Source organism: Flavobacterium fructosi, from assembly GCF_042787335.1.
GTDB classification, from domain to species: Bacteria; Bacteroidota; Bacteroidia; order Flavobacteriales; family Flavobacteriaceae; genus Flavobacterium; species Flavobacterium fructosi.
The window spans coordinates 519,043-561,159 of sequence record NZ_JBHZQA010000002.1 but is presented as its reverse complement, the minus strand read 5'-3'; the positions used below and the strand labels follow the sequence as shown (position 1 = coordinate 561,159).

The following is a 42,117-nucleotide window of genomic DNA, read 5'->3' as shown; positions in this document are numbered from 1 at the left end:
AGTACCAGTGTGGGGGATCTCCCTCTCAGGACCCCTACCCATCGTAGCCTTGGTATGCCGTTACCATACCAACTAGCTAATGGGACGCATGCTCATCTTTCACCGATAAATCTTTAATATATAAATGATGCCATTCATATATACTATAAGGTATTAATCCAAATTTCTCTGGGCTATCCCTTTGTGAAAGGTAGATTGCATACGCGTTACGCACCCGTGCGCCGGTCTCTAGTTCCGAAAAACTATACCCCTCGACTTGCATGTGTTAAGCCTGCCGCTAGCGTTCATCCTGAGCCAGGATCAAACTCTTCATCGTATATTGTGTGAGTCCAGATAAATCTGGTCTCTTTATTTATGTGACTGAAGTTCTAGTGGTTTTTTCAAATCTTTCAATTCTATTACTCTTATTCTTTTGTCTTAAGATCGCTCTTAAAACGGCTGTCAATTCAATATGTCTAGGAACGTGTTCTGCTTGTTTTTCCCTTCGTTTAACACACATTGTGCGTCTCTGGAAGCGGGTGCAAAAGTGCAACTTCTTTTCTTAACTGGCAAGAAATTTTTGAAGTTTTTTTAGAAAAATTTTATCTCCATTTACTTCTATTATTCTTATCAGTTTGTCAAGGAACTTTACTCTTTTTGCGGGGTGCAAATGTAGTAAGCGTTTTCTAATCTCACAAGCTTTTTAAAATCTTTTTTAGAAAATAAATTCTCGTTTTCGATTCGTAGTACTTGCCAGTTTATTAAAGAACGTATGCGTTGTTGCGGGTGCAAAACTAGCACCTTTATACCGTTATTCAAGCTTTTTAATCCCTTTTTTTTGACCTTTTCCTAACATTCGCTTTAAATCGCTGGAAACGTGATTTTTGAAAGTGAATTATTTTACTATACCAGACCCTCTCCGAAGGAAAGGGTAACTTTATATCTCAAAAATCGCAGATATAGTTATATAAGTAGCAAATACTATATACGCTGCCAAAACCACAATCCGATATATTAAGGTAATAGATGAATATCCATCAATGAGATTTCATCTTTGACTAAATGACAAAGTCAGCGATATACTGTGCCTTATCAAGAAAGAAAAGAAACTAAAACCCGTACAAACGTCATGAAATCGTTATTATCTGAAATTTTTCCTTTTGATTAAATGGCAAAGTCGATGAAACGCTGCGCGCGTTAGGGATAGTAGTGTAAAGCCCAGAGGAAAGTGTAGTGAAACGTCACTTTACGAGGACTTGCAGCGAATAGCCTGACCCATTATAAAAAAAGAGGCAACTACCCTCCACGATAATTGCCTCTTTTTTTATAATGGGGAACGCCCAAATGAAATCTAATCGAAACGAATGGCTTTTACCGGAGATATCTTGGTTATTATATAGGAAGGAATTAGTAACACTAAGAAACAAATGGTTACAGTTAGTAAATTCAATAATAGCACATATCCCCAATTAAGATATACTGGCGCTTGGTTGACATAGTAATTTTCTGGGTTGAGTTTGATTATTCCAAAATGCTGCTGGATTAACAACAAAGATATCCCAATTAAATTTCCCCAAAACAATCCCCTTACTATAAGGTAAAAGGCATTGTAGAGAAATATTTTCCTAACTAACCAATTATCAGCCCCTAATGCTTTTAATATTCCTATCATTTGGGTTCGTTCGAGAATTAACACTAATAGCGCAACTACCATGTTGATTGTCGCCACTAAAATCATCACGACTAAAATGATTATAATATTAAAATCAAATAATTGAAGCCACTCGAATATGTAACTGTATTTCTCGATAATGGTTTTTGTATCAAGCGTTGAAGCAGTTTGCTCGTACACCTGCTCACCAGTTGTTTTAATATTGTTGAAATCATTTACGAAAACTTCGAATGCCCCTACTTCATTTGGGCTCCATTTATTGATGCGCTGTAGGTGGCGAATATCACCTAACACATAAGTAGCATCGAATTCCTGAAAACCAGAATTAAAAATACCGGTGATCTGGAATCTTCGGATGTTAGGTAATTTATTTTGGCTCTCTTTTATGAAGAATGTATTGAATGAATCGCCAACTTTTAAATTTAGTCTGTTCGCCAAGAATTGAGAAATCAATACTTCTTGATTTAAATCTTTAGAAAAATCGGGCAGTTTACCCGAAATCAGGTATTCTTTAATATTATCCCATTGGTAATCTTCCCCTACACCTTTTAGAATAATTCCTTCAAAAGCGCTTTCGGTTCTTATAATTCCGGCTTTTGTCGCGATGGCTTGAATGTGATTTATTCCTGGAACGGAAATGAATTTTGGATAAAAATCCTGCTTCTTGGAAATAGGCACCAGCGTAACTTCCGACTGGTTGTTGTCGTAATTTGAAATAATAATATGCCCATTGAAAGCCGAAACCTTTTCCCTTATTTTTTGTTGCAACCCAATTCCCGTTGCTACAGAAATAATCATCATGATCATACCAATGGCTATTGCTGAAATTGCAATTTTTATAATTGGTGCAGATATGCTACTTTTATAATCTTTAGCAGTAATGAGTCTTTTGGCAATGAAGTATTCTAAATTCAAGTTGATTCGATTTCTATTTTGGATTTGCTAAGCCAGTTTGCTTCGCTTGCATCAAAAATACAGCTAAAACACGAATTACACTAATAGACATTAATTTTATTATGCTTTATCACATGACTAAATTTATAAAAAACACCTTTTCTCTTTTATTTTTATTCACCAATCTAATCTCTTGTACGGTCAAAAAAACTCAAGCGCAGGAGATGAAAAACGACAGTTTAAAAAAAATAACCATCGTTTCCTATAATAGTATTAAAACTGGTGCCGATAATTATACTGTTTATCTTCCTTTATTAAAAGGCAAAAAAATTGGAATCGTAACCAACCAAACTGGAATTCTATCTAACAAAACTCATCTCGTCGATTTTCTATTAGAAAAAGACATTGCAATCAAAACCATTTTTGCTCCCGAACATGGTTTTCGAGGAACTGCGGATGCAGGTGAACATATTGCCGACGGAAAGGATCGTAAAACAGGATTGCCAATCATTTCGCTTTATGGGGAAAACAAAAAACCAAAATCTGAACAACTGGCTGGAATTGACATTCTGATTTTTGATCTGCAAGATGTCGGCGCTAGATTTTACACCTATATTTCCTCCTTACATTATATCATAGAGGCTTGCGCCGAAAATAATATTCCACTACTCATTCTTGACCGACCAAATCCCAATATAACTATTATTGACGGACCGATTCTGGAAGCAGCGTTTACTAGTTTTGTGGGCATGCACCCAATTCCTTTGCTTCACGGAATGACCATTGGTGAATATGCCAAAATGATTAATGGAGAAAAATGGGTAAAGAATGGAACTCAATGTAAATTGACGGTGATTCCTTGTGTGAATTACAACCGAAAAATGAATTACAGTTTGCCAATTAAACCATCTCCAAATCTTCCTAACGACAAAGCGGTGAATTTATATGCTAGTTTATGTCTTTTTGAAGGCACAAATGTCAGCGTGGGCCGCGGCACTGAGAATCAATTTCAAATTTATGGTTCGCCTTATTTACCAAAGAGCGACTTTAGTTTTATTCCGAGACCAAATTTAGGCGCCCAAAACCCAGTTTATAATGGAGTGCTTTGTTATGGCGAAGATTTGTCAAAATATCCACAAGTAAATCAACTGGAATTAAAGTGGCTTATTAAATCCTACGATACAACCTATGATAAATCAAAATTCTTTAATTCCTTTTTCACAAAATTGGTCGGGACCAAGAAACTACAGCAGCAAATAGAGAGTGGACTTCCTGAAAAGGAAATCAGAGAATCTTGGAAGAAGGGGATTCTTGAGTTTAAGGCAATGAGATCTAAATATTTGATCTATTAGTCCTCACCCCAGCCTTCTCCAAAGGAGAGGGAGACAAGACTGAATATGTTTAGTTTATTTTGATGAAAATATTTTTTAAAGAGGCAATTTCTTTTTCATCTCCTCAACAATATTAAAAGCTGCAGGACATATAGCAACATTTTTCAGCGTTAGATCCGTAATTTGCTGAAATTTCTTTCTATCAGTATGAGGAAACTCCCGGCAGGCTTTTGGACGAACATCATAAATCATACAAGCATTTTCATTATCTAGAAAAGTACAAGGCACACTTTGCAAAACATAATCTCTGTCTTCATCAATTTGAAGATATTGCGCGATAAATTGTTGGGGTTTTTGTCTAAGATATTTTGAAACACGTTCAATATCGGCATCGGTAAATAAAGGTCCAGTTGTTTTGCAACAATTGGCACATTTTAAACAATCCGTTTTTTTGAATTCAGCATCATGCAAATCCTGCATAACATAATCTAAATTCTTTGGTGTTTTCTTTTTTAGCTTATCGAAATACTTTTTGTTTTCGATATGCTTATCTTTGGCTTCTTTAGGAAGATTATTTAAAATAGTATCCATTTGTCTGGTCGGTTATTCGATAAAACATTTTGCGAAATTACTTAAAACAAATCAACAAATAACTAAATTAACATACCAACTCTAATGAAAGACCTTTTCGGCAAAGCCATACTTGATTATCAAACTAATAATGCTCCCGAAGATTTAATTACGGAGACTACCATTTCTGAAGAAGATGAAATGTCAGTTGCCTATTTATTTCGATCTTATGATGAAATGCCACAAATGGAAAAAAAAGCGTTACAACTTGCCAAAGGTAAAGTCCTAGATGTAGGTTGTGGCGCAGGTAGCCATAGCTTGTCTTTGCAAAACGAACGAAATTTAGACGTTACTTCAATTGATATTTCAGCAAATGCAATCCAAGCATGTACACTTCGTGGATTAAAGAATGCAAAAATTCAGGATGTGATGACACTAGATAATGAAAAGTACGACACTATATTACTTTTAATGAATGGTGCTGGAATGTGCGGAAAATTAAAAAACATTCCTAATTTCCTTCTAAAACTAAAATCTTTATTAAATCCTGACGGACAAATTCTATTGGATAGTTCTGACATCATTTATATGTTTGATGATGATGAAGACGGCGGAAAGTGGATTCCTTCAAAAAAAGAATATTATGGCGAAATTGTTTTTAATATCTCGTACAAAGGTGATAAAGAAAAACCGTTCGATTGGATGTTCATTGATTACAATACGCTACAAAATGCAGCTTTAGATAATGGATTTCAATGTGAATTAATTCTTGAAGGTGAGCATTATGATTACTTGGCGAAGCTTTCGATTTAAAGAAAGATAAAAGAACCACCAATAAAGACAAATAAAATTATGGAAAATTCAGTATTAGAGAAACTACGTTATCCGATAAGTAAGTTTATTGCACCCGAATTATATTCTGGTAATTATTTAGCAGAAAAAATAGCGGAGATTTCTTCTTTTCCAGAACGACTAAAAAAAGAAGTGATTTATTTAACCGAGGAACAACTCGACACACCTTATCGACAAGATGGCTGGACAATTCGTCAAGTAATTCACCATTGCGCAGATAGTCACATGAATTGTTTCATTAGAATCAAATGGGCTTTAACAGAAGATAAACCCATAATAAAATTCTATCATGAAGACCGTTGGGCAGAAATGCATGATAATTTAAATATGCCTATTCAACCCACCTTATCTTTTCTAGAAGGGTTGCACTTCCGATTGTCCTATTTAATAAAAAGTTTAAACGAAGTAGATTTAGAAAAGATATTCATTCACCCCGAACATAATAGCGAATTTAAAATCAAGGAAATAATTGGGCTTTACGCTTGGCATGGCAATCACCATTTAGCTCATATCACCGAATTGAAAAAACAAAAAGGTTGGTAATTAAGTTGGCCTTATGTTTTAACATTCCCACTAATGAAAATACCCCAAACTGTAATTACGTTTGGGGTATTTGTGTATTAAGGGATATTTAGATATTTATGTGTTTGTAAAGATACGCGCCACTTAGGATTGTTCATTACATAGTCTACTATTAATGGAGTCATCTCTTCTTTCTTGCTCCACTCTGGCTGAAGAAATAAAATAGCATTTGGATTCACTTTTTCGGCTTGTTCTTCTGCAAAAATAAAGTCATGCTTATTGTAAATAATCACTTTCAGCTCATGCGCATTATCATAAACGGTTTCTGTAGGTAATTTATTTTTCTTTGGCGAAAGACAAATCCAATCCCAAGATCCTGAAAGCGGATACGCTCCTGAGGTTTCAATATGTACTTTTAAATTTTGATCTTTGAGTTTATGAGTAAGTAAAGTCATATCCCACATTAACGGTTCTCCACCAGTAACAACAACAGTATCGGCATATTTATTTGCATTGGCAACTATCAGATCAATGCTTGTTGGCGGATGTAATTCCGCATTCCAGCTTTCTTTAACATCACACCAATGACAACCCACATCACAGCCTCCAATTCTAATAAAGTATGCTGCTGTACCAGTATGAAAACCCTCACCCTGAATAGTGTAGAATTCTTCCATCAGCGGAAGCATTGCACCTTTATTAACTTCTAATTGTATTTCTTTTGATAACATTCTTTTATTTTAAAGTGCAAAGATAGTTAATTTGAAAAGGAGTTAATTTGAAATTTTAAAAATGCTTACGGAAAATTACCATTAATAACCGAGCCCCGACAGAAGCGACATCTTTTTTAAAAGGCCCTTTATCGGCCTTTAAAAAGATAGAGCAAATAGCAAGACTAATCCTAGCAAATTAATCTCAGAGTATACGTTCAAAAAAAAAACCGATAGTTCTTTTGAAACTATCGGTTTTATATTTGTTGAAATCTCCTAATTATTTCAAAGTTTTCAATGCGTCTAATGCGTATTGGTTAGCTGGATCAATAGCAAGTGTTTTGTTTAAGTATTCTTTTGCTTTTACTTTATCCGTTTTAGAATAGATTACGGCAATATTATTATAAGCTTCTATAAATTTGGTCTTCACAGCTGGTTTAGCTAACTCTTCAGCTCCTTTTTGTGTAGTCTTATCTATATAATCTTGGTATGCTTTAGTCATTACAGCATCGTTTTCAAGCAATCTATTTGTTCTAGCGCTATACAAATAAGCTTCTTGATAGCTTGGAGATGCGGCAATTACATTGGCGAAGGCGGCATCTGCTTTTTGTAAAGCAATAGGATCAGCTTTTACGTCTTTTCTGTTATTATCATAATATAACGATAAGCCATAATAAACATTATCATCTAAATAGTTTCTTGACTCTTTATTACTTGAACTAAGTTCAAAAATTGCAGCGGCTTCTTTGAATAATTTTTGAGCAAATAATTTTTTACCCACTTCATTCAAATCCTCAGCTGCGATAGGTAGAAGTTCGATTCCTTTTTTGATGATAGCCAAACCTTCTTTGAAAGCAGTTGGATCAACCGAAAGACCATCAGCACTTGTTCCCTTTTTAATTTTCACCAAACCTAAAGTAATATAATCTTTAGCGATAATCTTGTTAGCTGGATTTGATATAAAACTTTCTAAAGAAGTTTTTGCTAAATCATCATTTCCGTTTTCGTATGCAGCATAACCCAAATAACGTAAAATTCTTGGATTAACATTATCCAATTCTTTCATTTTATTAGCCTCAATTTCAAGTGCTTTATAATCCCCTACAAGAATAAGGAAATCAGCATGACGCATGCGCGATGTTATGGAATAATCTGTTAAACTCATGTATTTATCATAAAACCCAATCGCCGTTTTCAAACTTTCAACAGATTTTGATGGTTTATTTCTAGCAATTTTATAATAGGTTTCAGCAAGTTCTCTATAAACTGGTCCATAATTAGGATTTAAAGCAATTACTTCATTAAATGCTTTAATTGCCTCGTCATATGATTTAGCACCTTTTAGCAAAACTCCTAATTGCATTTTAGCCCTTAACAATGTATTATCGGCTTGAAAAGCATTCCTGTACGCAACATAAGACTCATTCTGATTATTATCACCAAAATAAGCGTCTCCTAATGCAAGTAGCACTTGAGGGTCAGATGAATTATTAATTTTAGCGCGATTCAAAATTGCGATGGCACTCTTATAATCTGGCTTTTCAGTATTCATATAAGCTCTACCTACATATACTAATTCTTCAACATCTTTTTTATTAATTCCTTTAGTACCAAGTCCAAAATTAGTTTGAGCTGCAGCTTTATTATCATTATCTAAATCAATTTGTCCTAAACCGATATAGTTTAGTTTTCCGTTATCACTCCCCGTTAATCCTTTTTGAAAATAGATTTTAGCAGAATCCGTTACACTTTGATTAAGATAGATATTTCCTAAAAGAAACGAGGCTCTTCCATTACTTGGTTTAGCTTGAATGACCGATTTTAATATCGATTTTGCTTTCTCAAATTGTTCTGCGTCAATTGCTTTTTTTGCTTGAGTTAAATCTTGAGCTTGACTCACGGACACCGAAGCTAATAAAGCAACACTAAAAATTTTAAATTTATTCATCTTTGTTGTAGTTAATTTATTTTTTATCGTTTTCAATATTTTTCCTAATTGTTATATTCCTTCCGGGAATACGAACAGGAAGCAATCCAGATTTTAAAATTATTCTTTGTCCTATATCTCCTGCTACAAATGAAGCGAAGCCCATTCCTAATCCAGAATATCCCTGACAATTTATAATATACAAATCGCGTGCCAAAGGGTATTTTCTCTCTGCGATATTATTCTGAGTTGGGGCAAAAGCATTTTCACTATCCAGCCCTTTTACGTTTAATGCATTTACATTATCAACATATTTTTGCATTGCCGGCATAGGTTGTGAAAGCCAATTAACCCCAACAATCCCAATCATACCTTCATTTTCCGAAACATATTTAATAACTTCATCATTCGTCTTAAATGAAAACACACCCTTTTCAGGTATTGCTTTTACTCCTGCCAAAGAATTCATGTATCGAATAGTACTTGAATTTGGATTATCGAAAACTAATCCCTTAATGGATGGAACTGTATTCCCCTGCATAAAGCTGATAATATCCTTTAACGCGACAATAGTATCATTATTATTTTTCTTGGAGATTAAAGCCACTGCATCAGTAGCGAACATCGTTACTTTAGGAACTATTTTCTTTTGTTCAAATATCTTTGTTTCCTCTACTGTCAAATTTCTTGACAAGATAGCTATCGCAGACTTTTCGTTAAACAATGAGTTAACAGTCTCTGCTTCTGATTTAGAAATAAGTTTAATTTTAGCTTCATATCTATTTTCAAAAACTTCAACCTGGTCTTCAATAACAGGGGTTAGCGTTTCATCGACATAAACAGTTGCTGAACCTTTAAGTATGGTTTCCTTGTTCTTAGCGCTTTTAGATTGGTTGCATGCGAAAAATAATATAATTACTGCAAGAAAAACAAAATACGAAATGTTAACATAATTTTTCATAATCTAGTTTGTGTTAGCATTAATAATCCGGAAGAATCTAATGGAAGCATACACTATAAGTAATACCCCAAAAGCAATTCTATAATTTGGTTGAATCGCAAGAGGAAAATTCTTCATAAAGATAATAAATAAACCCAAAATAAGATAAACCAGAAAAAACAAAATCCCTAAAACAAGAAGAAATCGCTCTTTAAGCGATTTCTTCTTAATATTCTTTACTATGTTATTCAACATTATTCTGCAGTTTGAATAGTAATAGGAAGAGAATAAAGCACCCTTACTTTTTTACCATTTTGCTCTCCAGGGTTCCATCTAGGACATTTGTTTAAAACACGAATAGCTTCTTTTCCTGTACCGTAACCAATATCTCTAATTACTTTGATATCCGTTAATGAACCATCTTTCTCCACTACAAATGTAACATACACTTTACCTTTCAGACCATCTTCTTCAGGAGTTTGGTAATTTTTACCTACATAAGAGTAAAATTTATCCATACCACCTGGGAATTCTGGTTTAACCTCGATACCAGCAGTATTATAAATTTGATTATCCTCTTCAACAACTGCGGCAGGACCTGTACCTACTGGCTCAACGGTCAATACTGCATCTGGATCACCTTTAATAGTTTCAGCACCTAATTTTTTGTCTTTTATCTCAACAATTTTTGGTGGTTCTTCCGTTACTTCATCTGCTTTGGCCACTACTGGCTTAACAAATTTTACTTGATCCACCTTTGGAGGCGGTGGTGGAGGCGGAGGAAGATCTTTTTTTATTTCTTCTTTCTTAGGCGGCAATTTGATTGCTGTGATTTTCGTATCTAATGTTTCAGTATCATCTGAAGAATTAGGAAGAAGACTTACAATAAGTGGCGCACTAACTGCAAGAGCAAAAACAATTGCGCCAAGCACAAGTGCTTTAACCGTGGTCTTGTTATTTGTCTTTCTAAGCTCATAAGCGCCATAGGCCTTATTACGACCTTCGAATACAATATCAAGCCATTGGTTTGTGAATATATCTAATTTCATTTTTCTTAGTTATTAGGTTATTGAGTAATAAGATAAATCTTATTTACCTTCTAACAATTTTTGTTCCTCTGGAGTAAAATCATTTACGATAGCATACGTTGGCACATCTACAATCGCCATTTCATCTAGAATATCAACTAAATTACGGTAATTTGATTTTTTACTTGGTTTGATAATAACAATCATTCCTTTATCTTTATTACCTGTGTATTCAAGAACTGACATTTTTCTTTTCTGCAATTCTTTACGAATCCCTTCTTTACCGTAAGAAATTTCTTTTGGACCTGCAATTGGAGTTGCTAATAACCCCATGTAATATGTCAACTTATTATCATCACCTAATAATAATGTCATAGTACGGTTCTCATCAACTTTGATTGGCTTATCCTTATTTTTATCGTCTTCCTTATCTGGCAAACCCAAACTCATCGATTGAGGTTTAGACAACGTCGTAGTAAGCATAAAGAAGGTGATTAATAAGAATGCTAAATCCACCATAGCAGTTAAATCTACTTTTGATCCTGATTTTTTACTTCTTACCTTTCCACCTTTTTTGCCACCACCGTCGCCGGTATTTAATTCAGCCATTTTAGTGTATTTTTTTTAGTTTTTTTCTTTTGCTTTTAAACCAGTAACTAAAGAGAAGTTATTGATTTTTTGGTCTTGTAAAATATCCATAACTCTAAATATAGCTGGATACTCTTCTTTTGCATCACCTTTTATAGCAATTTGCAATTCTTTATCATCTACTTCAATATTTGCAATACGAGCATTGTAGATCCATTCTTTCAATTGATTATCAAGCGAATCTTTAGGAATACCTGGTTGCAAACCTTCTTTACTTCTTTCTGCAGTTTTCATTGCAATCAGCTGCTTAAGATTTGCTATTGGCACTCCAATTCCCTCCATTAATGCAAATTTTGAAGATTCCTCTTCTGTAAATGCAACACCGTACTTTTGACCCATCAATTCAAGCGTTCTTTTACGAACCTCTCTACCTTTTAAGTCAAAAAATACCTTGCCTTTCCCTATAGTGATTGTAGCCAAATCCGTTTCTGGGAGCTTTGTTTGAACTTGTGAAGCAGGAGTGTCTACTGGCAATGCTTCCGGAATCTTAGCTGTAGCAGTCAAAATAAAGAAAGTCAGCAAAAGAAAAGCCACATCACACATAGCTGTCATATCAATAGACGCTGCTTTTTTGGACATTTTTATAGCCATTAATATATTTTTTAATATTTATAAGAAAATAGATCTTTTTACAAGATTGCTATTTTCTTATAAATTAAATTATTAATTATTTTTGAGTACTTCTGTAGTGTCTGTAAGTATTTACAATTGTATTACCAGCCTCATCGATAGAATAAGTCAAAGTATCAATTTTAGAAGTAAAAAAGTTGTAAGCAACAATAGCTAAAGCTGAAGTCGAGATACCTGTTGCAGTGTTGATCAAAGCTTCAGAGATACCATTTGCAAGTGCAGCTTGATCTGGAGTTCCAGCAGAAGCCAACGCACCAAAAGCTTTAATCATCCCTGTTACTGTACCTAACAAACCTGCAAGGGTTCCTAATGAAACTAAAGTAGAAAGAATAGTCATATGTTTTTCTAACATTGGCATCTCTAACGAAGTAGCTTCTTCGATTTCTTTATGGATAGTTTCAGCAGCAGCTTCGCTATCTAATCCTTCTTTTTTAACGTCTTGGTATTTTAACAAAGCAGATTTTATTGCATTAGCAACTGATCCTTTTTGTTTATCACACAAAGTAATAGCACCATCGATATCTCCAGTAGTAATGTTATTTTGAACATTTTTCATAAAAGTATCTAAATTACCTTTTCCAGCTGCTTTTGAAATTACTGCAAAACGCTCAAAAGAGAATACAATTACCATTAATAGACATCCTAATAAAATTGGTACAATAGGACCTCCTTTGTAAACCATTGCTAAATAATTTCCTGGTATCGGGTGACCTGTATTAACTCCACCTTCGAAATTAGCACCATTACCCATTATAAAATTCCATACAATCCATCCAACAAAAACACATGCAACAATAATGATTCCTGAAATCATTCCTCCTCCTTTTGATCCGCTTTCTTTTTTAACGTTTGCCATTTTTTTTTTAATTTTAATAGTTTTAAATAATAATCTTTAGTTATAATAAACTTGTAGTGGAGCAAATTTATATTTTTAGTTTAAATAAAAAAACTTTTTTTTATTTTATTGTAATTAATTTTATTTCAATAAATACACTATCTTCCATTCCTTTGCATTTATATCAAAATATATAATAAATTTAAACGTTTAACTTATATAAACCTACTATATTATGAAATATAGTGACAATATGCTAATGTACAAGCAGAAGATAAATAAAATATTTTTTTTAACAATTCTTAACAAAAAAGCAATAAAACAGTAGTAAATACTAAAAATAACGCCATTTTAAAAAAAAAAATAACTTGCAATTAATTTAAATTTTATTAAATTTGACTAAACCATGGCTAGAAAAGATGCTTTTATAAAAAACATTTAATGAAGGGTATAATTCAAAAGGGGAAAGTATCATTCTGGGCGGCGCTATACTTGATGGTGAAGCTTTAACTGATGATCAAGTCAAAATACCTTTAAAAACATTAAATCGTCATAGATTAATTGTTGGCGCTACTGGGACTGGAAAAACGAAAACTATTCAGGTTTTTTCGGAACAGTTGTCTACAATTGTAATTCCGGTGCTAATGATGGACCTTAAAGAAGATTTTAGCGGTATCGCAAAAGAAGGCGAAGAAAAAGCTTTTATAACCGAACGCTATGCTAAAATAAACATTCCTTACTCTACCTCCAGCTTTCCCGTCGAACTACTAACGATCTCAGAGCAAAATGGAGTTCGTCTTCGCGCCACCGTTTCAAAATTTGGACCCGTTTTATTTTCCCGCATACTAAACTTGAATGATACGCAAGCCGGAGTAGCTTCAGTAATATTCAAATATTGTGACGATAATAAGATGGCCTTATTGGATTTAAAGAACCTCAAAAAAGTAATCAATTATATTACCGAGGAAGCCAAAGATAAAATTACAGAAAACTATTGCAAAATATCCACTTTTATAACGGGTACAATCCTAAGAAAAATAATTGAACTGGAGCAGCAAGGAGCTGAACTGTTTTTTGGTGAAATATCATTTGACATCGAAGATTTAATGCGGATTGATGAAAACAGAAAAGGATATGTCAATATTATCCGCTTGACAGACATTCAAGACAAACCCAAACTATTCTCCAGATTTATATTGAGTTTAGTGGCTGAAATCTACCAGCAAATGCCGGAAAAAGGAGATATGGATCAGGCTGAATTAGTTATTTTTATTAACGAAGCCCATTTAATTTTTAATAAAGCTAGCAAAACCTTGCTAGAACAAATAGAAATCATTGTTAAACTGATTCGTTCTACAAGGAGTTGGCGCGTATTTTATAACTCAAAACCCTATGGATATCCCCAGCGGAGTTTTGGCACAATTAGGATTAAAAATACAACATGTTGTAAGAGCTTTTACTGCAAATGATAGAGAATCTATCAAAAAAACAGCCGATAACTATCCGATTTCAGAATTTTATAAAACCGATAAAGTACTGACTAGGTTAGGAATTGGAGAAGCATTAGGGACAGCGCTGAATGAAAAAAGAATCCCTACGACACTTGCCGCTAGTATTATGCGAGCGCCAATGAACCGAATAGATCTTTTGACTGAAAGCGAGATCCAATCAGTCCCTAAAAATTGAAAAAAACACCCGAGTTCAATATTCCAATCTTTTTGACGTAGCCTGCGAATACATTGCTAATTGCAAACCGGCTTTCGATTTTACAAAAGTTCATCGAGAAGAGGATTAACAGCGGCAATTAAAATTCAATTCTAACACTTTAGAATTGAATTTTGATTGCTATTTTTTATTCTAAAAGAGTCAAAATCATATCTTCTACTACTGCGGTATTCCAGATATTCTCGATATTATCCATTCTCAAAACTTCATCCATAATGGCATTTTGATAATCACCTATTGCCAAAGCCTCAGCATACGGACGATCACTAAATGTCACTCGGCTATAAAGCGGAATCCATTTATCAGGATGTTTATCAGAAAATGATTTTTCGATTTTCTTCTGCAACAAAAATTTCTCATCAGCCGTTTTGGAACTCATTTCCAAAAAATTGCGATAGGAAAGCTCGGCAATAGCATCAGCATTGGGTTTACGGGATTTTTCATATTCTGAAAAGATCGTTTTCCAATCATCGCCATACTTTTCAATCATTTCATGAAGTACTGAAATATCTTCAAAACCGGCATTCATCCCTTGTCCATAAAAGGGAACAATAGCATGACAAGCATCGCCAATTAACGCCACTTTATCTTCATAAGTCCACGGAAAACATTTCATAGTTACGAGCGTACTCGTTGGGTTTTTGAAAAAATCTTCGGCTAATTTTGGTATAACATCAATTGTATCGGGTAGATTCTTTTCAAAAAACTCCTCAACCAATTTTCTATCAGTCAAAGAAGCAAAAGAGTTTTCTCCTTCAAAGGGCATAAATAAAGTACAGGTAAAACTACCGTCTAAATTAGGCAACGCAATTAGCATGTACTCGCCTCGCGGCCATATATGAAAGGAATTCTTATCTAATTTATGAGAACCATCAGCATTTGCAGGAATATTCAATTCTTTATAGCCCATATTTAAAAACTCTTGCGAGTAATTAAACATGCTCTGACGCTGCATACGGTGACGAATTCTTGAAAAAGCGCCATCGGCACCAAAAACCATATCATACTTCTTATCTTCCCAAGCTCCACGCTCGGTTTCACCAATATGCAACGTAGCATCATCTAAAGTGACATCCCAAATTTTATGTTCAAAGAAGAACTCAGCACCAGCATTTTCGGCTAAGTCTATCATTTTCCTGTTCAAACTACCTCTCGAAATCGAATAAATAGATTCGCCTTCCTGACCGTAATTCTGAAAATTGAGTTTATCAACCAAATGTATGGCGCGTTTATCCATTGGTATCGCAATAGTACGAACGTCATCCCCTACCCCAACAGCCTCTAATGCTTTCCAACCACGGTTTGACATTGCCAAATTTATGGACCGGCCCGAAAATTGAATTTGTCGAATATCTGGACTACGATCATAAACATGAACAGTATGACCCGCTTTACGGAGATAAATAGCTAATAAGGAACCGACTAATCCGGAACCAACAATTGCTATTTTTTTAGGAGTTTGCATCAAGAAAAAAGTAAATGTAAGTTCGCAAAATTAAGTAATAATCAACAGAATCAGGCAATTTAGCAGATTTATTTGGGCGTGACCCTCCCAAAAAGGTTGGGTCGGGCTTTTCGTTGCAATCCACGCTAAAAAGCGTGGGATTTCCACTGCAATCCCTCACGCAAACCATCGTTTGAAAGATACTAATTTAAGCACCGACAAAAATAAAAGTCGATAAATATTAAAACAACACTTTTCTACTCGTTTTTCATTTTGGCAAGAAAACTAATTTCGTCGAAGTCTTAACAATCTCCACTTTATTCAGCTTCATTTTTCTAAATTCCCCTGCATTGTAAAGTTCCGCTTGATCGCTATAATGGGAACTCAGCGGATTCCCAGATTGTCCTGTTGGTAAAATACCCCAACTGTTTTCTATATCCGAAAAATCGATGACTCTTCTCGACGACGGGCCACCTTTTACAACGTATGTTGCATCATCGGTATAGTCAAAAAATTGGTTGTTGATTACCTCATTAGAACCCGGAACTTCAAACGGTCCCACATTAAAAATTCTTCTCAATGCTGCCACCTTTCCTAAAGGATGTTGATGTTCCAAAACATGAACTCGATTCCAAGTCCACGAAGTAACTGAATTTCCCAGTTGTTTTTCTAAGGACGCCATTGCTTCTTTATAAGATTTCAAAAGAATCTGGCTTCTGTTTTCTTTCACACTTTTAGTAGCAATGTTATCCCACCAAAGTGAGTTTTTATTTGCCATTTGTTTGGCAACAATTTGCTTCATGATATGCGTTGCAAGAAACTGCTTAAAATTAGCTTTTCCAAGTTCATCTTGAAAGGTGTTCTTTAAATAAAAATAAATCCATTTATTGTAAATTGTCGGAGCCACATCATCCAGATTAGTAGATCCTTTCCAAGATTTTAAAACATCAATAGCTGTTTTTTCATTTTTAGAAAGCCCATTATAATTTACATTCGAAATTAAAGTCGCCACAACTTCTGGCGTAACTACTGAGGTATTATCAAAAATCATTTTGCTGACAGACTCTTTATCCCAATTGGATTTTTGATCTAGCAATTGAGTGATTCTTTTAGCTCTGTCTTCTGGAAGATAGTATCCAGGATATAAAAATCCATCTATCGGTTCTGGTTGATTATTGGCAGAATAAACATAATTCCATTCTGGATTTACTGCCGAAGGATTTTTGGAAAAATCCAAAAATTCGGTAATATCATCTTTGCCGCTGGCGCCATCCAATATAAAATTAGTATTCACACCTTCATTGTGTTTGTATAACTTCCCGGTTGCCCACCAAGCCACATTTCCTTTGGCATCGCCATACATTACATTCAATCCCGGCGCAGCGATTAAAGCCACTCCTTTGTGAAAATCATTTTTATTTTTAGCGTGCGAAAGGGTATATACAGCATCGAGAATCTGGACAGGTTGTTGGGTATAAATCCAAGACATGGCAACGGGTTTATCTATATTTAAACCATCAATCAGATCATTCATAATAGGTCCGTGGCGGCTTACTTTTAAATTCAAAACCACATCGAGAGAGTCTTTTACTTTTAGGATTTTTTTTCTAGTTTCATAATTACTAAATCCTTTTGGTGTTCTATACTTAGTGGCGTCATAAGGATTGTTCTCTTCTTGATAAAAATCGATATCATCATTTTCAAACATCGTCAAACCATACGCATATTCTCTGTTATGACCCAATAAAGGATATGGTGTTCCTGCCAGATAACAACCGTACAACTCAAAATCTGGTGTTACGATATGTGCTTCATACCAAGTTCCCGGCTGTGAAAATCCAATGTGCGGATCATTGGCAAAAATCACTTTCCCGTTTTTCGTCTTATGTGGTGCTAGTACCCAACTGTTACTTCCCACAAAAGGAGGAATTGGAGATTGGTCTAAAAGAGAAGCTACTGAATTAGCAATTGCGGCATATTCCTGAGGTTGTACTTTGGCATTTTTAATTCGGGTAGTATTGAAAGAGCCATCGATACCAAAATCCTTCAAATAATTCATTCCGTATTTATTGCGAATATCAGTCAACAACGGATCTGACTTTTGAGCCATTGCAAAACTAAAAGACATATAACCAAAGATATTATAAACGTCGTTTATAGTAAACTTTTCCTTCTTAACTCCAATTAAACTAAACTCTATAGGAGTTATTCCTTCATCAATATATTGATTAATTCCATCTAAGTAGGCCATCGTCAATTGATAACTTGGGCTATTTTTATCCAATACTGCAATCGCTTTTGCAGAAGCTTCTTCGATTCCTAATCCAGCAAAAAACTTATCATTTTTCAAAGCAACTGAGCCAAATATTTCAGACAAACGCCCAGGAGCTATGCGCCTCATCAATTCCATTTGCCATAATCGGTCTTGCGCATGGACATAACCCAAAACTTCCATCGCGTCTTTGGAGCTGCTAGCATAAATATGAGGGACCCCAAATTCATCAAAATAAACTGTAGTTTCTTTCTGGATATTTTTCAGTGGCACCTTGCCTTCATATTTTGGTTTTAGATAAAAACCATAAACAACTAAAGCAGTTGTTATACTAATTAGTAAGGCAAGTAAAACCAGTATGGCTTTTTTGAGTGTTTTCATCTTTGAATAAATTGGTTAACAAATATATATGATTTGTAAGTTATTTTAAACAATTAATTTTCATCGCCTTTTTGGCTTTAAAAATATTTATAAATAAATATTTTTATTTTTGTTTAATTTATTCTATATTTACTTAAACAAAAAATATTTTTGTTTTTTTTTAAATTATAAAGACATGAAGCACATTTCTAAAGATGCTATTTCTCAAATGGAGAAAGTAGAAAGATTGAACCTTATCAATTCCTGTACTGGATATAAATCAGCTAATCTTCTGGCTACAAAATCACTTGACGGGAAATCTAATGTAGCTATTTTCAGCAGTGTTACCCATTTAGGAAGCAATCCTGCCTTGATCGGATTTATTATGCGTCCTACCACGGTGCCCAGAGATACCTATAAAAACATTAGAGAAAGTGGTTTTTTTACAGTAAATCACATTACTGCAAACATGATTGCTGATGCGCATCATACCTCGGCTAATTACGAGTCGGGAATTTCTGAATTTGACAAAACGAATCTCGAAGAAGAGTATAAAAATGATATTGCAATTCCATTTGTAAAAGGAAGTCCAGTACAATTGTATTGCAAATATGTAAATGAGTATTACATCAAGGAAAATGATACGATTCATGTTATTGCTTTAATTGAAAGTTTATTTTTTGAAGAGGAATTAGAACACGAAGATGGCTGGTTACAGATTGATAAAGGAAATGTTGTGGCATTGAATGGTCTTGATGGCTATTGTTTACCCAAATTAGTGGATCGTTTTCAATATGCCCGAAAAGAAATTCCCAGTACTTCATTTTTTAAAAAATAGTAAATGCAAAAATTACGATTAATCCTAGGCGATCAATTAAATACAGAACATTCATGGTTTCAGGAATGTGACAAAGACACGATTTATCTTCTGGCCGAAATGCGTCAAGAAACGGATTATGTAAAGCATCACATACAGAAAGTAGTGGCCTTTTTCTTGTCGATGAGGAATTTTTACTCAACGATACACGCTCAGGGCCACCAAGCCGTTTATTTTCAAATTACAGATCCTGATAATCCACAAGATCTAGAAAAGATTATTGCTGCTTGTATCCAAAAATATGACATCAAAAAATTCGAATACCTGTTACCCGACGAATATCGACTCGACGAGCAACTTAAGACGATTTGTGCTAATCTTAAAATAGCATCAGGAGTTTTTGATACCGAGCATTTTTACACCACGCGCCACGAACTCTCTGATTTTTTTGAAGGTAAAAAACTATTGTTGATGGAGAATTTCTACCGTACTATGCGCAAGAAACACCATCTCTTAATGGATGGTCATACTCCTGTAGGAAATCAATGGAATTTTGATGCAGATAATCGAAAAAAATACAAAGGAGAGGTACCTGTTCCATCAGAGAAAAATTTTCATAAAAATGTATCTGAAGTAGCTTCTCAAATCCAAGAAGCCGGCATAATTACTTTTGGAAATATTACTGAAACTGATTTCAGCTGGCCTACTTCCCGTGAGGAATGTTTGGAGGTTTTGGATTATTTCTGTAGGAATTTATTAAAACATTTTGGCGATTATGAAGATGCGATGCACACAGATGAAAAATTTCTGTTCCATTCTCGTTTGTCGTTTGCAATGAATAGTAAAATGCTTTCTCCAAAAGAAGTTCTGGAAACCGTTATTGCTTTTTATCATAAAAATGAAGCTGAAATTTCCATCTCACAGGTAGAAGGATTTGTGCGACAAATTTTAGGTTGGCGCGAATACATTCGTGGAATCTATTGGAAAGAAATGCCCAATTATGCACAACTGAATGCTTTGGAAAATCACAATAAATTACCAAATTTCTTCTGGACAGGAAAAACTAAAATGAATTGTATGAGCCATGCCATCAATCAGAGTTTAGACGAAGCGTATGCACATCACATTCAACGCCTCATGGTGATAGGAAACTTTACCTTGCTGACACAAATTAATCCTGATGAAGTAGATGCCTGGTATCTTGGTGTTTACATTGACGCCATTGAATGGGTAGAAATGCCCAACACTAGAGGCATGTCACAATATGCAGATGGCGGAATTATTGCGACCAAACCGTATATTTCCTCCGGGAGCTATATCAATAAGATGAGTAATAACTGTGCGAAATGCCATTACAATGTAAAAGAAAAATTTGGAGACAAAGCATGTCCGTTTAACACCTTGTATTGGAATTTTCTGGATGAAAAAAAAGAGTATTTCAAAGGAAACCAACGTATGGGTATGATGCTGAATTTATTAAAAAAAATGGATCCTGAAGAATTATATAGAATCAAAGTAAAAGCTAATGCCATTATTGAAGATATGGACTCGCTTTAAATGGAAACTACCCCCTAAATAAAAAGAGTGTTTAAATTCTATTTGAACTTAAACACTCTTATTGAACTATAGAATACATTTATTCATTCTTACTCCCATCTATAATTGCACCTGTTCCTGCACCCACTCCAGCGCCTGCAATACCACCAATTATAGCACCTTGAACTTTTTTCTTACTTATGATTGCTCCTGTTGCTGCACCAACACCAGCACCAATTACAGCACCTTTAGCCGTGCTGCTCCAGCCTTTCCTTTTTGTGGTAGTAGCTGTTGTTGTCGTGGTAGTCGTTCTAGGGGCTTGTTGATTAACAACAATAACTTCTTTTTGAGTTTCTATCTTTGCTGCTTCTATTTTAACTATTTCAACCTGCATGGAATCAATAACGCGTTGTTTCTCTATTTCAACTTTCATAGAATCCACGGAAACTTGTTTGGCTTTCTGAACATCCATTTTTCCTTGATTTTGACAAGAAACAATAACAAGAGAAACTAGTATAAAATATAATGCTTTCATGATCTTAATTTTTTAAAATTACTAAGTCTACAAAGAAACACTAAAACCTTCTTGTAAAACTTATAGAATTCAAACAATTTCTTATATAATTCTGACAACCGTTACCTTAAAATTCCTGCTTTTAGAATTTGTCCAAAACGATAGATATCTTTAAATGAAGTATACAATGGAACGGGAGCTAATCGAATTACATTTGGTTCACGCCAATCAGTAATCACACCATGCTTCATTAAATAATCAAATAAACCACGGCCTTCTCCATGAAGCAATACGGATAATTGTGAAGCCCTTTCAGAGGGATTAGCAGGAGTAATTATTTCGAAAGTACTGTATACTTCTTTGTCTATTTCTTTTAGTACAAACTCTAAATACGAAGTTATTTTATCTCTTTTTGAAATTAAAGCATCCATTCCAATTTCGTCAAATAGTTCAATTGATGCTAAATAAGGCGCTAGAGAAAGTATTGGAAGATTACTTATTTGCCAACCATCGGCCCCATGAATTGGATCAAAAGTTTGTTCCATCTTGAAACGGCGTTCTTTATTGTGTCCCCACCATCCTGCAAATCTTGGCAACTCTGGATTGTTATGGTGTATTTCGTGTACAAAGCATCCTGAGGCATTTCCTGGCCCGGAATTCATATACTTGTAACTGCACCAAGCAGCAAAATCTACCTTCCAATCGTGCAACTCCAATTTTACATTTCCGGCAGCATGCGCTAAATCCCAACCAACATAAGCACCCGCTTTATGACCAGCTGCAGTTATGGTTTTCATGTCAAAAACTTGTCCCGTATAATAGTTAACACCACCAATTAAAACCAAAGCCAACTCCTCTCCTACCTCTTCAATTTTTGCCAAAACATCTTCTAAGCGAATGTTGTGTTCGCCTTCGCGACGCTTGATTTCAACAATAGCCTCTTCGGGTTTGTACCCGTGGAAATGCACTTGACTTTGAAACATATATTGGTCCGAAGGAAATGCTTTCTCCTCACAAATAATTTTATATCTGGTTTTTGTAGGTCGGTAAAAAGAAACCATCAACAAATGAAGATTAACCGTTAAGGTATTCATAACGGTAACCTCACTTGGTAAAGCACCCACAATTTTACTCAAGGGATTAGCAAAACGTTCATGATAGTCCCACCATGGTTTTTCACTATAGAAATGACCTTCAACAGCCAAATTCGCCCAATCATTCATTACCTCATCAACATAAGCTTTACTACGTTTAGGCTGTAATCCCAATGAATTTCCAGTAAAATAAATCACCTTTTCACCCTTGATCCTAGGAAAAATAAATTCATCCTGATACTTATATAATTGATCTTGTGAATCCAGTAGTTTTGCAAATTCAAGAGTATTTTGAAAAGTCATATTTTGTATTTTGTTTTGTAAAAGTAGTAAAAAAAGACAAATGGATCAGAGACTCTATCCTAGTTACCTGACCTATGCGAAAGAAAAAAATAGTTCCCGATTACTATATTGAATTAAAAACCAAATCTTTATTTAAGTCCATTTGATTGATTTTAATAGTATAAAAACAAAAAATCTCGCCAGTACTGACGAGATTTTGTTATTTGTAAAATCGGTTTCTAATTAGATAATCAACATCGCGTCACCGTATGAGTAGAATTTGTATCCTTCTTGGATCGCTTCTGCATATGCTTTTTTCATTAAATCATGTCCACAAAATGCTGAAACCATCATTAACAAAGTTGATTTTGGCGTGTGAAAATTAGTAATCATGCACGTTGGAATTGTGAAATCATGAGGAGGAAAAACAAATTTATTTGTCCATCCATCAAAAGGATTTAAGGTGTTATGTGAGGACACTGAACTTTCAACGGCGCGCATAGAAGTAGTTCCTACGGTACAAATACGTTTCTTTTTAGCTTTGGCTTCATTCACAATATCACACGCTTCTTGAGTTATTTTCAATTCCTCAGAGTCCATTTTGTGTTTCGATAAATCTTCTACCTCTACTGGATTGAAAGTTCCTAAACCTACGTGAAGCGTAACTTCGGCAAATTTAATTCCTTTGATCTCTAATTTTTTCAATAGGTTTTTAGAAAAATGCAAACCTGCGGTTGGTGCTGCTACTGCTCCTTCTTCTTTTGCATATATTGTTTGGTAACGTTCCGCATCTTCCGGCGTTACGTCTCTTGAAATGTATTTTGGGATTGGAGTTTCTCCAAGTTCCGTTAATTTATTTCTGAATTCTTCATAAGAACCGTCGTAAAGAAAACGCAATGTTCGTCCACGAGAGGTTGTATTGTCAATTACTTCAGCAACTAATGAATCATCATCTCCAAAATATAATTTGTTTCCGATTCTAATTTTACGCGCTGGATCAACCAAAACATCCCAAAGTCTTTGCTCAGAGTTTAATTCTCTAAGTAAAAAAACTTCGATTCTTGCTCCTGTTTTTTCCTTATTTCCATACAAACGTGCAGGAAAAACTTTAGTATTATTCAAAATTAAAACATCACCGTCATCAAAATAATCGATAACATCTTTGAACATTTTGTGTTCTATGGTTTGCTTCTTACGATCAATAACCATTAGACGTGATTCGTCTCTGTTTTCAGCTGGATATTCAGCAAGAAGTTCTTTTGGTAAATCGAATTGAAAATGTGATAATTTCATTTGATAAAGTTATGAGTTATGGATTATGAATTATGTCCTTCAGGATGACAATCTTAATCCGAGTGTGCAAATATACGATTGTGAGATAGGCGTTGTCAAGTGTTTTGCTGTTTATTTTCAAAAGCGGCTGATTGACTACCCTTTACAACTCTTATTTTTCTGAAATTTCGAAGCCTAAACTTTTTAAATCATTCCAAAAATCAGGATATGATTTTGAAACTACTTCAGCATTTTCGATGATTATTGGCACTTTTAAAGCTAATGGTGCGAATGCCATCGCCATTCTGTGATCGTTATAGGTAGCTATGGTTACATTCTGTTTGATTTCGTCTGAGGCCAAAAGCGTCAAACTATCATTGGTAACGGATATACTGGCTCCGAGTTTTGTTAGCTCAATTCGAAGCGCTTCGAGTCTGTCTGTTTCTTTAATTTTCAACGTATGAAGGCCTGTAAGATGGCAACCAATTCCTAATCCAAGGCAGGTAACTACTATCGTTTGGGCAATATCTGGCGTATTATTGAGTTCAAAATTTACAGTTTGAGGAATAAAACCCGCTTGTTTGGTAAGCGTCATTTTGTTTCCTTCAAAATGCGTATCAACACCCATTTGTTTGTAGATTTCAACCAACCCAGAATCGCCTTGCAAACTAGTTTCTTTATAACTGGTCAGTGAAACGGAAGCACTTTCGGCCAAAGCAGCCAAACTAAAAAAGTAAGAAGCAGAACTCCAATCGGATTCTACGGTCATTACTTTCGATTCCACTTCTTGTTTTGGATAAACCGTAATTACATTTCCTTCAAAACTGGTTTTAATATCTAAATCATTCAATAAAGCCAAGGTCATTTTGATATAAGGAATAGATGTTATCTCACCCACTAAAGTAATTTCGATGCCGTTTTCCAGTTTTGGTGCCACTAATAACAATGCCGAAATGTATTGACTGCTTACATTTGCAGGAATGTTAACTTTAGAGGCCGTGATTTTTTGTCCTTTGATTCGAATAGGCGGATAACCAACTTCATTTTCATAAGAGATTTGCGCGCCTAATTGTTGCAATGCTTCCACTAAAACTTTTATTGGACGCTCTGTCATTCTTTGCGAACCAGTCAAGACCACTTCTCGGCCCTCGTTTACCGCAAAATAAGCCGTTAGAAAACGCATCGCCGTTCCCGCATGATGAATGTCAACTATTTCCTCATTTCCTTTCAATGCTTTTTGCATCACTTCACTATCATCGGAGTTCGAAGTATTGGCCAAAGTAATATTAGGAAACAATGCCTGTAACAATAACAGTCGGTTAGTTTCGCTTTTTGAGCCGGTAACTGCAATTCGAGCTTGTAAATCAGATTGGGAAGTTTGTAACAGTAAATTCATGTTTTTAATTATGAGTTATGAATTATGAGTTATAGCTTTCGCTTTCGACTCAAATAATTTAGGGTGGCAATTTACCACTACTCGTTCACAATTCATAATTTACAATTCACAAATTATTTAAGTTTTTCGTTGTTTTTGTGACGGTCTTTGTCACGAATAGATTTTAAATCCATTTTCTTATCGAAAGCGGCTTGTAAATCAATTCCGGTTTGATTTGCCAGACACATAACCACAAAAACCACATCGGCTAATTCCTCGCCAAGGTCTTTGTTTTTATCGCTTTCTTTTTCGGATTGTTCTCCATAACGACGGGCAATGATTCGGGCGACTTCCCCTACTTCTTCTGTAAGTTGCGCCATATTGGTAAGCTCATTAAAGTACCGAACGCCGTGTTCTTTGATCCAAGTGTCAACGTCTAGTTGAGAATTTTTCAAATTCATCTTATTCTTTATTTTTACTGTCAATTTGTATTGTTACCGGTCCATCATTCAACAAAAGCACCTTCATATCTGCTCCAAAAACTCCTGTTTGCACTTTCTTTCCCAACTCTATTTCCAGACGTTTTACAAAATTTTCATACAACGGAATAGCTACTTCTGGTTTTGAAGCTTTTATATAGGACGGGCGATTTCCTTTTTTCGTTGAAGCATGAAGTGTAAATTGACTCACTACAATGATATCGCCATCTATATCTTTAACAGACAAATTCATGACGTCATTTTCATCACCAAAAATTCGGAGATTTGTAATTTTACCAACCAGCCAATTACTGTCTTCCTGTGCATCAGTGTCTTCTATCCCGACTAAAACCAATAACCCTTTTTGGATGTCGGCTACAACTTTTTTATCTATGGTTACGGAAGCCGTGGAAACTCTTTGAATTACAACTTTCAAAATAATGGTGAATTATGAATTGTAAATTATGAATGGTAAACATTCATAATTATTTTTTTTTAAATTGTTTTTAGTTGAAATAATAACTGAAGTTAAAATTTTTTAATCTCACCTATGACAGAGTTTAAAGACTGAAATTGAGATTATTTCAAATATTTAGATTGAAAATTCCAACCAATAATGAAAACTATTCCCTCGTTTTATCACTAATTATTCGGTCTTCATTATGAATGTCGGTACGGTAATGTTCATCGTCCCCTTCGAGAATTTTAAGATAACTTCTATAACGAGACCAAGCAATTTCATCTCTTTCCAAAGCTGCTTTAATAGCGCAATGCGGCTCGTCTTTATGCAAGCAATTATTAAATTTACACTGGTCTTTCAATTTGAAAAACTCAGGGAAATACCCACTCACTTCTTCTTTTTCCATATCTACAATTCCAAAACCTTTGATACCGGGTGTATCGATGATTCTGGCATCAAATGACAAATCATACATTTCTGCAAAAGTCGTCGTATGTTGTCCTTGTTTGCTAGCTTCAGAAATTGTTTTTGTTTTTAGATGCAACGAAGGTTCCATCGCATTTACCAATGTTGATTTTCCAACACCGGAATGTCCGGAGAACATACTTACTTTGCCAATCATCATTTCTTTCAACTCTTCGATTCCTTTCATTTCAGTAGAAGAAACGCGCAAACATTTATATCCAATTTCCTGATAGACATGCTGCATATACAACTGCTCGTCAAGCGTGGCTTCGTCAAAAGTATCTATTTTATTAAAAACCAATATCGTTTCAATTCCATACGCCTCGGCAGTAACCAGAAAACGGTCAATAAAATTAAAGGTAGTTGGCGGATTATTGATGGTCACTAACAAGAAAACCCGGTCAATATTCGAAGCAATAATATGCATCTGATGGGATAAATTTACTGATTTCCGAACGATATAATTCTTCCTGTCATGAATTTTATGAATGGTTCCCGTAACGACATCTGATGTTTCTTCGAGTTCATAATCCACAACATCACCTACAGCAATAGGATTGGTACTTTTGATTCCTTTAATTCGGAATTTCCCTTTCATACGGCATTCGATAAAATCACCTTGTTCAGATTTTACGGTGTACCAACTTCCTGTAGATTTGTATACTAGTCCTGTCATTTTTCAATTTACAATTTACGAATTCGATTTTTTAATTTAAAACCTTAGACTTTGCAAAGGTAATTCTTTGTTTCCCGTTTAAAGTTTAAAGTTTAAAATTTTTCACTTCGATTCGCATTACTGCCCATTACAAATAGAAGATCCCCATACTTTATTATGAAGAAATGGGGATTAAAACTTAAATACTTATGTCATCTAGACTAATCTTTTTCGTAAGGAAAATTACGACCTACTTTTCTCATCATTCTTTCCATCATAGCACTTGGCGAGCTCATAACATCTTCATTCATCTGTTTATAGAATCTCCACAAAAGACCTCCATCTTTGGCATTATTAATTTGCATTGTCAATTCTCCTGTTGCAACCTTTCCAGTACCAAAACCTATTAGTAAAGATTTTACAATCGCAACTCCCTCACTTCCTGTTTTCTCATAGGCATAACTACATTTAATAACAGCATCAACACCTAATATTTTTGCAATTTCATCAGACGATTGTTCATCTAATATTTCAAAAATTCCATTTTTCTTCAACAAAGCATTTGTTTTATCAATGTCCTGAACAGAAACGGTGTAATCTGACGATTTCCTTAACAGATAAGTATAAAGACCTGACTGCATATTCATCCCTAAATTTTTTTCATCTTCTTTATTAGCAACTTCATTAAAATTTTTAGGCAATCTTTTAAATGAAATTGTAGCCTTGAACGGCAAAATAGCTACCGTTTTGTGAATCGTTATTTCCTGCTTTAAATTTGGAGATTCAAAAACACTTGTTTTACACCATCAAATTGAGCAAATACCATTACTGATGTAAATAGAAAAATAGAAGTTAAGATTTTTTGTTTCATGAATTAAAGGTTAGATAGTTAAAATTTCACACAATACTACAAAAAAACCTACAAATAATTTGTAGGTTTTTAATAAAAAATAATTAATCTTAAACTAATTAAGAATTTAATATTTTTTCTTGGTGTCCAATACTTTCTTGGTGAATATTTTTGAACAATTTAACTATAAATTCTTCTGTCAATCCTTTTTTTCCACCTTCCAAAATCATTTTCTCTTGGATTTCATTCCAACGATTGTTTTGCAATACTGCAACGTTAGCGTCTTTTTTCACTTGACCAATTTCGTCAGCAACTTTCATACGTTTCCCTAACAATTCCAATAAATTAGCATCCAAAACATCTATATTCGCTCTCAATTTTGTCATTTTATTGGTAAATTCATCAGATGCATCGTCATGTTTTCTCACTTTCAAATCTTTGAAAATTTGTTTCAAAGCGTCTGGTGTAACTTGTTGTGCAGCATCACTCCAAGCATTGTCTGGATCAGTATGCGTTTCGATAATCATACCGTCATAATTCAAGTCCAATGCTTCTTGAGTCACTTCAAGAATCATCTCACGGTTTCCTGTAATATGTGATGGGTCAATGATTAATGGTAAATCAGGGAATTTGCTTTGCAATTCGATCGCAATCTGCCATTCTGGAATGTTTCTGTATTTTGTTTTTTCGTATGTTGAAAAACCTCTATGAATAACTCCTAAATTCTTGATGCCAGCAGCATACAAACGCTCTACTCCACCTAACCATAAAGCCATATCTGGATTTACAGGGTTTTTAATCAATACAATTTTATCAGTACCTTTTAATGTATCAGCAATCTCTTGAACCGCAAATGGATTTGCAGTTGTACGAGCACCAACCCATAATACATCAATATCATGTTCCAAAGCCAATTTACAATGCGCAGCAGTTGCTACTTCAGTTCCCATTAGTAAACCTGTTTCTGCTTTTGCTTTTTGCAACCATTTCAATCCTATTTCTCCAACACCTTCAAATCCTCCCGGACGCGTTCTTGGTTTCCAAATTCCTGCTCTAAAAACACTCACGTCTGAATCTTTCAATTCATGTGCAATTTTCAATACTTGTTCTTCTGTTTCAGCACTACAAGGTCCTGCGATCACAAATGGATGAGTCAAATTGAATTCATTCAACCAATTTCTCATTTCTTTCTTGTTTTCCATCTTTTCTAATTTTATTTTTTTGTGTTGTTCTTTTTTACTGTAAGCTGTGACTAATCACTGATCACTTTTTTACATTAATTCCGTTTAATATTTCTTTTATTTTATTGACACTCTGCATTTCATTGTAAATTGCGTCATAATCTTCTTTTTCTAATAGTTCTTTAAATTTTGATAAATTCGAAATGTATTCCTCTAATGTTTTTACCACCTGTTTCCTGTTTTGTTTAAAAATAGGCGTCCACATTGCCGGTGAACTTTTGGCCAAACGAACTGTACTTTCAAAACCGGAACCGGCCATATCAAAAATATCCTGTTCGTCTTTCTCCTTATTGATTACCGTTTTCCCAAGCATAAATGCACTGATATGCGATAAATGCGACACATAAGCAATGTGTTTGTCATGTGATTTCGGATCCATATATCGGATTCTCATTCCCATAGCAGTAAAAAGTTGCAATGCTTTTTCCTGTAATTTGAAAGTCGTTTTCTCCACCTCACAAATAATATTCGTCTTCCCTTGAAACATTCCTTTTAGCGCTGCCGAAGGACCAGAAAACTCCGTTCCTGCAATAGGATGCGTTGCAATAAAATTTCTTCTCTTAGGATGATTGGCTACCGCTTCGCAAATAGGTGTTTTAGTTGACCCTACTTCAAAAACAATTGTAGCCTCACCAATAACATCCAATACTTTTGGTAAAACAATCAGCGCTACATCAACTGGAACAGAAACGATTACAAAATCTGCATCCACTAAATCATCAAATGTCGCACCAGCATCAACAACTCCTAAAGCTATTGCTTCCTGCAAATGACTTTCACTAGTATCGATTCCATAAATCTTGGCTTCCGGATGCAGTGCTTTAATGTCCAATACCATCGAACCACCTATCAATCCTATTCCTATTACAAATACTTTCATCGTTTTATTTTTATACCTACAAAGTTTTTTAAAACTTGCAGGAAAATGTGAAATCTAGAATCGTTAATCAACAATCTAAAATCTATTTATAGCTTCTTGTACTTTTTCTTCTTTTACACAAAGCGCAAATCGTATGTATCCTTCACCATTACTGCCAAAAATAGTTCCCGGCGTAATGAAAATAGATTTATTATATAATATATCATCAATAAAGTGCTCAGCCGATGTGATTCCGTCCGGTAATTTTGCCCAAACAAATAATCCGACACCTTCTTTATATACTTTACATCCTAATTTCTCCGCAAGTTGTTCCGTTAGAATTCGGCGTTTTCTATAAATCACATTCATCGATTCAAACCAGGTCTTGTCACTTTTTAAAGCTTCAATTGCCCCTTTCTGAATCCCGTAAAACATACCGCTATCCATGTTGCTTTTCACTTTTAGAACGGCATCAATACAAGCTGCATTTCCTAAAACCATTCCAACTCTCCAGCCTGCCATATTAAAAGTCTTACTCAAAGAATTCAATTCTAATGCTACTTCTTTTGCTCCTTCCACTTGCAACAAACTCATCGGATTGTCATTCAAAACAAAACTATATGGATTGTCGTTGACTAATAATAGCTGATGTTTTTTGGCAAAAGCCACCAATTTTTCAAACAACTGCAAACTTCCTCTTGCTCCTGTTGGCATGTGTGGATAACCAATCCACATAATTTTTACTTTTGATAAATCTAATTTTTCCAAAGCTTCAAAATCCGGCTCCCAATTATTCGCTTCTTTTAAATCGTAATAAACTGGAACTGCTCCCACTAAATTCGTCACCGAAGTGTATGTTGGGTAACCTGGATTTGGAATTAAAACATGATCTCCTTCATTCAAGAAAGCCAGCGAAATATGCATAATTCCTTCTTTCGAACCCATCAAAGGCAAAATCTCAGTATTCGGATTCAACGCCACCTGAAAGTTGTTCTGATAAAAATCAGCCATTCCTTTTCTCAATTCCGGTAACCCTTGATAACTTTGATATTGATGGGCACTTTCTTCTTGCATCGCCAGCACTACTGCATCAACAACTGCTTGAGACGGTTGTAAATCCGGACTTCCAATTCCCATATTGATAATTGGTTTCCCTTCAGAAGCCAATTGTCTCACTTCTCTCAGTTTTGAGGAAAAATAATATTCTTCAATTATATCCAGACGTTTCGCTGTAGTAATCATGGTTTTGTATTTTTATATTCGCCTAAAACTTTAAAGTATTCTGCCATAATGGTCAGTAATGCTTTTGCCTTAGCATAATCTTCGTATTTATCGAAAGTAACATCCACAAAAAAGGAATATTTCCAAGGCGTTTCTATTTTTGGTAACGATTGTATTTTGGTTAAATTCATTTTACAATCACTCATTACATTTAAAACTGCCGCTAAACTTCCACGTTTGTGATCCAATTCAAATTTAATAGAAGCTCTGTTTATTTCATTTTCTGCCACAAATGAATTCTCTTTTTTAATAATAACAAATCGGGTCATGTTATTATTTATCGTCTGGATTTCCGGAGCTAAAATTTCTAATTCATACATTTCAGAAGCTGTTTTGCTCGCAATTGCCGCAATTCCTTTTAATTGATTCTGATGAATTCTTCTGGCTGTTTCAGCGGTATCTTTATCTTCGACTAATTTTATATTTGGATACTTTTTCAGAAATTCCATACATTGCAACAACGCCATCGGATGCGAATGCACTTCTTGAATATCTTCAATTTTTTGGCCTCTCAACGCCATTAAATTCTGATGAATATCCAAATAATGTTCTCCTATGATGTGAAGATTATTTTTGTCAATTAAGGCATAATTCGGAATAATTGGTCCCGCAATAGAATTTTCTATAGCCATAACTGCCTGGTCAGATTTCCCAGACAATAAACTGTCTACCAATTCTTCAAAAGACAAACATTCATCTACCTCAACATTTTGATAATAATATTCTTGTGCCACTTGATGATGAAAAGAGCCTTTTATACCTTGTATTGCAATCTTTGTATTCATATTCTAAACTTTTAAGCAAAAAAAAATCCTGATTTTCATCAGGATTGTATATTAGTTTTATTTGTTTGTTGTTTTTCAAATAACCATAGCACAATCCCTTACTCCCTAAAGAAGAAATAATAAGTGTTGCTAAAATAAAAATGGTTATGAGACATGATATCGAGTGTATTATTCTTAATAATTATAATGCAAATGTAGGCCTTATTTCGAACCGACCCAAAAAAAAATATTCTTTTACGTAACAAAAAAAGAATTCTTTGTTAAACAACCTTTTTATTATCAAATACTTAAATAAATGATTTTTAACTTAGGGTTTATTACAGATTTCAAAATGACTTTTCCTTTAATTTTAATTTAAAATAGCAATTAAGAAGATCTCTTAACCGACAGCCACCTTTTTCCATCAGCAATTCGGGTAATCAACATCGATGAAACAACATCGCCATTGGCATTTAATAAAGTAGCCATAGGATCTACTAAAGTCCCAACAATCATAGCAGCCGGTAATGCTTGTTCCATTGGGAAACCATAAATTGTAATAGCTAAAATCTCTCCTATGTAACCACCGTTTGGAATTCCGCCTTCAACCACCGATACGATTACTGTAATACCTAATGCTAACAGTAAAGTGTGTGGGTCCGTAAAATCCTTTCCAAACATCGCAAAAATAACCGCAATCTTTATAACTGATGACATGCTCGATCCGTCTTTGTGTAAAGGCGCTCCTAGTGGTATTGCAATATTGCGTATATGTGCCGGTATGAGCATTTTCTCCGTTGCTTCTAAATTAGCTGGAATTGTCGCAATGCTGCTACAGGTCCCCAAAGCTGTTAATGACGGTGTAATATTATTTTCCCAAAATATTTTTAGTCCCTTTTTTCCTCCAGCGATAAAGGCATACAAACTAAAAAATACGACAAAATAGAAAGCACAAACTGCATAATAAAGTCCCAAAGGCTTAGCATAGGCCCCAAATAGTTGTGGTCCGAAAATTCCAACTTGATACGCAAAGTAAGCGCCTAATCCTATTGGAGCGGTTTTCATTATCAGATGCAGTAATTGTTTCATTACTTCATTTCCTGAATTTAGAAAATCTCTAAAACTGGTGCCTTTTTCACCCGAACGTAAACTGGCAAAGCCTATTAAAAAAGAGAATATAATTAATGCCAACATGCTTTTTCGAGAAAGCAATTCATAAAAATCTCCTGCTGTCAGCAATTGAGTAATTTGCGATCCTGCATTTCCACTTTGAATACTTTCCAGTGGTATTTTTGAAATAATGATATCTTGATGAATCGGAAAAAGTAATACTCCAATAATCATTAGTATTGCCGAAATAAGTACCGTACTTAAAAACACACCGATGACAATCACAAATAGTTTTCCTAATTTCTCTGATTTTTCTAAACTGGCAATCGAAGATGCGATGGTGAAAAAAATCAACGGTATTATCGCTGTAAACAGTAAATTCAGAAATATATCGCCCAAAGGCTTAATTACTTCTACTTCTTTTCCAAAAACTAAACCCAATATACTTCCTGCCAGAATCCCGCCAAGTAGCAATAAAATACTTTTGTAGTTTTTCAAGAAACTGCCCGATTGTGTATTTTTTAAATTCATATTTATATAGTTTAGGGTAAATATATAAATCTTAATGAGATTATTCTAAAAATAAAAAGCATCCGTAAAACGAATGCTTTGTTAAAATTAAAAAGAATAGGAATTAAAAATTTTTTGAAATTCCTGCAGAAAATGTTTGGCCAAAAGTGAACTCAAAATTTTTTGTTTTTTGAAAATTATTAGAATCATTTTCAAAAGTGACTTTGTTAGAGTTATATCCTAATCCTCCAAAACCAAAATTTAATGCAAACCCATTTTTGATTTTAAGTAATAATGCTGGTGTGACACTTACACCAAATCCATTTGATTTATTTGTATTTACTGTTGTACTATTAGTATTCGCATAGTTTCCACTACCAAAATTATAACCTGAACCTAAATCTGCATATACTTCAAAAATTTCACTTAATGGTTTTGAGTAGCGAACAAATGCGCCTATACCGTAATAGTTTGATTTACCATTGCCTGAATCTGTTTCATTTTTAGTAAATGAAGCATTAGTTTGAACACCAACTGTCAAATAATCGGTAAATTGGTAGCCAACTTTCGGCATAATACCAAAATTATTTTGAGTCGCATGATTTCTAGAAGAATTTACTTTCTGGGAATAAAATCCGACACTTCCTGATACCAAGTACGTACCTTTTTGAGCATTTGCAAAGCTAAAAATAGTCAATGCAAGAATCACTAATGTTTTCTTCATAGTTTGTTTGATTTGTTTAAAATTAATATTTAATTAACAAGAATAATGCCATTTTATTGCAACATTGATTTAACCTATTTAATAAAATATTAATAAGTTATAAAATATAATATAAAAAAATTTGGTTTAATTGAGTACTATTCATTTTCTGTTTACTTTTGCAACAAATAAAATTCCATGTCAATAGAAGTAAATAATATATCCAAAAGTTATGGTGCCCAAAAAGCATTGGATAACATCTCGTTTTCTATAAAAAAAGGAGAAATCGTTGGTTTTTTAGGTCCAAATGGAGCTGGAAAATCGACTTTGATGAAAATATTGACAACCTACATCAATGCCGATGAAGGTATTGCACTAGTAAATGGAAATGATGTAAACACCCAACAAAAAACGGTACAGCTTTCTATTGGTTATCTTCCGGAACACAATCCTTTGTATTTGGATTTATATGTGAGGGAATATTTAGCTTTTAATGCTGATGTTTATAAAGTAGCCAAATCCCGTATCGAAGAAGTGATTCAACTGACCGGTTTAAGAACTGAGAGTCATAAAAAAATAGGACAATTATCTAAAGGATATCGACAACGTGTGGGACTTGCCAATGCGTTATTACACAATCCCGATGTTTTGATTCTTGATGAACCAACCACTGGTTTAGACCCAAACCAATTAATCGAAATTCGAAATGTGATTAAAAACGTAGGGAAAGACAAAACCGTTTTTCTATCTACGCACATTATGCAGGAAGTAGAAGCGATTTGCGACCGTGTGATCATCATCAATAACGGCAAAATTGTTGCCGATAAAAAATTGGGCAACTTAATTTCAGAGGGCAAAGAACAGGTTATCGAAGTAGAATTTGACTATAAAATCGAAGAACAAGCCATTGCTAAAATCGAAAATCTTGTTTCTTATAAAAATACGCACGACATGATTTGGGAATTAACTTTTAAAGCAGACAAAGACATGCGTCCCGCTGTTTTTGACTTTGCGAATGCCAATGGTTTGAAAACCTTACAGCTGAATCAGAAGAACAAAAATCTAGAGGCTATTTTTAGGGAGATTACGAAGTAATTATCAGTATTCAGTTTTTTTTTAGTAATCAGTGTAGTTTTCCATAAAAAAGAAAATATGTTGATAACCATAAAATCGCTAGCCCAGATAGCCGTGAAAATCCTTTTCTTGTCTCGTTTTTTGAGACAAGAAAAGATTGTAACAAATAGCTGGAAAAAGCTCTTAAAAAACCTTACTCGCTATTTGTTGGATATTTTCTGATTTTCCCATAGAATAATAGTGCAGGACGGGAACACCGGCAGCTTTCAATTCTAAAGATTGTTGAATTGCCCATTCGATTCCTACTTGTCTGATATCAGCATTATTTTTACACTGGTCAACTGCATGAATCAAATCTTCCGGCAAGTCGATTCTGAAAATTTGTGGCAATACTTGCAGGTGCCTTTGCACTGCAATAGGTTTGATTCCCGGAATAATAGGGACCGTAATTCCCATTTCTCTAGCTTTGGCGACAAACTCAAAGTATTTTGCATTGTCAAAAAACATTTGGGTTACTACATAATCAGCACCGGCATCTACCTTTTCTTTCAGCCTTTTTAAATCTGAAATTAAGGAAGGAGACTCCAAATGTTTTTCTGGATAACCTGCAACTCCAATACAAAAATTGGCTTTATTATCAATATCCATCACATCATGCAAGTACTTTCCGCAATTCAATTGGTTGATTTGTTTCACCAAATCAACCGCAAAATCATTTCCTCCTTGTTTCGGCACAAAAGATTGTTCATCTTTCATAGCATCACCACGCAATGCCATCACATTATCAATTCCCAGATAGTGACAGTCCACCAATAAATACTCGGTTTCTTCTTTAGTAAAACCACCGCAAAGCACGTGAGGAACTGTATCTACGTTATACTTGTGCTTGATAGACGCACAAATTCCAAGCGTTCCAGGACGCATTCTGGTTAATTTTTTTTCTAATAAACCATTGCCTTTATTAACGTAAATATACTCCTCGCGAGAAGTTGTTACGTCTATGAAAGGCGGTTTGAACTCCATTAACGGATCAATATTATCGTATAATTCCTGAATGCTTTTGCCTTTTTGAGGCGGAATAATTTCAAAGGAGAATAAGGTATTTCCTTTGGCGGCTTCTATATGTTGTGTTACTTTCATTCTACAATTATGAGTTATAAATTATGAGTTATGAGTTGAAAAATCTAAAATAAAAATTAGTTAATCAACAATCATAAATCAATTAATCTGCTATATTCGGGTTCAACCATTTCATCGCTACTTCGGTTGGAATGCTTCTTCGTTTAGCGTAATCAATAACTTGGTCTTCTTTTATTTTTCCAAGTCCAAAATACTTACTTTGTGGATTTCCAAAATAATACCCAGAAACCGAGGAAGCGGGCCACATTGCCATACTTTCAGTCAAGGTCACTCCTATTTCTTGTTCTACACTCAGTAATTTCCAAATCGTTGGTTTTTCTAAATGGTCAGGACAAGCGGGATACCCTGGAGCCGGACGAATTCCTTTATAATCTTCAGCAATCATAGCCTCGGTACTCAAAGCTTCATCTGATGAATAACCCCAAATTTCTTTTCGTACTTTTTCATGCAAATATTCCGCAAAAGCTTCCGCAAAACGGTCCGCCAATGCTTTCACCATAATCGAATTGTAATCGTCTAAATCTCTTTCGAATTCAGCCGCCCACTCATCAACACCAAAACCTGTAGTAACACAAAATGCACCCATAAAATCGGTTTTACCGCTGTCTTTCGGAGCAATAAAATCTGATAAGGCAATATTTGGAGCTCCTTTTGTTTTTTGTGATTGCTGACGCAACGTCAAAAATTTCTCTAACACTTTTCCGTTTTCATCACTTAACTCAATGTCATCATCGTTCACTTGATTCGCTGGAAAAATTCCGTAAATTCCTTTAGCGGTAAGTTTCTTTTCTCTTAAAATAACTTCCAACATTTCATTGGCATCCGCAAAAACGGAAGTAGCTTGTTCCCCAACAACAGTATCCGTTAAAATAGCAGGATATTTTCCGAACAATTCCCATGTTCTAAAAAATGGTGTCCAATCAATATAAGGAACCAAAACATCTAAATCGACTTCGATTGTTTTTACTCCAATAAAATTGGGCTTTATTGGATTGTAATTCTCCCAATCCAATTTTAGTTTGTTGACACGAGCTTGCTCAATAGTCAAAAAGTTTTTATCGCGCGAACGATTCAAAAAGGTCTCTCTAAAAGCATCATAATCAGCCCTGATATCGCTTGCATATATCTTTCTATCCTTGTTTAATAAATTCCCGGCAACCGTTACGGCTCTCGAAGCATCATTTACATGGATAACCGTTTCTCTGTATTGTGGCGCAATTTTCACGGCAGTGTGCGCTCGTGAAGTGGTTGCTCCACCAATCATTACAGGAATTTTTATGTTTTTTTTGTCTAATTCCTTGGCTAAATAAACCATTTCGTCAAGCGATGGTGTAATTAATCCGCTTAATCCAATAATGTCAACATTATGCTCTATGGCTGCTGCAATGATTTTCTCCGGCGCAACCATAACCCCTAAATCTATGATTTCATAATTGTTACAGGCTAAAACAACCGAAACAATATTTTTTCCAATATCATGTACATCTCCTTTTACAGTCGCCATCAAGATACGACCTGCAAAACTGGAGACCCCATCTTTTTCAGCTTCAATGAAAGGCAACAAATAAGCTACTGCTTTTTTCATTACTCGTGCTGATTTTACCACTTGCGGCAAAAACATTTTACCCGAACCAAATAAATCCCCAACTACATTCATTCCCGTCATCAAGTTGATTTCGATAACTTCGATAGGTTTTGTAGCCGCCAATCGAGCTTCTTCAACATCAATTTCTATAAATTCATCGACTCCTTTTACTAATGAATGCGTTAAACGTTCCTGGATGGTACCTGAACGCCATTCTTGAACCGCTTTTTCATTATTCTTTACATCCCCTTTTACATTTTCGGCAAAGTCTAACAACCTTTCGGTGGCATCATCGCGTCTGTTTAGAATTACATCCTCAACGCGTTCCAAAAGATCTTTTGGAATTTCATCGTAAATAGAAAGCATCTCTGGATTTACGATTCCCATCGTCATTCCGTTTTGAATAGCGTGGTACAAAAAAACCGAGTGCATCGCTTCCCGAACCGTGTCATTTCCTCTAAACGAGAACGAAACATTACTTACCCCACCACTAATATGCGCATGCGGAAGATTTTCTCTAACCCATTTGGTTCCTCTAAAGAAATCCAAGGCGTTCTCGCGGTGTTCTTCCATTCCTGTTGCCACAGGAAATATATTTAAATCGAAAATAATATCCTGCGGAGGAAAACCAACTTTATTTACCAAAATATCATACGATCGCTGGCATATTTCTACCCGACGTTCGTAATTATCAGCTTGTCCCGTTTCATCAAAAGCCATAATAATTGCCGCAGCACCATAGCGCTTAATCAATTTAGCGTGATGAATAAATTGTTCTTCGCCTTCTTTCAAGGAAATCGAATTTACCACACTCTTTCCTTGCACTACTTTTAGACCCGCTTCAATAATATCCCATTTCGAGCTATCAATCATGATTGGAACTCGTGAAATATCAGGTTCGGCAGCAATTAAATTCAGGAATTTTGTCATGGCATATTCGCCATCAAGCATTCCTTCATCCATATTAATATCGATGATTTGCGCGCCACCTTCCACTTGCTCTTTGGCAATACTGAGCGCTTCTTCGTATTTTTCTTCCTTGATTAACCGAAGGAATTTTCTAGAACCCGTAACATTCGTTCGTTCACCAATATTTACAAAAACGCTTTCTGGCGTAATGATTAAAGGCTCTAATCCTGATAATACAAGGTTTCTTCTCTTTTCTGCGTGTGCCATTTTGTTTTATTTAATCCTGCAAGGTTTCAAAAACCGTGTAAGTCTAGCTTTTTTTTGTTTATTTCTACCTTTTTTAAAACGTGTAGTTCGTTTTGTTTCTTTTTATTTTGGGCGTGACCCAAGGGTCGGGCTATTCGTTGCAAGTCCTCGACTAATTCCGCTTCGCTTCATTTGTCTGTGGGCTTTTCACTGCTATCCCTCACGCGGATATTGCTACTAACATAATCTATCATTAACAGAATATACTCGTAATCCTAATTTCTATTTCATTCAACGGAATAAATTCCGTTGCTACAAAATATATCGTTCCTACGGAACTCGTACTTCGCTAGTGCTAGCGTCCCGCTCGTGCCTATTCTAAATTATAATTCTATATTTCAAAATCTATTTATCCTGCCTTTGTTAGTGGGCACGAGCTAGAAGCTCGCGCTAGCGCGGGGTTTAATTTATTTAATGACTAAAAGAACTATTCTTCCAACCGATTGTACCCATTCCAATTTGAAAATCAAATATCCGTCGAACGTTTAATCCCACAATATATTTTTTTAATTTATGTAAGATGAAATAAATCGCATCTCTACGTTTTACATAGTCGCTGTTGAAACTCTAGGTTTGTACTCTTTTGCAATATCAGCAATCAATTTGATATGTTCCGGCGTTGTTCCGCAACAACCGCCTATGATATTGACTAAATTATCGTCTAAATATTCTTTAATAAAGGCTTGCATCTGCTCCGGGGTCTCATCGTACTCTCCAAATGCGTTAGGCAATCCTGCATTAGGATGCGCCGAAACATTGAAGGAAGTGTTTTGCGCCAATGTTTGTAAATACGGTTTCAGCAAATCAGCTCCTAAAGCACAATTAAAACCTACGCTCAACAACGGAATGTGCGAAACCGAAACTAAGAAAGCTTCCACGGTTTGACCTGAAAGTGTTCTTCCTGATGCATCGGTAATTGTTCCAGAAACCATGATGGGAATGTCAATATCGCGTTCGTCTTTGACTTCTTCAATAGCGAAAAGTGCCGCTTTGGCATTTAAAGTGTCAAAAATGGTTTCCACCAATAATAAATCACTTCCTCCGTCAATCAAGGCTTCAACTTGTTGTTTGTAGGCAATGCGCAAATCATCAAAAGTTACGGCTCTATATCCTGGATCATTTACATCGGGCGACATGCTTGCCGTTCTGTTTGTTGGTCCTATTGAACCGGCCACAAAACGAGGTTTTTCTGGATTTTTTGCTGTAAACTCATCGGCTACTTCACGCGCAATTCGTGCCGATTCATAGTTTAATTCGTAAACAAAATCTTCGAGATGATAATCCGCCATTCCTATGGTTGTACTTGAAAACGTATTGGTTTCTACGATATCAGCTCCCGCTTCAAAATAGGCTGCGTGAACAGCCCGAATAGCTTGTGGCTGCGTGATTGACAACAAATCGTTGTTCCCTTTTAAAGAATGTGGAAAATCTTTGAAACGCTCTCCACGAAAATCTTCTTCTGAAAAATTGTAACGTTGCAACATGGTTCCCATAGCTCCATCGAGTATGAGTATATTTTTTTTAATAGCTTCTTGAATACTCCCCCTAGCCCCCGAAGGGGGAACTCCAATACTGTCTTTTATATGTTCTGACATATCTTGTTTTTTAAATATAATATGGTTTGGTTTGATTGTTGCAAAAACAACAATTGATCACCCTTTAGCCCCGATTGCAGCGCTATCCTTTTTTTATTTTACCCTATTAGGACTTTGAACCCTAATAGGGTAAAATAAAAAAAGATATAGCGGAAAGCGGGAACGATGACAGCAAAAATTGCGCCAATCATTCGCTCCTAATACTGAAATAAATTCAGTTAGTAAATATCGATATGTTTGTCAAGAAAAGGTTTGAGAAATACTGTGGAAGTATTCTTGTGTTATCTATCTTAAATGCTGAAAAAACCAGAATAAAGTAGAATGTAGCACCTTCTTTAAAGATAAAGGGTTGCTAAGGTTTCATCGGGTCTTTCCCTCCGCCTTTCGTGATAACTTTCAATAAAAATAGGAACACTGCAAAGTAAAGACATAGCGTTAATACTTGCAAGTATTAACGCTATATTTTTTTACTAGTTTTATATTATGGCTTTTACCACTGCTTTAGGAGCCTCTTTACGAGTTCCGTCGAATCCGTCAACACCAGAAACTGTTGTATATTTCAATACATATTTCTTACCTGGATTGATGATTTGGTATGCTGCCTGGCACATTAAAGTCGCTTCGTGGAATCCACAAAGAATCAATTTTAATTTTCCTGGGTATGTATTTACGTCACCAATGGCAAAAATTCCCGGAATATTCGTTTGGTAATCTAAGGCATTATTTACTTTGATTGCATTTTTTTCAATATCCAATCCCCAGTCTCCGATAGGACCTAATTTTGGCGTTAATCCAAAAAGCGGAATAAAATAATCCGTTTCGATAGTACGGTGCGCACCATTTTCCTCAATATCAATTGACTCTAAATGTTCGGCACCATTCAAACCAATTACCTCCGCAGG

At 35.0% G+C, this 42,117-nt stretch carries 35 protein-coding genes, 1 rRNA gene, 2 pseudogenes and 1 riboswitch (1 of these 39 only partly in view); of the genes and pseudogenes, 8 read left to right on the top strand and 30 right to left on the bottom strand.

The features are described from left to right. Both ACFX5D_RS05340 and ACFX5D_RS05335 read right to left on the bottom strand, forming a co-directional pair. Positions 1 to 316: ribosomal RNA gene (locus ACFX5D_RS05340) — 16S ribosomal RNA — on the bottom strand; the annotation flags it as partial. Between the two features lie 1,014 nt (positions 317 to 1,330). Further along, on the bottom strand, positions 1,331 to 2,566 hold the full coding sequence (locus ACFX5D_RS05335) for an ABC transporter permease (protein ID WP_379857209.1): 1,236 nt from the start codon (positions 2,564 to 2,566) through the stop codon (positions 1,331 to 1,333). Positions 2,567 to 2,769: 203 nt separating this feature from the next. Here ACFX5D_RS05335 and ACFX5D_RS05330 point away from each other — a divergent pair, with 203 nt between their 5' ends. Continuing rightward, positions 2,770 to 3,897, top strand: a complete 1,128-nt coding sequence (locus ACFX5D_RS05330) for an exo-beta-N-acetylmuramidase NamZ family protein (protein ID WP_379857208.1) — start codon at positions 2,770 to 2,772, stop codon at positions 3,895 to 3,897. 75 nt (positions 3,898 to 3,972) lie between these two features. Here ACFX5D_RS05330 and ACFX5D_RS05325 read toward each other — a convergent pair whose 3' ends face one another. Continuing rightward, entirely contained in the window at positions 3,973 to 4,467 is a 495-nt protein-coding gene (locus tag ACFX5D_RS05325) for a YkgJ family cysteine cluster protein (RefSeq protein ID WP_379857207.1), read from the bottom strand. A gap of 84 nt (positions 4,468 to 4,551) precedes the next feature. Between ACFX5D_RS05325 and ACFX5D_RS05320 the strand changes: the two genes are divergently transcribed. Next, a complete protein-coding gene (locus ACFX5D_RS05320; RefSeq protein ID WP_379857206.1) occupies positions 4,552 to 5,259 on the top strand; it encodes a class I SAM-dependent methyltransferase in 708 nt (235 codons plus the stop codon). A 39-nt stretch (positions 5,260 to 5,298) separates the two neighbouring features. Beyond that, the gene (locus tag ACFX5D_RS05315) at positions 5,299 to 5,841 is read left to right on the top strand and encodes a YfiT family bacillithiol transferase (protein ID WP_379857205.1); all 543 of its coding nucleotides are present in this window, start codon (positions 5,299 to 5,301) and stop codon (positions 5,839 to 5,841) included. A 77-nt stretch (positions 5,842 to 5,918) separates the two neighbouring features. Here ACFX5D_RS05315 and ACFX5D_RS05310 read toward each other — a convergent pair whose 3' ends face one another. From ACFX5D_RS05310 to ACFX5D_RS05280, 7 genes are all read right to left on the bottom strand, one after another. Next, positions 5,919 to 6,551 (bottom strand): 7-carboxy-7-deazaguanine synthase QueE, encoded by a 633-nt coding sequence (locus ACFX5D_RS05310; RefSeq protein WP_379857204.1) that lies wholly within the window; start codon positions 6,549 to 6,551, stop codon positions 5,919 to 5,921. A gap of 259 nt (positions 6,552 to 6,810) precedes the next feature. Then, entirely contained in the window at positions 6,811 to 8,478 is a 1,668-nt protein-coding gene (locus tag ACFX5D_RS05305; RefSeq protein ID WP_379857203.1) for a tetratricopeptide repeat protein, read from the bottom strand. Positions 8,479 to 8,494: 16 nt separating this feature from the next. Further along, the gene (locus ACFX5D_RS05300) at positions 8,495 to 9,418 is read right to left on the bottom strand and encodes a PstS family phosphate ABC transporter substrate-binding protein (RefSeq protein ID WP_379857202.1); all 924 of its coding nucleotides are present in this window, start codon (positions 9,416 to 9,418) and stop codon (positions 8,495 to 8,497) included. A 233-nt stretch (positions 9,419 to 9,651) separates the two neighbouring features. Next, the gene (locus ACFX5D_RS05295) at positions 9,652 to 10,446 is read right to left on the bottom strand and encodes an energy transducer TonB (RefSeq protein WP_379857201.1); all 795 of its coding nucleotides are present in this window, start codon (positions 10,444 to 10,446) and stop codon (positions 9,652 to 9,654) included. A gap of 39 nt (positions 10,447 to 10,485) precedes the next feature. After that, the gene (locus ACFX5D_RS05290; protein WP_379857200.1) at positions 10,486 to 11,034 is read right to left on the bottom strand and encodes an ExbD/TolR family protein; all 549 of its coding nucleotides are present in this window, start codon (positions 11,032 to 11,034) and stop codon (positions 10,486 to 10,488) included. Between the two features lie 15 nt (positions 11,035 to 11,049). Further along, positions 11,050 to 11,664 (bottom strand): ExbD/TolR family protein, encoded by a 615-nt coding sequence (locus tag ACFX5D_RS05285; protein ID WP_379857199.1) that lies wholly within the window; start codon positions 11,662 to 11,664, stop codon positions 11,050 to 11,052. A 76-nt stretch (positions 11,665 to 11,740) separates the two neighbouring features. Continuing rightward, on the bottom strand, positions 11,741 to 12,559 hold the full coding sequence (locus tag ACFX5D_RS05280) for a MotA/TolQ/ExbB proton channel family protein (RefSeq protein WP_379857198.1): 819 nt from the start codon (positions 12,557 to 12,559) through the stop codon (positions 11,741 to 11,743). Positions 12,560 to 12,944: 385 nt separating this feature from the next. Between ACFX5D_RS05280 and ACFX5D_RS05275 the strand changes: the two are divergent. Further along, a pseudogene (locus ACFX5D_RS05275) lies at positions 12,945 to 14,212 on the top strand (helicase HerA-like domain-containing protein); the annotation flags it as partial. Further along, a pseudogene (locus ACFX5D_RS05270) lies at positions 14,202 to 14,333 on the top strand (cupin domain-containing protein); the annotation flags it as partial. The pseudogenes ACFX5D_RS05275 and ACFX5D_RS05270, both read left to right, overlap by 11 nt. A gap of 57 nt (positions 14,334 to 14,390) precedes the next feature. Here ACFX5D_RS05270 and ACFX5D_RS05265 read toward each other — a convergent pair. Both ACFX5D_RS05265 and ACFX5D_RS05260 read right to left on the bottom strand, forming a co-directional pair. Beyond that, positions 14,391 to 15,728 (bottom strand): FAD-dependent oxidoreductase, encoded by a 1,338-nt coding sequence (locus ACFX5D_RS05265; RefSeq protein ID WP_379857197.1) that lies wholly within the window; start codon positions 15,726 to 15,728, stop codon positions 14,391 to 14,393. A 247-nt stretch (positions 15,729 to 15,975) separates the two neighbouring features. After that, positions 15,976 to 18,360, bottom strand: coding sequence for a penicillin acylase family protein (locus tag ACFX5D_RS05260; RefSeq protein WP_379857196.1), 2,385 nt, complete (start codon positions 18,358 to 18,360; stop codon positions 15,976 to 15,978). Positions 18,361 to 18,535: 175 nt separating this feature from the next. Here ACFX5D_RS05260 and ACFX5D_RS05255 point away from each other — a divergent pair, with 175 nt between their 5' ends. Together ACFX5D_RS05255 and ACFX5D_RS05250 are read left to right on the top strand one after the other, a co-directional pair. After that, positions 18,536 to 19,177, top strand: coding sequence for a flavin reductase family protein (locus ACFX5D_RS05255; protein WP_379857195.1), 642 nt, complete (start codon positions 18,536 to 18,538; stop codon positions 19,175 to 19,177). 3 nt (positions 19,178 to 19,180) lie between these two features. Further along, positions 19,181 to 20,713 carry a cryptochrome/photolyase family protein gene (locus ACFX5D_RS05250; RefSeq protein ID WP_379857194.1) on the top strand — a complete coding sequence of 511 codons (1,533 nt, stop codon included), beginning with the start codon at positions 19,181 to 19,183 and terminating at the stop codon, positions 20,711 to 20,713. A gap of 79 nt (positions 20,714 to 20,792) precedes the next feature. Here ACFX5D_RS05250 and ACFX5D_RS05245 read toward each other — a convergent pair whose 3' ends face one another. The 14 genes from ACFX5D_RS05245 to ACFX5D_RS05180 form a co-directional block, all read right to left on the bottom strand. Beyond that, on the bottom strand, positions 20,793 to 21,227 hold the full coding sequence (locus ACFX5D_RS05245; RefSeq protein WP_379857193.1) for a YMGG-like glycine zipper-containing protein: 435 nt from the start codon (positions 21,225 to 21,227) through the stop codon (positions 20,793 to 20,795). Positions 21,228 to 21,328: 101 nt separating this feature from the next. Further along, positions 21,329 to 22,603 carry a kynureninase gene (gene kynU, locus ACFX5D_RS05240; protein ID WP_379857192.1) on the bottom strand — a complete coding sequence of 425 codons (1,275 nt, stop codon included), beginning with the start codon at positions 22,601 to 22,603 and terminating at the stop codon, positions 21,329 to 21,331. Between the two features lie 222 nt (positions 22,604 to 22,825). After that, a complete protein-coding gene (gene queA, locus ACFX5D_RS05235) occupies positions 22,826 to 23,875 on the bottom strand; it encodes a tRNA preQ1(34) S-adenosylmethionine ribosyltransferase-isomerase QueA (protein ID WP_379857190.1) in 1,050 nt (349 codons plus the stop codon). Between the two features lie 151 nt (positions 23,876 to 24,026). Beyond that, entirely contained in the window at positions 24,027 to 25,250 is a 1,224-nt protein-coding gene (aroA, locus tag ACFX5D_RS05230; protein ID WP_379857189.1) for a 3-phosphoshikimate 1-carboxyvinyltransferase, read from the bottom strand. A 113-nt stretch (positions 25,251 to 25,363) separates the two neighbouring features. Next, complete coding sequence (locus ACFX5D_RS05225; protein ID WP_379857188.1) at positions 25,364 to 25,690, bottom strand: nucleotide pyrophosphohydrolase; 327 nt, start codon at positions 25,688 to 25,690, stop codon at positions 25,364 to 25,366. A gap of 1 nt (position 25,691) precedes the next feature. Beyond that, positions 25,692 to 26,144: a D-aminoacyl-tRNA deacylase gene (dtd, locus tag ACFX5D_RS05220; RefSeq protein WP_379857187.1), complete on the bottom strand. Its 453-nt coding sequence runs from the start codon at positions 26,142 to 26,144 to the stop codon at positions 25,692 to 25,694. A 187-nt stretch (positions 26,145 to 26,331) separates the two neighbouring features. Further along, entirely contained in the window at positions 26,332 to 27,309 is a 978-nt protein-coding gene (gene rsgA, locus ACFX5D_RS05215; protein WP_379857186.1) for a ribosome small subunit-dependent GTPase A, read from the bottom strand. A 200-nt stretch (positions 27,310 to 27,509) separates the two neighbouring features. Further along, positions 27,510 to 27,989, bottom strand: coding sequence for a hypothetical protein (locus ACFX5D_RS05210; protein ID WP_379857185.1), 480 nt, complete (start codon positions 27,987 to 27,989; stop codon positions 27,510 to 27,512). A gap of 268 nt (positions 27,990 to 28,257) precedes the next feature. Beyond that, complete coding sequence (locus tag ACFX5D_RS05205) at positions 28,258 to 29,340, bottom strand: chorismate mutase (protein ID WP_379857184.1); 1,083 nt, start codon at positions 29,338 to 29,340, stop codon at positions 28,258 to 28,260. A gap of 61 nt (positions 29,341 to 29,401) precedes the next feature. Next, positions 29,402 to 30,259 (bottom strand): prephenate dehydrogenase, encoded by an 858-nt coding sequence (locus tag ACFX5D_RS05200; protein ID WP_379857183.1) that lies wholly within the window; start codon positions 30,257 to 30,259, stop codon positions 29,402 to 29,404. A gap of 75 nt (positions 30,260 to 30,334) precedes the next feature. Then, entirely contained in the window at positions 30,335 to 31,480 is a 1,146-nt protein-coding gene (locus ACFX5D_RS05195; RefSeq protein WP_379857182.1) for an aminotransferase class I/II-fold pyridoxal phosphate-dependent enzyme, read from the bottom strand. Continuing rightward, positions 31,477 to 32,304 (bottom strand): prephenate dehydratase, encoded by an 828-nt coding sequence (locus tag ACFX5D_RS05190; RefSeq protein WP_379857181.1) that lies wholly within the window; start codon positions 32,302 to 32,304, stop codon positions 31,477 to 31,479. Before ACFX5D_RS05190 ends, ACFX5D_RS05195 begins: the two co-directional genes overlap by 4 nt. A 366-nt stretch (positions 32,305 to 32,670) precedes the next feature. Then, positions 32,671 to 33,924: a dicarboxylate/amino acid:cation symporter gene (locus tag ACFX5D_RS05185; RefSeq protein WP_379857180.1), complete on the bottom strand. Its 1,254-nt coding sequence runs from the start codon at positions 33,922 to 33,924 to the stop codon at positions 32,671 to 32,673. Positions 33,925 to 34,027: 103 nt separating this feature from the next. After that, positions 34,028 to 34,627, bottom strand: a complete 600-nt coding sequence (locus ACFX5D_RS05180) for an outer membrane beta-barrel protein (RefSeq protein WP_379857179.1) — start codon at positions 34,625 to 34,627, stop codon at positions 34,028 to 34,030. Positions 34,628 to 34,804: 177 nt separating this feature from the next. Here ACFX5D_RS05180 and gldA point away from each other — a divergent pair, with 177 nt between their 5' ends. Then, positions 34,805 to 35,701 carry a gliding motility-associated ABC transporter ATP-binding subunit GldA gene (gene gldA / locus ACFX5D_RS05175; RefSeq protein ID WP_379857178.1) on the top strand — a complete coding sequence of 299 codons (897 nt, stop codon included), beginning with the start codon at positions 34,805 to 34,807 and terminating at the stop codon, positions 35,699 to 35,701. 162 nt (positions 35,702 to 35,863) lie between these two features. Here the strand turns inward: gldA and metF are convergent, their stop codons facing one another. From metF to ACFX5D_RS05155, 4 genes are all read right to left on the bottom strand, one after another. Next, positions 35,864 to 36,820: a methylenetetrahydrofolate reductase [NAD(P)H] gene (gene metF / locus ACFX5D_RS05170; RefSeq protein WP_379857177.1), complete on the bottom strand. Its 957-nt coding sequence runs from the start codon at positions 36,818 to 36,820 to the stop codon at positions 35,864 to 35,866. Between the two features lie 82 nt (positions 36,821 to 36,902). Next, a complete protein-coding gene (gene metH / locus ACFX5D_RS05165; protein WP_379857176.1) occupies positions 36,903 to 39,581 on the bottom strand; it encodes a methionine synthase in 2,679 nt (892 codons plus the stop codon). Positions 39,582 to 40,165: 584 nt separating this feature from the next. Then, positions 40,166 to 41,215 carry a homocysteine S-methyltransferase family protein gene (locus ACFX5D_RS05160; RefSeq protein ID WP_379857175.1) on the bottom strand — a complete coding sequence of 350 codons (1,050 nt, stop codon included), beginning with the start codon at positions 41,213 to 41,215 and terminating at the stop codon, positions 40,166 to 40,168. Between the two features lie 278 nt (positions 41,216 to 41,493). Beyond that, positions 41,494 to 41,611, bottom strand: a riboswitch (SAM riboswitch). Positions 41,612 to 41,691: 80 nt separating this feature from the next. Continuing rightward, a protein-coding gene (locus tag ACFX5D_RS05155) for an NAD(P)/FAD-dependent oxidoreductase (RefSeq protein ID WP_379857174.1) crosses the window boundary here: on the bottom strand, positions 41,692 to 42,117 show its end. The gene runs 627 nt beyond the window's last position; 426 of the gene's 1,053 nt are visible here — the last part of the coding sequence; its start codon lies off the right edge, out of view — the gene reads right to left on this strand; its stop codon occupies positions 41,692 to 41,694.

Bases quoted from the DNA above. Each gene is read 5' to 3' on its own strand.
- ACFX5D_RS05330 (WP_379857208.1), top strand. From the start codon at position 2,770: ATGAAAAACGACAGTTTAAAAAAAATAACCATCGTTTCCTATAATAGT.
- ACFX5D_RS05325 (WP_379857207.1), bottom strand. From the start codon at position 4,467: ATGGATACTATTTTAAATAATCTTCCTAAAGAAGCCAAAGATAAGCAT.
- ACFX5D_RS05320 (WP_379857206.1), top strand. From the start codon at position 4,552: ATGAAAGACCTTTTCGGCAAAGCCATACTTGATTATCAAACTAATAAT.
- ACFX5D_RS05315 (WP_379857205.1), top strand. From the start codon at position 5,299: ATGGAAAATTCAGTATTAGAGAAACTACGTTATCCGATAAGTAAGTTT.
- ACFX5D_RS05310 (WP_379857204.1), bottom strand. From the start codon at position 6,551: ATGTTATCAAAAGAAATACAATTAGAAGTTAATAAAGGTGCAATGCTT.
- ACFX5D_RS05305 (WP_379857203.1), bottom strand. From the start codon at position 8,478: ATGAATAAATTTAAAATTTTTAGTGTTGCTTTATTAGCTTCGGTGTCC.
- ACFX5D_RS05300 (WP_379857202.1), bottom strand. From the start codon at position 9,418: ATGAAAAATTATGTTAACATTTCGTATTTTGTTTTTCTTGCAGTAATT.
- ACFX5D_RS05295 (WP_379857201.1), bottom strand. From the start codon at position 10,446: ATGAAATTAGATATATTCACAAACCAATGGCTTGATATTGTATTCGAA.
- ACFX5D_RS05290 (WP_379857200.1), bottom strand. From the start codon at position 11,034: ATGGCTGAATTAAATACCGGCGACGGTGGTGGCAAAAAAGGTGGAAAG.
- ACFX5D_RS05285 (WP_379857199.1), bottom strand. From the start codon at position 11,664: ATGGCTATAAAAATGTCCAAAAAAGCAGCGTCTATTGATATGACAGCT.
- ACFX5D_RS05280 (WP_379857198.1), bottom strand. From the start codon at position 12,559: ATGGCAAACGTTAAAAAAGAAAGCGGATCAAAAGGAGGAGGAATGATT.
- ACFX5D_RS05265 (WP_379857197.1), bottom strand. From the start codon at position 15,728: ATGCAAACTCCTAAAAAAATAGCAATTGTTGGTTCCGGATTAGTCGGT.
- ACFX5D_RS05260 (WP_379857196.1), bottom strand. From the start codon at position 18,360: ATGAAAACACTCAAAAAAGCCATACTGGTTTTACTTGCCTTACTAATT.
- ACFX5D_RS05255 (WP_379857195.1), top strand. From the start codon at position 18,536: ATGAAGCACATTTCTAAAGATGCTATTTCTCAAATGGAGAAAGTAGAA.
- ACFX5D_RS05250 (WP_379857194.1), top strand. From the start codon at position 19,181: ATGCAAAAATTACGATTAATCCTAGGCGATCAATTAAATACAGAACAT.
- ACFX5D_RS05245 (WP_379857193.1), bottom strand. From the start codon at position 21,227: ATGAAAGCATTATATTTTATACTAGTTTCTCTTGTTATTGTTTCTTGT.
- kynU (WP_379857192.1), bottom strand. From the start codon at position 22,603: ATGACTTTTCAAAATACTCTTGAATTTGCAAAACTACTGGATTCACAA.
- queA (WP_379857190.1), bottom strand. From the start codon at position 23,875: ATGAAATTATCACATTTTCAATTCGATTTACCAAAAGAACTTCTTGCT.
- aroA (WP_379857189.1), bottom strand. From the start codon at position 25,250: ATGAATTTACTGTTACAAACTTCCCAATCTGATTTACAAGCTCGAATT.
- ACFX5D_RS05225 (WP_379857188.1), bottom strand. From the start codon at position 25,690: ATGAATTTGAAAAATTCTCAACTAGACGTTGACACTTGGATCAAAGAA.
- rsgA (WP_379857186.1), bottom strand. From the start codon at position 27,309: ATGACAGGACTAGTATACAAATCTACAGGAAGTTGGTACACCGTAAAA.
- ACFX5D_RS05205 (WP_379857184.1), bottom strand. From the start codon at position 29,340: ATGGAAAACAAGAAAGAAATGAGAAATTGGTTGAATGAATTCAATTTG.
- ACFX5D_RS05200 (WP_379857183.1), bottom strand. From the start codon at position 30,259: ATGAAAGTATTTGTAATAGGAATAGGATTGATAGGTGGTTCGATGGTA.
- ACFX5D_RS05195 (WP_379857182.1), bottom strand. From the start codon at position 31,480: ATGATTACTACAGCGAAACGTCTGGATATAATTGAAGAATATTATTTT.
- ACFX5D_RS05190 (WP_379857181.1), bottom strand. From the start codon at position 32,304: ATGAATACAAAGATTGCAATACAAGGTATAAAAGGCTCTTTTCATCAT.
- ACFX5D_RS05185 (WP_379857180.1), bottom strand. From the start codon at position 33,924: ATGAATTTAAAAAATACACAATCGGGCAGTTTCTTGAAAAACTACAAA.
- ACFX5D_RS05180 (WP_379857179.1), bottom strand. From the start codon at position 34,627: ATGAAGAAAACATTAGTGATTCTTGCATTGACTATTTTTAGCTTTGCA.
- gldA (WP_379857178.1), top strand. From the start codon at position 34,805: ATGTCAATAGAAGTAAATAATATATCCAAAAGTTATGGTGCCCAAAAA.
- metF (WP_379857177.1), bottom strand. From the start codon at position 36,820: ATGAAAGTAACACAACATATAGAAGCCGCCAAAGGAAATACCTTATTC.
- metH (WP_379857176.1), bottom strand. From the start codon at position 39,581: ATGGCACACGCAGAAAAGAGAAGAAACCTTGTATTATCAGGATTAGAG.
- ACFX5D_RS05160 (WP_379857175.1), bottom strand. From the start codon at position 41,215: ATGTCAGAACATATAAAAGACAGTATTGGAGTTCCCCCTTCGGGGGCT.